Consider the following 55,941-nt stretch of genomic DNA (forward strand, 5'->3'; position numbering starts at 1 on the left):
TGTAAGTTTCAATGATTCTCCCACCAAAAACGAGTTATGTTGGTTATGTATGTCTCTTTTCTTTCTCGTTATCAGTGATAATGATTATCATTGTCGTTTTCATCAAGTAGCATATCAAACAAAAAAAGGATACGCAATGCCAAATTGTCAAGATTCGGATAGGTAAAATTTTCTTTCTATAAAGAGCACAAAAAAAAGAAAGTGGAAATTTCCGCTTTCTTAAATCAAATAATAAAGTAGGCCATCTGTAGAATAGTCGAGAACGTCGAGTAACGTGAAGAAGAGCGCAGCAATCAAATAGATGATTCGTTCATCTCGTTCCAAGCGTCTCCACATGAACAGCAGAATCACCAATCCAATTGGTCCAAAAATCAGACAACCAATCAAAAATGGGACTGCTTGAGCCACAAAAGGTAATTTTTTCTCGGTTTCAGTCATGCAACTCATGCCTCCGAAATCCCGTTCGCCAACAGCAACAAGAAAGTCCAAATCGACAATGGAATCATCAACCCGATTGTCGCAAGCAACGTGTAGATTTTAATGATTCGATCTTTCGTGAACAGACCCCAAATCAACGTGGCGAACAAGGCAATGTCAATCGTGAGATATACCCAGATGACCGTCATCAACTCAAGGTTCGGAAACACTCGACCGTTCAAGGTGAAGAAGGTGATCACCGTCACGATAAAGAGTCCGAGCGTTGCGTATAGTGGTGCGTAGCGCCTCTTCATACGAGCATCGCCCGCTTCCGTTTGATCATCTCCAGGCAGCGCCGAACACACGTATCGACATAGCCATCCAATTGATGCGGGAGGAACATCGTGTATGTGCCCTCCTCCGTCATCGCCGCGTCCCGCTCGACTTTCTCGACCAGTTCAACGAGCTCTGGATTTCCTTTCAAGCGTTCAAAATCGAACGTCCCGAGGCGTTCCGACAGCCGAGCATTGTACGCATCAAAGTCCGCATAATAGGCCGCCTGTTTTGAGGGGTCCTGAGTGATGAGCTCTTTCAACCACCCTTTATAGAACCCCTGCAACCAGATCTCATCCGCGACGAGGTGCGCGTAATAGCCGAGTCGATACGAGAAGTCTTCCTCCTTGCTATCAAGCCAGTACTGTTCGAAATCGAGACGACGTGATAAATCGTCGTGTCTTCCCGCATAGTAATGCGAATCTCCTTTTTCGGTCGTCGCGTCCGGCGCAAGACTTCCGAGTGTGAATGCAACTTCATCGAGTTCTCGTAACTCGTTTATCATCTCGTTTGCGATAACGAGATGCATCAAATGTGAGCCCATACCGACACCCCCTTTCCCACATTATTCCATCAGTCATTTCGCTAGACAACCTGAATCATTATTTGGTAGGATGACTTTACTAAACGGTCAGTAAAGTTAAAGTGGGGTGTAAATCGATGAGTAAAAAACAATTGTTGTTGCAGACGGCCGCCCAGATGATTCGAGAGGACGGCATCAGTCAATTGTCACTCGAACGATTGGCGACGAAAGCAGGAATCACGAAAGCAGGTGTCCTTTATCATTTTGATAGCAAGGCCAACTTATTGCGTCAGATGAACGAACTCGCGATTGAGACGTTCGAAACACGAATCACCGACCATTTGTCGGATGGTCCGTATCCGTTCACTCGCGCCTATGCACTGGCGACATTAGATGATGTCGATCATGGTGATACGGATCTCATCGCCGTCTTCATCTCCTCACAGGAAGATGCTGCGAGCGAGTCGATTTGGAGTAACGTCTCGACCGGGTGGAACGAACGGTTCGCAGCCGACGGTCCCGACCAAGATGCGATTTTAAAACTCCGTCTCCTCTGTGACGGTTTTTGGTTCGCCGTTTTGTATGGATATAGCGAATCGTTCAAGGATCGTGCGGCGACACTCATCCGAGAGGCGTGTGATGAGTTACTTAAAGGAGGTGGCTGACATGGGGTTCATCTATTTGATTGGGGCAATCGTTTCTGAACTATTCGGATCGAGCATGTTGAAAGTGAACGCCACCTCGACGAATCGACTTCCGATTCTCGGGGTCGCCGTCGGCTACGGGACGGCATTTTATTTGTTATCACTGGCGCTCTTCACCATCCCGCTTAGCTTCGCCTATGCGTTTTGGAGCGGTGTCGGGACGGCGCTCACGGCTGTGATCGGCTTTGTCGTCTTCCACGAAAAAGTGAGTCGTCAAAAAGTTACCGGAATTGCGCTCGTGATCATCGGGCTCGTCTTTATGAAATTGTGAGGTGATTCAAGATGAAAGCTTATTTTTTTCTGTTATTTTCCATCGCATTCGAGGTACTTGGGACGTCGATGTTGAAGCTATCGGACGGATTCACGAACTTTGTGCCGAGCGTCATTCTTTTAGTTAGTTTCGCCGCCTCATTCACCCTCATGGGCATCGTCTTGAAGACAATCCCGCTCAGTATCGCCTATAGCATCTGGGCCGGACTCGGTACGGTGGCGACGGGTCTAATCGGCGTGTTCGTATATGGAGAAGTCCTCTCCGCATTGAACGGGATTGGTCTGTTATTGATTGTCCTCGGGGTCATCGTGATGAATCAACAACGAAAAGAGGTTGTCACATGAACAAGTTGGCGTATCATCTTCAAACGCTTGAAGAAGCGTTACTGACGACGGAAGTCAGACAGTCGACGGACCGCTTACGTGAACTGTTGACCGACTATTTTTTTTGAAATCGGCAGCTCGGGACGAATCCTGTATCAAGACTGGGATCAAACGACACTCCAAATCGATCCGATTGAGGCGGTGTTATCCGAATTCACTATGCATCCGTTAACGGAAGGACACGTTTTGGTGACGTATCGTCTCGTTCAACCGAAACTAAATCGTGTGACACGTCGCAGCTCGATTTGGGTACTCGTGGACGGTCGTTGGAAGATGCGTTTCCATCAAGGAACGGTTGTCCCATCAGAAGCAACTTGATTGCCGAACGTCCTCGCCTTCCGCTACTCTGAAAAGGAATCTAAGCGTGACGAAAGGGGCAGTTTTCACATGAATATTTTACTCGTAGGGGCAAGCGGTACGGTCGGTCAGGCCGTCGCAAACGAATTGGAGAAAACACATACAATCATCCGAGCTGGGCGTAACGGAGCGGACGTGCAAGTCGACCTCACCTCAGAAGACAGCATCCGCCAGATGTATGAGACGGTCGGGCGCGTCGACGCGGTCATCAGCACGGCGGGCAGCACGCATTTCGGTCCACTTTCCGAGATGACACCAGCGGATAATCAGAAGAGTATCGACAGCAAGAGTGAACTACTCGCCACTTATTTGCTTCGCAAATTGAAGTGGAAGCTTCTTGGGAAGACCGTGCTCTCACCAGCCACGGTTATGGACCAAGCTCGTCGGGCAGTCCCTGCCCTGAAGGATTGTCAGTCGGCCAACATCAACAGGTTGATGCTCGCGTTGATGTCACGGTCATGATGAACACCGCAATGAGTGCACGTCCATTCACGGACATCCATCGCCTTCTTCTCGCCTTTTACGCCGCAAGTGGAACAGATTTGAGTCGATGCGAACCATTGATCCGCCTTGATGAGCGTCCGTCCGTAGAAGTTTGATTTGTACTCGAGTTGACGGACGAACTCGTACCAACTGACATCTGCAATCGATTTGGCGACCTTGTGGTTTTGCATCATGTCCTTCGACTTCAATGTCTCCACGACGATGACTTGGTTCTCGTCAACGATCCGTCTCGACAGTTTGTGAAGGAAGTCCTTGCGTTGGTTGGCGATCTTTTCGTGTTTCTTGGCCAAAAGTAACTTGGCTTTTTCACGATTCTTGCTTCCGATCTTCTTGCGTGACAAAGCGCGCTGCGCCTTCTTGACCTTCGCTTCGGACTTCCGGAGGAGTCGGGGGTTGTCGACCTTCTCCGAGACCATCGCATCGTTCGTCATGACGGCGAAATGTTCCAAACCGAGATCAATCCCGACCTTGTTCTCGGCTGGAATCCATGGTTCATCGTCCTGTTTGACAAGGAGGGAGATGAAGAACTTGCCCGTCTTGGTCATCGAGACCGTCGCCGACCGGATGACGCCCTCGAACGGACGATGTTGTGTGAACCGCACGAACCCGATTTTAGGAAGTCTCACCTTGCCGTTCTCGATGCGAATCGTGCCGTGCTGGTTGTTCGTCGTGTAGGAGGCGCGCGACCGCCGTCTCGATTTGAAGGTCGGGAAACCGCCCGTCCCGGCGAAGAACTTCGCGAACGCGGTGTCGAGGTTCAGTTTCGCGTTCGCGAGCGCGAGGCTGTCCGCCTCGGCGAGGAACGGGAAGAGGGGCTTGTAGGAGGCGGGTGTCGCCGGTTTCCGTCTCGTTCCGCTTCCTGCTTTCGCCTCCTCGCGGATGGCGATGCGGTCCTCGAGCAGCTTGTTGTAGATGAACCGGGCGCAGCCGATCGTCCGGACCAGGAACTCGGCCTGTGCCGGCGTCGGGTGGAGCCTGTATTTATAGCCTTTCAGCATGTCCGTCCCTTCTCCCTCCAGAAGATCGTGATGTGTCCTCCTCGTCCGATACCCGTGGAGGGGGAGGACGAATCTGACGGAATCACGAACTTTTGTTCGTTATATCTGTCACAGGGAGAGAAGAGTTTTGGACCGGGCGATTCATCCCCCACCTACGCCGGGCTTCGCTCCGAGACGCTTAGAGGAGGGAGAATTCTCGCCTGATTTAGTTAAAGGACAGGTCAACCTCGTCCTTCTCGGGCTCGATTATGTGAACGATGGTGGTAGCTTTACACTGACGAGCGGAATCTTGATGGACGACCCGATCAAAGAAGGCGCATCGGCTGCACTCGCGAACGGGGCCATCAAAGGATTCGTGTCCGGTGCGGCGATTGAGATGCCACGGGGCATTCGCATCAACAACGTCAGCCCGAACGTCCTCATCGAAGCACTCGATTCGTATGGTCCTTATTTCCGTGGTTACGCGGCAGTACCAGGTGAACGGGTCGCCCTCGCCTATGTGAAGAGCGTTGAAGGCGCGCAGACGGGACAAACGTACGAAGTATACTAACTGCAAAGCATCTCGTTGAGAGGTGCTTTTTTTCGTACCTTGAACGTTATTTTACCTACTCATCCATATGAACTCCGCTATACTCAGGACAACTTATATGCGAGAAAGGTTGAATGTTCATGAATCACAAAACACTGCGCGATCTTTTTGACATTCCTCCACCATTCGTCCGCCACCCGTTTCCAAGTCGACTACTTCGCTTCACCGGTCGATTGAAGCGTCCGAAACAATCGTCCATTGAGGTCGTTTTTCGTGTCGGTGGCTTTGGTGTGTTTGATGTGAGTACCTTGACCTTTTTTGAAAATGGTACCGTCCTTCGTCACGTCGATCAATCCGCCCTTTCAATATCCGAGGAATTCGAAGGCGAAGAAGCAGAACAAATTCGTATGAAGTTTGAATCACTCGGAACGCATCGCTGGCCAGCCGTGTTCGAAGAAGCCGAGGGCATCATCACTGTAGATGGTACACAATGGAACCTCAGCGTATACGCTAACGGTAAACTTATTCATGAACATGTCGGTAGTAACGCCTATCCCGACCAATGGAGACAATTGACGCAGCTATTCTGTATTTCTTGAAGAACGACAAAGGGAGTATCCGCGCAGGATACTCCCTTTCGTCAAAGTGCTTGAATCATTTCGACCCGATTGCCGAACGGATCCCGAAACTCGAATCGGTCGAACCCTGGGATCGGGATGCCTTCGGAGTATACAATCTCGTTTTCTGTGAGGACCGCCTTCCAATGACCTAAATCCGTCACAGCATACGCGATATGCGCTTTCGTCTTCTGTCGTTCGACGCCGTCCTCAGTACCAACATGGACGGAACGGTCGCCGACTTGAAGCCAAAACCCGCCACGTCCTTTCAACGACTCTGGCTTCTCGATTTCACGTAGACCGAGAAAGTCACAATAAAACGCTTTCGCCTCTCGTTCCGCTCCAGTTGGAATCGTGAGCTGTACATGATGAATCCCTGTGATCATGCTTCATTTCCCCTTCCGATAGGTCAATCCGATATACTGCATCTTCTCGTTAAACAGACGCGGATACGCCAAGTAACCGACGAGTGTCGCCGAGATGGAAGCAGTCGTCAAAATCAAGAACAGAATCAAGAGTTGGTACAGCACCGCTTCCATCGGATCAGCCCCACCGATGATGAGACCGCTCATCATTCCCGGTAGCTGGACGAGCCCCATCGTCTTTTGCGCTTCGACGGTCGGGATCATGCTCGTGCGAATCGCGTTCTTCAAGCTACGGTCGATGGCCACTTTCGGTGTCCCTCCAAGTGAGAGGATGAGTTCGATGACATCGTCACTCCGTTCGACCTCGTCTTTGAACTTATTCAGGAAGAGGAGCGACAACACCATGCTGTTCCCGATGACCATCCCGCTGATTGGAATGACCTTTTCCGGTTCAAACGGGATGATGCCGAGTCCGAGCATGAGACCCATCGTCAGCGCTTCGATCGTCACGAGCGTCAAGACGATAATCCACATGATGCCCGGAATCCCGTCCCCTTTCCGTCGAATGTTCTGCGTTGCCGCGACAATCATGAGTAAAATCATCAACAGCATGAAGATCGGACTGTCGCTCTCAAAGACGAACGTCAAGATATAGCCGATAATCAACAGTTGAATGATGGAACGGACGGTCGCGATGATAATATCTCGCTCGAGCCCGAGTCGTAGGACGAGCGTCAAGGCGAGCGGGATAACGACGAAGATGAGCGCCGTTGCAAGTTCAATGTATGACATCAATCTTCCCCCCTGACGAATTGTTGGATGACAGGATCGTCCGATTCATCGATGAACGATGCGTCCCCATACGCAAGCAGTTCCCCGTCTTTCAAGAACCACATGTCGTCACTCACCCGCCGCGCCTGATCTAAGTCATGGGTGATCCAGATGACGGTCACGCCATACGATTGTTGCAGTTTTCGGATGAGTCGCTCGATTTCTTTCACTGTCCGGTAATCAAGGCTTGCCGTGATCTCATCAAGCAAGAGCACGTCCGGTTTATTGACGAGCGTCCGAGCGATGGCGACCCGACTTCGTTCCCCGCCCGATAATGATTTGACGGGTTGGTCGAGGTGCGCCTCACTCAAATCGACGCGATGGAGCAACTCGGTAGCCCTGTCGCGGTCGAGTGTCTCGTCGAAGATGGCTTTCGGGAGATTCAAGTTGTCGTACACCGTTCCTTGAATCATTGGGGCGCTTTGAAATGCCATCCCGATTTTCTTTCGAAGCTCGAGGATATCCATCTCCGCGATATCTTCCCCTTTGAATAAAATCGTTCCCGTGTCTGGTGAAAGCAATCCGTTGATATGCTTCAGACACGTCGTCTTGCCGGCGCCGCTCGGTCCGACGAACGTCGTGATTCGCCCTTCCCGAAACGTCCCGGACACATGGTGCAGGATGTCTTGATGACTCACATCTTTGAATTCAATGATTGACATGCTTCTCTCGCCTCCTGCTTCTAGTGTACAAAAAAGAGAGGATGAGGTGTTCAAGAATGCAGTGTACAATCGGTTTCAACGTGCGATGAATCTCAAAAAGGAATCTAAAGTGATTTCATGATGAGAAAATGCATGATTCAAGAAACTAGTTCATCTTTCGCTAAACATGTTCATTTTAGCTTTAAATGAACATGTTTAGCATTTATTATGTAGTTTAAATGCTATATAATTTGAATAAACATAGTCAAAAGTTCAAAAAATGACTATGTTTATTATTTTTGACTATGTTTAAGGAATGATTAGATGAGAAGTTATAATTATCATTACTTGTCCAACCTCCCTTTACCGATGGACACGGTCCGTTTAATCGGTCGTATAAATGAATATAAAGGAAAGCAAGATTTATATAAGCAACAAGCTCCACAAATCCTCAATACATTACGTGACGTTGCAGTCATTCAATCAACCAAAGCGTCAAATGCAATCGAGGGAATCGTTGTCACAGAAAGTCGCTTACACACCATCATGTCGAAAACGGCAGATCCTGCCGATCGTTCTGAGGCCGAAATTGCAGGTTATCGTGACGTATTGGATTTGATTCATGCCTCAGCGCCAGATATCCCAATCAATCCAAACATCCTGTTACAACTTCATAAAGAATTGTACAAATTTGTACCGGTAGAAGGAGGTAAGTGGAAAAACGTTGATAACGAAATTAGCGAAACGTTTCCAGATGGGACTCGTCGAACACGCTTCATTCCCGTATCCGCATTTGAAACCCCTGCTGCTGTACAAGCTTTGTGTGACAGCCTCAAAGAAAGACGTCAACAAGAAGATGTAGATCCTCTGATTTTAACAAGTTATTTTGTCCTTGATTTTCTTTCAATTCATCCATTCAATGACGGGAACGGACGAATGGCTCGCTTATTAACATTGTTGATGCTCTATCAATCTGGATTTGAAGTTGGGCGATATATCAGTCTTGAAAAAATTATTGAGGAGAGGAAAGAAGACTATTATGAATCGCTTCGATTATCATCCATCCATTGGCACGATAATCGGCAAAATCCATTTCATTGGATCAACTATTTATTGAGTGTCATTTTGGCAGCATACAAAGAGCTTGAAAGCCGTGTCGGTTTGGTGACGACGGGAAGCCAAAATAAAACTGTTCGTATCAGACGATTTGTAGAAGGTAGAATTAGCCCTTTCACAAAGACCGATGTTCGAAATGCATGCCCCGACATCAGCGAAGCAACCATCAACCGCGTCCTTCGTGAATTAAGAGACGAAGGTGTCATCGCCGCTTCCGGACTTGGGAGATCTGCGAAATGGATCAAACAATGATAACTCAAAAAAGCGCCCGACCGTTTCCATACGAAACGATTGAGCGCTTTTGTTAATTATAATTCCGTTCGATGACGAAGCTCGTCTTGTCCCCACGGAAGTACGAGCGTGAATATTCAATCGCTCGTCCCGACTCATCTTCTGTCACCGTCTCGATATGGAAACATGGTGACCCGAGTGGGCAGTTGAGGAGCGTACTCACCTTCTCGTCAGCAAGGGCAATCTCCAATGCCTCCGTCGTCTTCGCGACATGGACATCATGGACTTCAGCCAGTGTTCGGAAAAGTGAATGCTCCGCCTGTTCTTTCGTGATCCCCGGTGCAATCTTCCACGGAATGAACGAGACCTCGTACTGTGTCGGCTCCCCGTCCGCATGACGAATCCGCTCAATCTTTTGAATCGGCGCATTGTCCTCTGCTTCGAACACCGAGGCGATTTGGCCGGATGCCGAGATGACAGAGATGTCGATGAGCGCCACTTGGCCTCGCTTCCCTTGTACAGCAAGCTGGGCCGCATAGTTGTTCGGTGTATACGACAACGTCTGCTGGACTTTCTTTCCGGCAACGAACGTGCCACGGCCTTGCTGACGGACTAAATATCCTTCCGTCGTCAACTGATTGAGGGCGCCACGCACCGTCGTTCGGCTCACATCGAACTCCTCGCAAAGCGCGTACTCGGTCGGAAATTTCTCCCCTTCTTTATAATGCCCACTTTTGATGCGGGACAACAATTCATCCTTGATTGCGGTTTGGAGCGTCGATTGCGACATACCTCCATCTCCTTTACGTTAGGTTGGTTCCTTTATTGTGATACAGCAATCATACAATTGCAAATACAAAAAACTAATTGTATTATTTGTATTTTTTATATTGCTGAAAGTTGTACTATTTGTTATATTTGTTACGACAAAAAGAAATCGCTTTCAAAAGGAGGAGTTGACACCATGGCAGTCAAGGTCGTCATCATCGGCGGTGGGTCTAGTTACACCCCGGAAATCATCGAAGGATTGATTGATCGGCAAGCATCGTTCCCCGTTCGGGAGATCGTGCTCGTCGATATCGAAGAAGGGAGGGAGAAACTAGAGATTGTCGGTCGTCTCGCTCAGCGGATGATCGAGAAGGCCAACGCCGAGATCACACTCAGTTGGACGCTCGACCGAAGAGCCGCACTCGTCGGCGCAGATTTTGTTTCGACACAGATTCGGGTCGGTGGACTCAAGGCACGGGCTCTCGATGAACGCATCCCGCTCAAGCATGGCTTCATCGGACAAGAGACGAACGGCGCAGGTGGATTATTCAAAGCGTTCCGCACGATCCCCGTTTTAATCGACTTGGCCAATGAAGTCGCCGAGATTTGTCCGGACGCCTGGCTTGTCAACTTCACCAATCCGGCGGGCATCGTCACCGAGGCCGTACTCAAGCACTCATCTCATAAGAAGGTCATCGGTGTCTGCAACATCCCGTTCAACATGCGGAACTCGGTCGCAGAGATTCTCAAGACGCCGGTCGAACGAGTCGCGATTGAATTTATCGGATTGAACCATTTCGTCTTCGGTCGTCATGTTTGGGTCGACGGCGTGGATCGGACAGGTGACGTCCTTTCTTCGCTCAACGCTGGGAACGATTACTCGCCAGCGAACATCGTCGGTCTCGGATGGAGCGAATCGTTCCTATCGTCACTCGGCATGTTACCAAACCCGTATCACCAGTACTATTTCCAGACGAAAGACGTGTTGAAAAAAGACCTCGAGGCGTACGAACAAAACGGCACCCGTGCCGAAGTCGTCCAACAAGTCGAGGCGCAATTGTTCGAGAAATATAAAGACGTCGATCTCGCCGTCAAACCGGAAGAGCTTGAAAAACGTGGAGGCGCCTACTATTCAGACGCCGCCTGCAATTTGATGGACTCGATTCACAACGACCGTGGCGACATCCAGACGGTCAACACGCTCAACAACGGAACGATTCGAGACTTACCAGACGACGCGGTCATCGAAGTGAACGCCGTCATCACGAAGTCTGGCCCTCGTCCGATCTCAATCGGGGCATTACCGCTCCCGATTCGTGGACTCATCACGAACTTAAAAACGTTTGAACAGCTCGCCATCCAGGCGGCTGTATCCGGTTCTTACGAGGACGCCTACCTTGCCTGCCTCATGAACCCGCTCATCCAAGACGAGAAACGGATCGACCCGCTTCTCAAAGAGCTGTTCACAGCGCACGAGGCGTACCTACCCCAATTTAAGAAGGAGGTCTATTCATGAACAAGTTTATTGAAATCGCGGGACGTATCGGGTCCCAAAGGCACTTAGTCGCCATCCGTGACGGGTTCGTTTCCGTCATGCCACTTATCATCGTCGGGTCGCTCGCCGTCCTCATCAACAACTTCCCGGCTGTCAACATCGGTAGTCTCTCGCTCGATTTCGTTGGCTCGATGAACAGTCTATTCGGCGAAGGAAATTGGCAAGGACTCGGCGGAAGCATCTGGAACGCTTCGTTCGCCATACTCGGTCTGCTGATCGCTTTCTCAATCGGCTATAACTTGGCCCGTTCGTACGGGATTGACGGACTTGCGGCGGGGATCTTGTCGCTCGCCTCATACATCATGCTCGTACCGGTCACTGCTGACTGGGGTCTTAGTTTCGCATGGCTCGGTGCCCAAGGGCTCTTCGTCGCCATCATCGTGTCGATTGCGGTCACAGAGATGTTCCGCTATCTCATCAATACGAAATTGACAATCAAGATGCCAGAAGGTGTACCGGGCGGGGTTACACGATCGTTCCAAGCGCTCATCCCATCGATGATCATCTTGACAGTCGTCGCAGGTTTCCAGCTTTTCATGACGCTCGTCGTCGAACTCAGTGTCTTTGAAGTCATCTTCAAGGCGATTCAACAACCGCTCCAAGGTTTCGGGGACTCACTCCCAGCTGCCCTTGTCATCGCGTTCTTGAACCACATCCTTTGGTTCTTCGGACTTCACGGGACGAACATCATCGGCTCGGTCATCGAACCGGTCTATCTCCCGCTCATCGAACAAAACTTGGCTGCTTTCCAAGCCGGAACGTCAGCGTTTGATGTGCCGTATACGGTCACAAAACCGTTCTTGGATGCATTCGTCTTCATGGGTGGATCGGGTACGACATTCGCGCTCTTGCTCGCCATCTTCATCGTCGTCCGGAAACAACGGAATCACCCGTATCATCAAGTGGCAAAACTCTCGACACCAGCCAGTCTCTTTAACATCAACGAACCGGTCATCTTCGGTCTTCCAATCGTCTTGAACCCGATCATGCTCGTACCGTTCATCTTAGTACCGGTGACACTCACAATCATCTCATACGTCGCCCTCTCGACAGGTATGGTTCCGAAGACGGTCGCCATCGTTCCTTGGACGACGCCACCGATCATCAGCGGATACCTCGTTACTGGTGGTAGCGTCCGTGGTGTCTTGCTTCAAATCGTCAACTTGTCGATTGCAACAGCCATGTACATCCCATTCGTCATGGCAGGAGCGAAAGCGATGACAGCCGAAATCAACAAAAACAAAGCTACAACCGAGGAAGGAGAAAAGATTTCGTGAAAACCGAAACGATTCAAGAACTCTCATTTATGATTATCCTACATGCCGGGAATGCCCGTTCTGCTGCATTTGAAGCCATCGCGGCTTCGAAACGCGGTGAAACAGACACGGCGACAGACAAATTAAAAGAAGCCGATGCGGCTTTTCTAGACGCACACAAACTACAGACTGAACTGTTACAAGAAGAGGCACGGGGGACGACGAGCGATATGAGCGTCCTCCTCGTCCACGCACAAGACCACCTCATGACAGCGATGACCGTGAAAGAACTCGCCGTCGAAATGATTGACATGATTACTCGTTTGAATCGATTGGAGGAAACAACATGAACATCTTACTCGTCTGCTCGGCAGGCATGTCGACATCAATTTTAGTGGAAAAAATGCGAAAAGAAGCTGCGACACGTGGAATCGACGCATCGATTGACGCAATCCCTGAGTCTCGTTTGAAAGAACAGACGAACGTCGATGTCATCTTGATCGGACCACAAGTCCGTTACCTCGAAGGGAAAATCAAATCGTCCGTCGACGTACCGGTCGCGGTCATCGACAACATGGCGTACGGGATGATGAAAGGCGACCTCGTCCTCGACCAGGCACTCGGGCTCGTCAATGCCTAAGACGTTTGTCCTGATCAACGCCGATGATTTCGGATTGACGACAGGTGTGAACGCCGGCACCTTGGAAAGTCATCTGAATGGAATCGTGAATTCGGCGACGATGATCATGAACGGTCATGCCGTCGAGGAAGCCGTTCGACTCGCAAAACAATATCCATCGCTCCGCGTCGGCGTCCATCTCGTCTTGTCATGGGGTAAACCGCTCGCCGACACGAGTGCGCCCCTTACAAAAGAAGACGGCACGTTCCGCTACACGAGCCGCTTCTTAACTGAGACACCACCTGATCCGGAGCTCGTCTATCTCGAGTGGAAAGCCCAGATTGAGGCGTTCCTCGCGACAGGTCTCCCGCTCGACCATCTCGACAGTCATCACCACGTTCATGGTTGGCCGGTCTTACATGACGTCATCATTCGTCTCGCTGAAGAATATGACACGACGTTTCGGGCCTTAACAACGCTCGGGTCGCGCCGAGACTTGTGGGTGACCGAACGATTTAGTGATCAATTTTACGCGGACGGTGTCTCCCATGTGACGCTTGATGCCATCGAACCTGGAGACTCCATCGAAGTGATGGTACACCCGGCCGAGCTCGACGATCATCTTCCAAGTGTCACTTCTTACCTCGAACCACGCCTCCTCGAAAAACAGGTATTGGTCGACTATAAGCGCCCAGATTGGTGGGCATGACAAAAGCGGGTTCCCTTAGTGGGGACCCGCTTTTTATAGGTCAAATGCTTGTTGAATCTGTGCTGCCGTCTCTTCCGGACTTAAATGGGTGTTGTCGATACGGAGATAATGCTCGACATCCAATTCCCCCGGACGTGAATTCAATCGATACATCGTCGCCGTCTGTTTCAGTTCTGCCTCGGACCAAGCGATGTCTCGCTTCGACGGTTTATGCGTAAGACGATTCTCGGTCGTATTGCGCGCGAGCCGCTCCTCCATCTCCGCCTCGAGCTCGACATAGTAAATGTCCGCCCCGTGTGATTCGAACAAGTCCGTCACGTTCTTCACATAGTCCCAGTCTTCCTGCATATCGAACGCCCAGACGAACGTGAAAATCATTCCAGGCAGATCACTTTTCGCGACCGATTCGAACAGTTCTTGACGGAACAGCTGGACGAGCCGTTTTCCTTCCGCCGTGCCGTAATTGAAGAACGGTCCGACGAGATCGATCGTCATATGGTTGTGGAATAACTTCAGTCCGGCTTTATCGGCGAGCGCCTGACCGACCGTCATCTTGCCGACGGCTTGCGGACCAAATAAGATGATGAACTTCATTGAATTTCCCCCTGCGTTTTTGACGATTTTACCATGAACGTTCAATCGTAGAACCCTCCTAAAATATTTGTTTACCTCTATCCAATTGAAGGAATAAGCATAACATCGAACTTTTTGAACTACCTCCACCTACGCTTCGCTTAGAGGTGGAGGATTCCTGAGTTATCCGACCTATCGGTCGAAACCTGATCAGGCTAACCCCGTCGTCCCGACGGTTGAAGCAGCCAAGATACGTTCTGCTTCTTGTTTGAGATTCAGTCCTGCGTTCACATCGCGGTCGTGATGGACCCCGCAATTCGGGCATGTCCATTCACGCAGGCTTAGATGCTTCACGTCGTTGTGTCGATGGCCGCAACCCGAACAGAGCTGGCTCGAGGCGAAGGTCTTCCCGACCTTCACGACGGTCTTCCCGTACCAGTCGGCCTTGTATTCAAGCATGCGGAAGAACTCCGACCAACTCACCTCGGAGATGGACTTGCTCAATTTGCGGTTCTTCTGCATGTTCTTCACCTGCAAGGTCTCGATACCGATGACGTCGTGTTTTTTGACGATCTCGGTCGATACCTTGTGCAGGAAGTCTGTCCGCTTGTTGGCGATCTTCTCGTGGATACGGGCGACCTTCCGCTTCTGCTTCTGGTAGTTTTTCGCCTCGGACAGTTTCACCTTCCTGTTCAAGGCGATGAGCTGACGACGGGATAACTTCCGCTGCTCGCGCGCCAGCTTCTTCTCGAGCGTACGGAAATAACGGTCGTTTTGGTATACGGTTCCGTTTGACAGGATAGCGAAATTCTTCAGCCCGACGTCGACGCCGACGGATGAGCCGGTCTTCGGCAGTTCGTCGATCTCCTGCTCTGTGAGCAGGGACACGAAGTATTTGCCTGAAGCTGTACGTCGGATCGTGGCGTTCAAGATACGCCCCTTGACCTGCTTCGAGTTGGCGAAAGTAACCCACTTCAGCTTCGGGAGCTTGAGTTTGTTTCCGATGATCGAGATTTCGGGGATCTGATTATTCTTCTCGATATTCGTCTTGTATGATTGAACAGGGTTCCGCTTCGACTTGAAGCGAGGGCGCTCGTTCTGTTTCTTGAAGAAGCGTTCATAGGCGTCGGCCAGATGCTTGACGCTAGTCTGAAGGGAATGGCTGTCGACCTCTTTTAACCAGTCGAACTCCTGCTTCAGCAAAGGGATCTCTTTCGAACAAGATTCGTAGGAGAGTCCTTTACCAGTCGCTTGATAGGTTTCATCCCATTTCGCCAAGAAGTGGTTGAAGACGAAACGCGAACAACCGATCGTCTTCGCAATCAGGATCTCCTGCTTTTTTGTCGGGTAGATTCTGAATTTGTAAGCCTTGTGTTTCAGCATGATGTTCACCTCCTTGAAGGTAGTATACCCGAAAGGAGAGTGGGCGGTTCACCTCCCACTTACACTTCGTTTAGAAGTGGGAGTACTCTCGCTTAATTTTGATAGAAAGAAGGTGCCCCCGTGACTTGTCCCCACTGCGGAAAGAAGACACGATCGAAAACGGTCTGTCCGACGTGTGGCCGCCGCTCACGTCGCACGATTTGGTTACTCGTCACCCCGCTCGCCATTGCACTCATCGCTTTTGCCACCTTCATTGGAAACGCCTATTTCACTGATATGTTGCGTTCGACTGACTCGCTCGCCGACCAGGTCGACTTACCGATTGGAGAGGATACGGTTTCTGCTGACGAAGCGACGACCGTTGACTTCGATACGTTACAAGAAAGCCTCTTTACCGTCAGTTATGGAACCGGCTTTTTGGTCAGTTCCCGTGATGTCGTCACCGCGGCCTCGAACGTAGCCGGCTTAACGAACATCATCATGTACCATGACGGACAAGCCGTCTCTGGAACAGTCGTCGGTCGTACGAATCTCATTGCCGTCATTCGCATTGAAGAAACCGACAAAACGCCGTTCTTGTTGACACAAGCCATCGCCGCAGAAGATGAGACATTACTCACACTGACAATGAAAGAACGAATCAATGGTACGGTCACGTTCGCTGAGAACGGATACATCCGAAACTTTGAATTACCTCGTTATGCGTATGGTAGTCCACTTCTTTCCGCATCCGGTCGGGTCGTCGCCATCCACTTGCGAGGAATCGCCTTACCGACTGCTTTATTCGAACGAGATTTACGCACATTGATTGATTCAGACACACCCGCACCGCCACCAGTCGAACTCGCACCCGTCGAGCCGATTCGACCAGATTTGACAGAAGAACCAGTCGTCATCCCGGAAGCTCCAAGTGTTCCAGAGACACAGCCTGAGCTACCGCCAGCGACTGAACCGGAAGTACCGGCTGAGGAGAACGTCGAGGAAGAGGTTGTCGAAGAAGAGACCGAACCGGCTACGCCTGAGGTGACACCTGAAGAACCGACAGAACCACCTACAGAGCCAGAAGAACCGGTTGATCCTCCGGACACGGAAGAGCCGATCGAAGAAGACCCTCCGGTGACAGAACCCGAAGTTCCTACTGAACCTGAGGAGCCGGTCGAACCGGAAGAGCCAGCCGAGCCGGAAGAACCGACCACGCTCGAGCCGGATGGTGAAGAAGGCTCCATCGTCGAGGACGACCCAGCCACGGAGGAAGAAGTGTTGGAAGAAGAAAATGTTGAAGAAAACGACACAAGCACACCATCCGAGTGATGGTGTGCTTGTCATTTGTCTTGCGTGAATCGTCGTTGCAGATTACCGAGTACTGCCCCGAGTCCGAGTAAAAGGATCGATAGCGCCCAAAACGGAAGTGCGTCTTGCAGTAACCAGACGACGAGTGCGCTGAAGCCAATCACGGCCCCGAGCCATAAAAAGTTACGTTGTCCCATAAGGTTCACCTCGTCCTCATCATAACACATCGATGCGATGCGCCGTCGTCTGCGGCGGCAAGGAACGCGTCATTTGTTCATCGTGCTCGACTTTTACATATTGACCGACAAGAAGTGGTGTTTCTTCAGGAAACTGTTCCTCTAAATGAAACACGATGCCGTCGAACGGCTCTGCCTCTCGTGATGGAGCGACTCGAATTTTCCCTTCCAGCACTTCTGCGATATAACCCGTGAACGTCGCCATGTCCTCCCCTCCTTTTCAAGCCTCACTTTCTATTTCCCGTTTTTACAAAAGATGCTACTCCCTTGTTTCAAGAACAAGTATAATGAAGCCACAACGATACTCGTGAGGAGGAGTCTATATGACACACACCATCGATTTACACACCCCAGAATTCCAACGCACGTTCCTCGAAATGATGCTCCTCGGAGAATTGACAGACGAGTATAACAAAGAAGCAATCACGGAGCTTGCAACTCGTGGCGAAACCACATTTCCAGAAGATCCATTCTTCCCAGCGATGCGTGCCTACCCATATATCCGTGAAGGGAATACCGCACAAGCAAAGGAATGGCTCGATCGAGCAAGCGAGCTCGGTGACCATTTCATCCTGCATATGCTGAACGGCATCGTTAGCGAAGATACGGGCTTCACGTTCGAGGCGGAGCAACACTTCCTGCGAGGTGTCGAACGCTATCCCGACGTCCCGCTCATGCACCGTGCCATCGCCATCCACTATTTCGAGCGGAAGTTCTACGGAGAGGCCGGCCTTCACGTCATGCATTATGTCCGTCTCGCCGGACTCGGCCCGGACACCGTACCGATGCTTCTCGAGTTTTTCCAAGTATACGATGACATCCCGATCGAGATGGTCGATGAACTGATGAAGACCGCAAGTGGCTATTTAACGCACAATCCGCACAACCCACACGCCCATTCCTTATATGCTGCCGTCTGCAGTCAACGATTCGCTTCCCTTTCAGCCGGACTCGAAGATGAGGACCCGCTCACGGAAGAGATGATTTGGATGCTTCTCGAAGTTGAAAATCACGGAATGTGGAGCGCGACCTACGATCGCAGTGAAGACCGTGCGTTCCGGCACATGTTCGCAGATTACGTCAATAACGTCATCCTCCCGAATACGTCACAGTTTTATGTACTGCGTCTTCGGATGCGTTACTGGACACGTCGCCTGACGCACCGCTTCACCGGTGGCTACACCGTCCCGATGCCATAAAAAAAATCACGCCTAAGCTAGGCGTGATTTTTTAGGTTACCCCGCGTACGGTTTAATCGGGCCGCGTAGGCTGAAGGAATAGTCCTCTGGGTCGACAATCCCGACGACTTCGTCCCCTTCAAGCAAATCATATAAGAATTCAGCCATCTCGCGTGCCGTATGATACTTCGCCACGTTCTCGCTATAATCGAATCCTTCCGTATCTCGTGCCCGGTCGGCGAAGCTCGTCTCGGTCGCTGCCGGTGCGAGCACTTTCGCCCGAAGCTTCGCGCCGCTATTCATTAATTCCTGTGCGAGACCTTCCGTATAGGCACTCACGTAAAACTTCGTCGCACAATACGTGACCGAGTTCGGCACGATGCGATATCCCCCGACGGACGATACGTTCAACAGTTGTGCCCCTTCGACATCGTGGTAGTCACGGACGTATAGACTTGATAGTACGGTGAGCGCCTCAATATTCAGGCGAATCATATTCTCAATCTTGCCTAAATCGACATCTTTGATGAGGTCTGCATCACCGAACCCGGCATTGTTGATCCACGTCTCGATATCGAGGTCGGCGAGAGATTCATACAGACCGTATACGTTCTCGCTGTACGAAAGGTCCGTCGATTTGATGATGACATCACTATCTGATGAGATTGATTTGATCTCGTCACGTAACGATTCGAGCTCATCCTTTCGTCTCGCGACGAGGACGAGTGACTTTCCTTTTTCGGCGAGTAGCTTCGCCGTCTCATAACCGATTCCCGAACTAGCTCCTGTAATGACGGTATACTTCATGTGATCCACTCCTTTTTATCGTTTACCCTGTTCTCATTTCCCTACTTTCTTCTTCATGAATCGTCTCAATGTGAATGAAAAAGCCCTGACTTCAAAGAGACAGGGCTCCCCACATATCATGTTGTGAATCTTCCAATCAACGTCTGTAAATCACCGGTCATACTGCCAAGTGTTTCCGCAACGCCATTCAGTTCTTGAATCATGGCGAGTTGTACGTCAGCCGTCTCTCCGACTTCACGCATCGTATTCGCCGTCTGTTCACTTCCAGATGCCATCGATGCAGTCGTTGTGGCAACTTGTCGCGTCGTCTCAGTGATTTCATTTGACGCGACACGGATGTGTGCTGCGTTCTCCGCAGATGTTTGGAGTTGGGTGACAATTTGTCGGAAGGATGACGTCGCTTCTTCTAACAAAATCGTGTTTGTTTCTACCCGCTTCGCGCTTGACGCATGTCGGTCTAAGACAGCATTCGATTGCACTTGAATCGATTCGATTAACCCAGCGATTTTCATAGCGGACTGTTTCGATTGCTCGGCGAGTTTACGCACCTCTTCCGCGACCACCGCAAACCCCTTTCCATGCTCGCCCGCTCGTGCCGCTTCGATGGCCGCATTCAATGCCAACAAGTTCGTCTGGTCCGTGATCGATTGAATGACTTCTGTGATCAAGGCAATTTCGTCCGATTGCTGTTTTAAAACGGTGATGGATTCTCCCGTCGCTACGGTCTCTTTTTCTAATGCGAGTACTTCGTCTTTTGCTTGTCGGATTGACTGTTCTCCTCGTTCCGCCAGCTCGAGACTCTTTTCCACGTCATCGTTGATGGTACCAATCGAAGTGGCAATCCGCTCCACACCAAGGTTCGCCGCCGCCACTTCACGTCCGCTTTGCGTCGCCTGTCGCGCTTGTTGAATCGTCTGTTGAACGACTTGGTCGATTCGTCTCGTCGTTTCTTCTGTTTGAGAAGACATCTCTTCGGTACTTGCATACAATTCTTCCGATTGAGCCGTAATGTCTTGTGCATTCCGACTCACTTCATCAATCAACTCACGCAAATTCGACTTCATCTGGTTGAAACCGGTAATTAATTGGCCAATTTCATCATTCGAAAGCGCTTTCGAATTTTCGCGTGTTAAATCACCGTTTGCGACAATACCGACCTCATATGATAATTCACGTAATGGACGTGTGACGATTCTCTGCAAGATGACTCCAGCCAAGAGAGCTAAGAGGAACGTCAACAGCGAGATCCCAATCATATAATAATTCGATCGCTCACTTAGCTTGGTAAGCTCAAGTTGGCTCTGTTGCATCGTCTGTTCCGCCTTCTCCTGAATCGATTCACCTTTTGTCGTAATCGCAGCCGTCATGTCTGGCATGATCTTTATCATCAGACGCTCAATCGTCTCCGTTTCGTTTGCATCGACGGCATCGACGAGTTGGACGGTCAAGTCATCATAACCAATCGCATAAGACAACAACGTATTCATTTCGTCGATTTCTTCCTGCGTTTCCGCAAGCGAAAGAAGTTCAATGATGGCCTCCTTCTTGCCTACTTTTCCCTGTTCGATTTGGTCTAGTCGATCCGGTTGAGGTGACATGACATAGCCACGTGCCCCATACGCTTGACGCATCATTTCACGAGAAAGTTTGTCTGCCGCCAACATCTTCGTCACATCTTGTTTGATCACATGTTCATACTCACTCGTCAGACGTTCCATGTTGAAGATGGCATAGCCCATCCCACATGCGATGACGAGAAGAATGGCAATGATGCCCCCAAACAATTTTTTGGTCAATGATAATTGCTTCAATTTTTTCATAAACATAGCAAGGATTTCTCCTCATTTCACCTCGATTCTGTTAGATAAAAGGATTAATACAATGGATATATCGGTTGCACACACCAAACTTGTACCAACAAGAAGAAATTCCCTATAAAACATGTAAGGGTTTTCATATAACGTTCACAAAAAGGGTCCCGGTTTGTTTTCCGTGACCCCCATTTGCTTAAGTAGTGAATCTTCCAACCAACGTCTGTAAGTCGCTCGTCATATTCCCGAGCGACTCGGCGACGCCGTTCAGTTCTTGAATCATCGCGAGTTGTGAATCAGCCGTCTCTCCGACCGACCTCATCGTTACAGCCATCTCTTCACTGTCTCGTGACATTTGAAGAGAAGATGTGGCGACTTGCTTCGTCGTCTCTGCAATCTCGTTTGACGCGATTCGGATGTGTGACGTGTTATCGACCGACGTCTCGAGTTGACGGACAATCTGTTCAAACGCACGCGTCGCTTGTTCGAGTAACTGTGAATTCGTCTCGACTCGTTTCGCACTGACGACGTGTTGGTCGAGAACGGCATTCGACTGGGCTTGAATTGACTCGATGAGCCCGGCGATTTGTGTCGCCGACTGCTTCGATTGCTCCGCGAGTTTACGCACTTCTTCTGCGACCACGGCAAAGCCTTTTCCTTGCTCTCCGGCACGTGCGGCTTCGATCGCCGCGTTCAACGCTAACAAGTTCGTCTGGTCGGTGATGGATTGGATGACCTCTGTGATGAGAGCGATCTCGTCAGACTGTTGTTTCAAGGCCGAAATCGACTCACCAGTGAGACGTGTCTCCCGCTCAAGTGCACGTACTTCGTCTTTTGCCTGAGTCATCGTCGATCCACCTTCTTCGGCGAGCTTCAAACTTTGGGACACATCATCATCAATCGAGACGATCGAGCCTGCGATTTGACCGATTCCTTCGTCGGCAGCTGCTACGGCGCGGGCCGAGCCACTCGCTTCTTTCGCTTGTGCGACCGTCTCTTCCACAACGCGGTCGATGAGACGTGTCGTCTCTTCAGTTTGCGACGCCATCTCTTCTGTACTCGCATACAGTTCTTCGGATTGAGCTGTAATTTCTTGTGCGTTTTGTGTGACGCGGTCAATGAGTTCGCGCAAGTTCCCTTTCATCCGGTTGAAGCCTGTCATCAATTGTCCGATTTCATCTTGCGTGAGTGCTTCAAGGTCGGCGCGTGTCAAATCACCTTCCGCGACCACGTCCACTTCTTTCGCTAAAAAGCGTAACGGTGCCGTCACCATCCGACTGATGGCATATCCTGCCCCGAGCATCAATACAACGCTCACGATGGCGATGACGACTGAATACAAGAATGCACGCTCGCCCGCCTGTTTAAGTTCGGTTTGCATCCCCAACATGTCCTTCTCGGTCTCGGCTTGAAGCGCCTCCCCTGTCGACGAAATCGACTTCGTGACGTCTGGCATGAGACGGAGCGTCAAGCGGTCGATCGCCTCTTGATCATTTTGATCGATGGCCGTGATCGCCTGTGTCGCGAGCGCATCGTACCCCGTCGCATATTCAAGTAATGCTTCATACTCGTTTCGTTCGGATTCATTGTCAGCCAGTCCAATCAATGATTCGATAGCTGCCTTCTTTTCTTCTCCGCCTTGGATGATTTGTTGTTTGCGTTCATCATCCTGCACCAAAACATACCCGCGGACCCCATATGCTTGACGAACCATTCCGAGCGCCAAGTCATCTGCTGCTTTCATTTTCATGACATCGTTTGAGATCATCTGTTCATACTGACTCGTCATGCGTTCAAGCGTCCATAGATTGTATCCCATCCCGACGAACGTCAAAATAAGGAGCAATCCGATACTTCCCATAATTTTTTTGGACAACGTCCACTTCTTAAATACTGTTTTCACGACTTACGAGGAGTCTTCTCCTCTTCCACCTCTTTTTCTCTCTTTGTTTGTGTACTGCCTTTTTTATATCGGACATGACAGCCTAATTTGTACCAACAATTTGAAATTCATGAACGCATTGACCTATCTTTCGATTTTTTCAAATAAACATAAAAAAGAACCAGACGTATGCCTGGTTCCAATCACTGTTTATAGTTTGAATTGAGCGACTCGATTCGATAGTTCGGTCGCGCGTTTTTCCGTTTCACTCATCTTCGTCTGGACATCATTGAAGCGTTCGACGGAAAGTTGAACTTTCTCCGAAATCGACTGCGTTCCGTCCGCACCTTCTGTCACGGTCGTCGCCACTTCTTGGATGACACCAAGAATATTGTCCGTCATATGTCGGAGTTGAAGCGCATTCCCTTCAAACGTCTTCGCTGTCTCCCCGAACACCGTTGCGTCCTGTTCATATTGTGTCGCGGACTCTTCGAGACGATCGTAGTCGGCCATGACTTTCGTATTCAAGAACGTCAACATATCAGCCGAGCTCGTGTTGAGGCGTTCGACCGAATCGATGACCGTGTTCGATACGTCACGAATCTCGTTCACCGTCTGACGTGAGTTTTCTGCAAGTTTGCGAATCTCAGAAGCGACGACCGCGAATCCGCGACCGGCTTCGCCCGCTCGTGCCGCTTCGATTGATGCGTTCAACGCGAGCAAGTTCGTCTGATCGGCGATGGCGAGAATGGCCGTCGTCAAGACACGAATCTCTTCGACAGACTGTGCTCCCTTGATCGCTTCTGCGAGTTCAACTTGTTTCTTCTCAATAATCGTCACGGCCTCCGTCTTCGAGACGACAGCCTGTTCACGCATCTCGTGAGCTCGCGTCTCGACACGCGTCGCCGTTTCGGCGCTGTCATTAGATAGGTCGACGATTGAATCAATCGAGCTACCCATCTCGGTCGTCGAGGCGCTCATCTCTTGCGAAGATGCTGCCGTTTCTTCCATGCCGGCCGTCAATTCTTCGACCGTTCCAGATGTCTCTTCCATATAGTGACTAAGACGTGTTACCTCTGCAGAAACCTCTTTTGAAGATGACAGGACGACTTTCGCCGTCTCATCGACATCAATCATGATCTCACGGAGCGTACCGAGGAACGTATTGAACGAGCGACTCACTTGTGCGATTTCATCGTTCGACGTCACCGGAATCGTCATCGTCAAATCGCCGCCTTGTGTCGCGAGTTCATCGAAGCGAGTCTGAAGCGTACGCATCGGTCGGATAATCGAGCGTAGCAAACTGAGTCCGAGGAATAAAAGGATTGCCACGGCACCGACCGTCACAGCCACGAGCGCCATGAGCGACTGCATGAATTCACGCTCCATGTCTTGCCCGACGCGTTGCGAACCTTCTGAGTTATAGTCGACAAGATTCGCTAATTTTTGTGTGAAGTTATCATACGTTGCTTGTGACTGGGCATCATAGTACGAACGTGCCATGCCTGTATTTCCTGTCGAGCTGAACGTCAACATGTTGTCCGAGACACGTTGATACATCTCCCATTGACGCGAGAAGTTTTCGAAAAGTTCTTTATCCGTCTCACCTGTCGCCGTTTTTGCGTACTTCGGTGCAATCGTATTGATTTCATCTCGAATCTCTTTCATCTGCGCCATCAGTTCTTCTTTTTGCGCCGCATCTTCCGTTACGATGTGATCGAGTTCGAGCGTTCGATAGTTCGCTGCGAGCGTATTGAGTTCGTGGGCATAATCAAGCCCCTTATTCCAGTTGTTGACGATATCGTCCGCTTGGCGATTCGCATCACTCATTGACAATAGTGCGTATCCGCCGACACCAACGACCATGACGAGTGATATGATGATTAGTCCCCACAATTTTTGACGAATCGTCATGTTCTTGCCGACATTCGCCCCGAAAGATGTCGTGCGTTCACGCTTCTCTCTACGTTTTCGTTTGAGTGTCGGTTTCCACGTCCATGTCGGTTTTCGTTTGATCCGACTAAGTGTCTTAGACCAGATTGATTTCCATGCCATCTATGTATTCCCCTCTCAATCATGCAGTGTTTCCTATACTATCGACAATTTTCTGAAAATAGTGAAGGGGATTGACCAAACTTAAAAAAGGTGACTCCGAAATGCAAGAGTCACCTTCCGTTCAATTATTTCGCACTCAATACGGTCTGTGTACCTTCGATCATTTTGATTTCCGTCCATTCCATCACGTTTTTCGCAAGTGGGTCGTTGGCGACCATGAAGTCAGCCAATGCTTCGATTTTTTGAGCGTCGACTGGTTGTTTCACGTTGTTCAAACGGAAGCGAACGACTTTATGGAATGCATCTAAAAATGAGATTTCAAGTTTTGTGTCAGTCATGGTTTATTTCCTCCTTAGGGTATGGGTTAGACTAAATCGTATTCGCGGATGATACCGAGGTCTGCGTCTTCTTGAATCACTAAATCGATTAAGAGACGACCGAACGTGTTCACGACGTCGGCTGTGAGATCGGCACGGACTGGACCGAACCGTTGTACTTTTTTCGTTGGTTTTGCCGTTTCAAGATCGTGGTGTGTCGTCAAGACGAGTGTTGCTTTCTTTTCCGTTAAGACAGCCATAGGGGGATGGCTCCTTTCAATGGGGGATTAGGTTTCTGATAAGGTCGAATCATCCATTCGCTCGAGGAGCTGGATCATCCGATCGAGCTTCGTCTCAATTCGATGAAGCAAATAGAGCGAAACGACGATTGGGAACCCGAGATTCGAGATGAGTTCGGGCCAACTCATATGACCACCCGCTCATCCTGCCGAATGTCGGTGCCGATACGAGTGAGGTTCTGCATAAGTCCTCCGTGTTAATACACGATGAATTCTTGGGCTACAACGTAATTGACGGATTCGACATCGATGAGTGCCGCCAGTAAATCTCCGAACTGCCGCATCAACGTCTCATCCATCTGACTGCCGAGCGGTCCGTATCGGACGAGCTGTTTCTTCTCTTTCCCATCCACGAGTCGGCGTGTGTCTAAATAAAACATCGTCGCCGCTTCTTCGTAAGTTGCCATCTGTCTCACCTCCTTCGCCCTTATTAACCGTTCGTCGGATGAATGTGCTCAATCTATTTTTTAGAGCAACTTAACGACAAAAGTCCCGGATTGTCTGAATTTTTAATCATTTTTCAGATTTTTACTGCGATACTTGAGTTTTGATACCAATTAGGGTATCTTAATGTTCGACAGACATCGTTCAAAATTACGACAAAAGTCCCATGAATCATTTCCCCACTTTGAAAAAACTGTAAGTTAAAATCTTGTAAATGGGGTACGATACGTAAGAAGACATTTTGAAATGACCAGTCAGTCTTGAAGAAGGAGATCCATCATATGAACAGCTTAGACCTCGCACGTACTACTTCTATTCCTTCCGCTCAACACGACTTCGACCAGGCCGACCTGACGTTTTCAGCCACCGAATGGGATACATACCGACCGGAACAAGGAAAACCAATCTCGTATAAAGAGCAACACTTGATTGTCTATCCGCTCAAAGAATTGAGCCGCGCCTTCAGTGTGGCCGGCATTCCGCGCAGCCAACAACAGTTGATCAAATGGGAGACAGATGGCGTGTTGCCACCTACCCCATTCACGTTCGGCCGGAAGCGATTCTATACGGAAAATCAGATTCGTACCATTGTCGACATCGCATTAGAATGCGGATTGCGTCCACGGACACATGTCAAAAAGACAAACTTCTCGGAATTGGCGCATCTTGAATTGACGTACATATTACAACTCGAACTGAACACTTACGAAGCTCCTGTCGTCTGAGCAGGCAAAAAACCATCCGCCATGATGCTCATGACGAATGGTTTTTTTAGGTTATTTTTGAATGACTTGGCGCGGGATGTTCTCACGGGACACCTCGTCATACGATGTGACGGTGTCCCCGTCTTTGACGTATAAGCGCAAGTACGCGCCTTCTTGAAGTTCTTTTCCTGCGGTAAACGTGACTTGCTTCGACTCACCGTCTGACGTGAATGCGGTTTGCGTGTACACGTATCGTTTCATCACCTCACCATTTTCAAGCGTCGTCTCTTCCACATCGCTCGCCTCTTGAACTTCCACAAACAAGGTGTCTTTCCCAAATCGATTCCAATCCACTTGCAGTAAACCTGCGGCGAGCAGAATGCCAAGAACTGCTATTCCAATCCATTTCTTCATATGTTTTCGCTCCTTATCGAATCGCCGTCATAAAACGACGAACCGTTACTCCGTAATAAACCGCATAGATTGCGGTATAGACGCCCATCCACACGAGAACAGGCACCGTGAAATTCATATTCAACAAGTTTGAAAAGGCAATGAGTGCGACCGTCGCGTGCAAAATCCCAAGTGCGAACGGCGCAAGAAAGACGACGACAATCTGTTGACGGACTGTACGTCGCACGTCTCGATCAGATATCCCGATTTTCTGTAAAATCGCATACTTCGCCCGGTCATCCTCCGCTTCCGTCATCGTCTTGAAGTAGATGACGCTGCCTGTCGCGACAAGGAAGACGAGACCGAGGAATGTTCCGACGAAGAGGAGTGCCCCGTTCATCGCCATCGTCTCTTCGTATACGTCCGGTGCACTCGAGAATGAATCGAGCCCAAGTTCTGATAGACGGTCAGACTGATCGCGCTGATCTTTGAATGATTCCGTGAGTGCGACGTGATACGTCTCGCTCGGCTCGGGCATCGTCTTGAACACATCGTCTGCGACGACAAGGAACGTTCCGCCAAACGTCATGACGTTGAGTGGAGATGCTTCGACCCGGGTCGAAACATCAAACGTATCACCTGAAAGCTCGACCGATTCGATTTCTTCGGAATAACGCTCGTCATAGAACGGATCGACCGATAGCACCTCGTCCTGTGGGAACGGTTCTGGTTCTCCCTGACCGAGACCTTTGAGAAGATGACGATACGTCGATGCATCGATGACCCCGAGTTCGCGCTCCCCATATTCTGCTTCCATTCGAATCGTCTTCTGTTCAACGCTTGATTCAAATGTAGCACCCTCCACCTCGACCGCCTCACCTTTCCAGGCGTACGTATACGGTGTATACGAGGACACATTCTCTTCCGCATAATAATACACACTGAAGATGGCACCACCCGCTGTGATCGCCGTCGCACTGATGATACTAATCAACGTGAGCGTCTTGGCGTTCCCGCGGATGCGATAAAGGAGTTGCGATGTCGTCAACAGGTTGAGACGCTTCCACGACCAACGCTCATTCTTTTTCAGCCACGTCAGCGCAAAAATCAACACACTATGGAAGAGGAGCGCCGAACCGATGACGCTCAATCCGATGATGAGAAGCGGCATCGCGAGGCCGAGCGTTCTCCAAAGGGAGGACGTCATCAAATCCTGGAGTGCGAGCCAATACGCCACACCAATCGTCAGGACGCCTACGAAAGCGACCCAGCCTTTCGCCGTTGGGACACCTTCTCCGCTCTTGTCCGCATGGAACAAGTCAATCAACTTAAAGCGATAAATGACCCGGTACCCTTGAAATGAAGTAAAAAGGAAGATCACGAGAAAGACGAGGAACGTCTCGATGAATGCCGACCCCGAAAAGGCGAAGCCGATGTCTAAGTTACTGTCCATCAAACGCAGCAACAGCTGTAACAGCGCATTCGACCCGAATAGCCCCAAGATGATCCCGACGACCAAGGACACCGCTCCGATGACGATGTTCTCAAACAAGAGCAGCAGGCCGATTTGTTTCTTTCGTACCCCGAGTAGCGAGTAGAGCCCGACCTCCCGCTTACGCCCTCTCAAAAAGAAGGCGTTCGAATAGGCGATGAAGAGCGCAACGAACAGCATCAGAATGAACGTCGACGTACTCATCAGTCCGCTAATCTTTTTCGATGTCTCCGCGAGCGCGCTAATCTCATGACTATGTTTGAGCGTAGCGAACGTGAAATAAATGACAATCGAGAAAATGGTCGTCCCGACGTAGAGCGCATATCGCGATAAATTACGCGCGACGTTCTTCTTCGCAAGTTCAAATAGCGTCATCGACCGCACCGCCTTTCGCCAGTTCCTCGAGGATCGATTGATAGAATGCATCCCGCGAGGCGTTGCCCCGAATGAGTTCTTTATTCAAACGTCCGTCCTGTATATAGAGGACGCGGCGACAGAAGCTTGCCGCGAAGGCGTCATGCGTCACCATCATGATCGTCGTCTCGGCCTCGTTCAACCGTGCGAGCGTCTCCAACAAGTCCGTTGCTGACTTCGAGTCGAGCGCGCCGGTCGGTTCATCGGCGAAGATGAGTTTCGGGTCCGAAATCAAGGCACGACAAACAGCTGTCCGTTGTTTCTGCCCTCCTGAGATTTGATACGGATATTGGTTAAGAATTCCTTCAAGCCCAAACCGCTTCGCCAACCGTTCGACTTTCTCACGTGTCTCATGGACCGGTGTCTTCGAGACGGCGAGCGGGAGCAACATGTTTTCCCGTACCGTCAACGAGTCGAGCAAGTTATAGTCCTGGAAGATGAAGCCGAGATGGTCGCGACGAAAATCGGCGAGCGCCTCCTCATCCATCGACGCGATGTCGTCCCCCTCGACTAAAATCTCACCGGACGTTGGCGTATCGATCGTCGCGAGGACGTTCAGTAACGTCGACTTCCCGGCCCCGGATGGTCCCATGATTCCGACGAATTCACCGTGTTCGATTGTGAACGAGACGTCATCGAGCGCCCGAAACGTTGTATTTCCTTTTCCATATGTCTTTTGAATCGATTTCACTTGTAATAATGTTTCCATGTTCAGCACCTCTTTCTGTCCCTTACATTACGCCCCCTGTCTTAACTTCAACTCACGCGTACCTTACAAAATCCTTACATGATATCCTTATGAGAGAGGTGATGACGATGGAACAACCACGGATTCTCATCGTGGATGATGAACAAGACTTGTGTACGTTGATTCAACGTGCACTTGAGAAAGAGGGATTTAAAGAGATTCGAACTGCCCATACGTTGAAGGAAGGGTTTGACGTGTTCGAGACGTTCCACCCACATTTGGCCATTTTGGACGTCATGCTACCGGACGGAGAAGGCTATCAACTCTGCCAACAGATGCGAGCGCACTCGAATATCCCCATTCTCTTCCTATCTGCCAAATCGGAAGAGGTCGATAAATTGCTCGGGCTCGCTATTGGCGGGGATGATTACATCACGAAGCCGTTCAGTCCAAAAGAAGTCGCCTTCCGCGTCAAAGCGCAACTTCGTCGGGTATCGATGATGGAAGCACCGATGCCCGAGACGACAACTGTCGGACCATTCCAAATGAATGAAGATGAGACGGAAGTATATGTGAACGGGGAACGATTAGAATTGACGGCGAAGGAGGTCGGTCTTCTCGCCTGCTTTTTACGAAATCCGAATCGGATTCTCAGCAAAGAGACATTATTCACCCAAGTATGGGGCGAATCATTCTTCGGTTCGGATAACACGGTCATGGTGCATATCCGGCGTTTACGAGAAAAAATCGAGCCGAATCCTTCTGCCCCGACCTATATCAAGACGGTCAAAGGTCTCGGTTACCGGTTGACGGTATAAGGAGCGCTTATGATGAAATGGAAACTGACCGGTCGCTATTTATTGTCGATTGTATTGATTGTCGCCATTGTCGTCTTTCTGAACATCGCCATCCTATTTGGACTTCTCATCAATGACCGAACAGGACTCGACGATGTGGAGAGCAACTCTGGGGAAACCTTTACCCGTAACTTCAGCACGTACTTATTACTTGAAGATGGAGAACCCGTCGTCTCAACAGCAGGTCAGGAGGCGCTCGAGCAGTATGGGGCGTTCATCCGCTTTTTAGATGAAACGGGCCGGGTCGTGAGTGAAGTCGATGCACCGAGCGGACTACCGGATGCCTATTCGCCGATTGAACTGATTCAAATCTATAAATATATGGATGACGAGCTTCGGCTCTATTTCATTGGAGAATATGAATCCTACAGTTATCTAATCGGTGTGCCAGAGGCGAGTGAACGCCGGGTGCTCTTCATGTTAGATGAACAGGCGGTCCTTTCCTATATGTCGAAGGCGTTTCTATGGATTCTTGTCGTCGATTTGCTCGTTGCCGCATTGATTGGTCTCTTGTTCAGTTCTAGATTGACCCGCCCTGTCTATCGATTGACGGAGCGAATCCAACAATTGAAGAGACGAGATTTCTCTCAATCTGAACCGAAGCGTGTCGGCATCTATCGTCCTGTCTTCCATGACTTGAATGCGGTCTCCGAGACACTCACGACGTACGAACGACAACGCGAAGAACTCGATAATCGACGGAAAGAATGGATGAGTAACGTGTCCCATGATTTGAAGACACCGCTCGCCTCGATCCAAGGATACGCCGAGTTGTTGGATGACGATTCGCTGAACGAAGCGGATCGTAACCAATATGTACATGTGATCGAGCGCCAAGCAAAGTATATGAAAGAATTGCTCGACGATTTCAACTTGACGATGCGACTGCAGCACGGCGACTTCCCGCTTACTTTAGAAGAGACACGCCTCGAGCCATTCGTTCGAGAAGTCATCATTGACGTGTTGAACGACCCACGGTTCAGCGATCGCCACATCGAATTCGAAGCAACAGAGGCGGCGACCGTATCACTCGATCGTCACTTTATGAAACGCGCCCTGCTCAACTTCCTATATAACGCCCTCCTTCATAATGATGAATCGGTCATCGTGACGGTTCGGGTCGATAAAGACGTCGTGACCATCCAGGATGATGGGAACGGGATCGCCGAATCCGAATTGCCGTATATATTCGAACGCTATTATCGTGGAACGAACACGGATGATGCTCGTGGGAGTGGTCTTGGAATGGCGATTTCACGGGATATCATCGAAGCACATGGTGGGAAGGTCGAGGTAGAAAGTAGTCAAGGACAAGGGACGACCATCCGAATCATCTTCACACCATAGCAAAAAGGGACGCACTCAGGCGTCCCTTTGCTGTGTCGTATAATGATCAATCCACGATTCGAGTTCCTCGAGCGGCAACGGTTTAGAGAAGTAATATCCTTGCATCTCGTCACAGCCGAGTTCACGTAACGCATGCCATTGTTCAATCGTCTCGATTCCCTCACAGACGGTCTTTAAATTCAACCCTCGTGCGAGGTCGACAATCGACTCGACGATGACGTTTCCGGTCGGGTCGTTCTCGGTCACTTGGATGAACTGGCGATCAATTTTAATCTCATGAATCGGATAATGTTTCAAGTAGACGAACGCCGAGAATCCAGTCCCGAAGTCATCGATTGAAATCGAAAATCCTTCTTCACGGAACGCGACGAAACGGTCGATAACATGTTGCTGATTTTCCATTCCGACACTCTCCGTGATCTCGAGCGTCAAATAGCTCGTACAGACGCCCTCTTCCCGGGCGATTTGAGCGAACTTCTCGACGACTCCTTCAGACAAGAAGTGACGGGCTGATAAGTTAAGGGCAAGTGAATACCTGTCTCCTTGGTCATGCCACCGTTTGAGCTGACGACATGCCGTCACGAACACCCACTCTTCTAAGTCAATGATGACACCGGTCGATTCGGCGAGCGGGATGAAGTCGAGCGGTGGCACGAGACCACGTTCGGGATGGTTCCAGCGCATCAAGCCTTCAAACCCTCTCAACGCTCCGGTCATCGCATCGATTTTCGGTTGATAATACAACATGAACTCATTTCCAGCGAGACCACTCCGTAAATTCATCTCCAAAATCAACCGGTTCGCCGCTTTCTCCCCCATTTCTTCTTCATAAAAAACGATGGTGGCCCGTTGAAACGCTCGTTCACTTGCGGCAATCCGTGCCCGATGAACCATTTCGAGCGTCGTGATGTCCTTTTGCTCGACAGCGATAAACGCGCTCATCGTCAAGATGACTTCTAACTCATCGACAAGAAACGGATCACGTACGAGCACTTCACATAACTCATCCGCGACGGCATTCAGTTTGATCCGATCCCCATACGGTAACCAAATCGCAAATCCTGACTGCGACATGCGACTCAATTTCGACTCGTCGACATAACGACGCAGGCGATTGGCGACTTCTCGGACGATTTCATCTGATTTCTCAATGCCAATCGCATCTTCGATCGACCGAAAGTCATCGACCTTCAAATAGACTAAAGCGCCCAGTTGATGTGGCTGACGCTGGCGTTCTTCATCCATCTTCTCGATAAAGCCGGTATCTTTTAAGAGACCCGTCAATTCATCGATGTAAGCTAGACGACGAATGTGTGTATCGACCGCCTGTCGGTCGAGTCGGAAGTAGAGAATCGAGATAAAGTCTGTCAGTGTACTGACAATCAACTCTTCTAGATAGGTCCATTCCCTTGTGGAAAACGACTCACAACAAATCACACCTTTGGCGCGATTGTTCGCATAGATCGGGGCATCAAGCATCGATTGGATGCGCTGCCCTCCCACGAAATAATCGGTGTATAATTCCTTCACCGTCGGATGATTCCGAACATCTTCAATCGCGAGCACCCGGTCTTTTTGAAGTGCATCAAAATAGGCTGGGGCGATGTTACGGTAAATTGTTAATTGAGGATAATGCGTCCCGGATTCTTGAGAATAGGCGACTTGGCATGAAATGGATTGATGCGATGACTCAAAATGCCAAATCGACACCGTATCGACCGCCAACATATCGGCGACAATCTCACACATATATCGGGTTGCCTCTTGTACCGTGTCTTCCGTCACGATTGGCATGCGTACGAGCTCGAACAGTTTCTCTTGATGTTTACGATATGTTTGGTTTGAAAAGTTCTTCTCGACCATCAGTCTGCTACCTCACCATTCTTGATTTGACATTATAATAGCATGAAATCTTTCGTACCACGTTTTCCAAAATTCAACAGAAAGTCAATGCTTCCTACTTTTTTGAATCAACAAAATAGGTAGTTATTCCCACTTCTAAATTATTGACCTCCTTTTTAAGAAAGTGACCCGAATTGACCATTTGTCCCATTGCTTGCTTATTTCATCTCACCGTACAATGAACTTGTATTGTTTCACTTGTTGAATGTTTCGCTCTCATTTTTGAAAGGAAGTGACGCTATGAATCCAAAGTCAGGTCTCACCTATTCATTCGCGGCTCTCGCAGCGGTCAGCGTATTGGCTCATGCGGATGAAGCAGCCGCCGCAAGCACACATACGGTGCGTTCCGGTGATACGTTGTGGTCCATTAGCCGATCCTACGACCTTTCCGTTTCGGCTTTAAAATCGTTGAACGGATTGACGTCTGATTCCATCCGAGTCGGTCAAACGCTTCAAGTATCCGGTTCTGGATCGACAGGTGGTTCGTCGCTCTCGACGTCGAGTACGACGCGCATGGCAACAACCGATGCATTGAATTTGCGCTCAGGTGCGGGGACGTCCCATCGGATTTTATTAACGATTCCAAAAGGAAAAGTAGTCACGCCAATCCAAACGAATGGCACGTGGACGAAAGTGAGCTACGGTGGACAAACGGGTTGGGTGCACAACGGGTATTTGAAAAAGACTTCAACCTCGACTCCCACAACACCCGCACCGACGACACCGCCTAGCGTAAAACCGAGTGCGACTACTGCGAAGACGACCGTCAATTTGAACCTTCGTGCCTCTAAGTCGACGAAAGCCAATATCTTATTGACGATTCCAAAAGGGAAAGCTGTCACCGTACTAAAACGGGAAGGCTCTTGGTCACAAGTCAAATATGGATCACGAACAGGGTATGTCGCTCATACATATTTAAAGACATCAGGATCAGCGACACCGTCTACACCTGTCACGACTACCCCAAGCCCAAGTACCCCTGCGGAAAATACGGTGAATCAGCAGTTTGTGACAACGGCGAACTTGAACGTACGCCAAGGGGCCGGGATCGGCTATGCACTCGTCACGAATATCCCAAACGGTACGGTCGTACAGGCGACGAAACAGTCAGGCGACTGGTACTACGTCACGTATAACGGGAAATCCGGGTATGTCAGTTCCGGGTATTTGAAACAGACGACGACCACGCCAAGCAATCCGGCTCCGAACGAAGGTGACGGTGGCGCAGGGAATGCGGAAGTCGATTACGTCGTCAACACGCCGTCCTTGAACGTACGCTCGAACGCTTCGACGAATGCGACAATCATCGGGAGTGTGAAGGCCGGACAGACATTACGTGTCGTTCAAGCGTCAAATGGCTGGCTTCAAATCTACTATGGCAACACAGTCGGTTTTGTCGCTTCAGCTTATGTCAAAACCGTCTCAAAAGGCTCGACTGGAACAGAAGGACCGACATGGGTGGAAGGTTCGTATGATGCGAATTCATACTACACGTATTACCCGACGGCGATTCGGGCACAGGCGAACGAATCGAGCAGCACGGTCGGTTCTACACTCCGTGGGGAATTGTTGAACGTGATCGGAGAGACAACTACCCACTACAAGCTTGCGTCAGGGTTCGTCGCCAAATCTGCCGTCACCGAAATCAAAGGTCAGAACGCGCAGGCGACACGACTTTCAACGATTCAGGTGGCCAAGCAATATGTCGGCACTCCATATGTATGGGCTTCTTCTAGTCCGGCAAATGGTGGCTTCGATTGTTCAGGTCTCATCTATTATGTATTCAACCAATCGGGTGTCAGCATCCCACGTACAAACGTAGCCAATTATTGGGGTGGTGCTTACTTCGGACCACAGTTGCCAACATCGTTCGTCCCACAAGCTGGTGACCTCGTCTTCTTTGAGAACACGTATACCGCTGGACCTTCACATATGGGCATCATGATCGATTCCGATACATTCATTCATGCCGGCTCGTTCGGCTTAGGCTACAACCAAATCAGTAAAGAACCGTATTGGCAATCACGCTTGATCGGTTATAAACGACCGTGACTTTTGTCACGCTATAAAACCCGACGAAAGTCGGGTTTTCCTTTCGTTTTGCAGGAATTTCATCTCGTGACCCGAATTCGGAAGTATGATGAAGGAAAAAAGGAGGTGCCGGATGGGTCAACCCCGCTTTGCTAAAATTCCATACCGTACCTACACGATGGTACTGGCAATCGCTTGTCTCATCGGTGTCCTGTTGTTCGGACTCGGGACGAGTTATTACTGGCATGAAAAACAAGAAGCGATCGACGAGACGATCACGAACTTGAATCAGGCTGCAAACCTGGCTGGCGTCGAAGCGTATGTCACCTTGTTCGAAGCGGCGACTCGATACGAGGATCAATCGAATCAGACGACATCTTTCCTTTCCGTCCCTTATAAAGAGCGCGCACTTCAATACAATGAACGACTACAGAAAGACTTTGAATCTGGAGTGAACGAACAAGAACGAGAGACACTTCAGACATTTTCGAATGAATTGGAACGTATTCTCGATGCAGAAGAGTTCGAAGCAGTCCCGTCTGATGTCATCAGTTCAATCAATCGGCGCTGGCTCTATCAGGCGCTCGAACAAACCAACCAGCCGAACGCGACGTATGAGCTGACGGATGCAATCATGCGAATGCAGTCGATGCTCATGCGCAGTGGTGACACGTTGTTCCAAGAACCGATTGAAGAAGGACAATTGATGAACACGGTTAATTTGATTGTCAATGAAGCGGCAATCATTCAAAAAGTCATCAATCAAAACGAAGCACTGCAATCCAAAGCGGTCATCGATGTGGCGGAGAGCGGTCAGTCGTTTGCCAACATGGCGAGCAGTGAAGCGTCTCTTGAAGCGCGTTACGTCAATTCAACGAACGTCTACGAAGATGCATACGCTGCTCTTCGCTCGATTCGTTCCACGTCTGAGACGATGCTACGAGATGAGAGTAAACAGTATCAGGTCCTCGCCACGACATCCTTCGTCGTGACGCTCCTCTTATCGCTCGGACTCCTTTTCCTGCTTTACTATACGCGAAAACGATACAATCACGACTTGGCACATCTGAAGGCACGTGCGCTCGCCATCGATCCAAGTTTAGATCCGGTCGAAGCGACGTTCCCGAAAACACATGATTTCCGTGGCATCGAGGACGAACTCCGTGAGATTGCGGTGAGTGTTCATTCAACCGTCCACGAGCTCGAAAATCGTTCACAGGAACTCGTACGCTATCACGAGCGTTGGTCATCGCTCTTCTCGGAGACGGGACTCGCCATCGCTTTAATGGACGACTCGTATAATCTGATGGAACGAAACGAAATGTTCCGTCAATTTTTTGGAGATCGAAATTTATATGAAATCAATCAACTGTTCACCGAGACCGGACGCCGTTTGTTCGAGCAAGCGCTCGAGGGTGTGACTGATCAAGGAACGAGCGCTCAGTTCATCATTCATTTAAAAGGTGAACACACACGATATTTGAACATCAAGCTGACCCCGCTCAAACGGGAAGAAAAACTGACGTATTATTTGATTGTCGAAGACGAGACCGACCGGGTCGAACGAGAACGAAAGGTCGACCGACTCGTCCGCTTCGATTTAGCGACCAATCTGTACAACGAGTATGGGTTCATCCGAAAATGGGAGCAACAAGAGATTGACGGGACGTTCGTGCTGATTCGACTGCACGACTACCATCATCTCGTCGACTGGTACGACCCGGCGTATGCAGATCTCCTCATGACGGAGTTCGCACGCGCTGTCGAAACCCGTTTATCTAAATATGCGCACCATCTCTTCGGTCGATATCGGGATGACATGTTCATGCTGTATGTCAGAGGGTTCACTGCCGAGGATGAACATGAATTGATGGAACTGTTCCCAAGCGAATTGATCGTCAACCACAAGCGACAAAACGTGCACATCCAAATCGGTGCGACCGAGACGAAACCTGCATATAACGATTGCTTGTTCGAGGCGATGAAAGCCTTACAACACGCAAAAGAGACGCGTACGCCTTCGGTTTGGTATGACTCGGATATCTTGGCTCAGATGCAACTCGCTGCCTTAATTGAACAGGCGCTTCCCGATGCGATTCGAAAAGGTGAATTGACGGTCGCTTATCAGCCACAAGTCGAGCTAAAAACAGGACGCGTTGTCGGAGCGGAAGTCCTCGCCCGATGGACACATCCGGAAATCGGGGTCATTCCTCCGAATGAATTCATTCGCATCGCTGAACGGTCTGATCAAATCCTTTGGTTATCACACAACATCCTCGACCAGACGATTGAACAGCTCGTCGCATGGCAAGGAACGATGTTTGAAGACATCTCCTTATCGTTCAACTTGTCGGCCCACTCCGTCGATCCGTCGATCGTGACGAAGCTTCGTGATTCGATTGAATCGTATCCATGGTTACCGGACCGCTTGAAAATCGAATTGACCGAGTCATCGGATATTATGTCGTATGCGAGCGAGCTCGAGCGCTTAGAGGATATCGCTGACCTCGGATATTGTCTCTCGATTGATGACTTCGGTACCGGGTACGCCTCATTCGAAGCGATTTGGCATTTACCGATTCAGGAAGTGAAAATCGACCGTATGTACGTAAGTGGAAAAGCGAAAGAAAGCACGTCCTTCTTACGTGCCGTCTCGCGCTTTGCGAACGAGCAAGAGCTCACCGCTCTCGCTGAAGGGATCGAGACCGAGAGTGACTTATCGCGGATGATCCGTGAAGGGGTAGAACTCGGACAAGGCTATTACTTCTCACCCGCTCTTGATGCGGCTTCATTTGAATCATGGGTCAACACGAAGGGACACTCGAATTGAGTGTCCCTTTCTTCAGCGAGAACGAATGTCCTCATATAACTCCCTCGTCGCTTCCGCCGAGGACTGATTCAGATAAATCGGTTCTTCCGACCAATCGAGGCGAATGACCGGTTCGACATCACGGTCGATAAAGAGAAGGACATCCTCCCCTGTCTCCGTCCGAAAATGCCCCGTCAGACGTGAGCCTGAATCCGCCCCGTTCGTCCGCCGAGCGATTTCGGGTAACGTCGTCCACGTCACATCCTCGAGTTCATCGAACGGGATCTCACGTCCGTAGCTCCCTTCAATGACAATCGTCGAGTTTGTCACAGTCACGTCGGTCGGTTGACTGAACCAAAACAGGAGCGCTGGCACGCCGACGAGCAAGACGACGGAGACGATGACGATCGGGATAAGACGTTTTTTCCCACCCGGTCTTAAAGCTCCGGATTCGTCATAGATATTTCCGTCATAGCGTTGCATACGCCAAAGCATCACAACGGTGAAGACGATGATGACCAAGAAAAACGGGGCAAGCGGGATATCCAATTCAAATCCTTCGATGAGCGCAATGATGAGAAAAATCGCACCAATCCCGTAACACATCCAGGCAACAAGACGCGCCACTTTTTTAATATTCACCCGGTCCCTCTTCTCTCTCGACATCGTATTGTATCCTGAAATCAAATCGTGCCATCCGAGCCGATCTACCGCGAAGCCGAGCGCGATGACGATAACGGCAGCCAATACAAGAATCCACATGTGCCTCACCTCCTCACTTTCATTTACGTCACAAGTCTCGCAAAAGATTCACCCCACACAAAAAGAGGACCGCTCATCGAAACGGTCCTCTGAAAAATCAATTGGATGTAGGCGTGTTGGACGGACGTTGCATCCGGCCAATGCCTTCGTATGAAACGTCACCTGGGTCACGCGCGAACTTCCAAGCATTCCGCGCATCGAGTAATCGACGTTGGCGCATACCTGAGAAAGCTTCGGGTGCCAAGTTGACGAGCTCCTCCCATTCCGTGACGAGAATCGCATAATCCGCACCCTTCAGAGCTTCTTCTACAGACGCTACTTGTGGGTATTCCCACGTGGCGATCGGGTCATAGCCGATGACCTCGACATCTCGGGCGACCATGTGATGTGCGAGTAGAATCGACGGTGCATCTCGCATATCATCCGTTCCTGGTTTGAATGCTAAGCCCAGAATGGCGACACGCATCTTAGGCTCTAGATGAAGTTTCGACAATACGTACTCTGCTTGTGTTTCATTCACTTTCGCTGCCGCCTTGATGACGCGAAGATTGACGTCGTTTTCTTTTGCGACATGAAGAAGCGCATCCATATCTTTCGGGAAACAAGAGCCCCCATATCCGATTCCAGCATTGAGGAACGAACGTCCGATGCGTGGGTCAAGACCCATCCCGTCGGCAATCGTCATGATGTCCGCACCTGCCTCATCGGCTAGACGAGATAAGTCGTTCATGAAGCTGATCTTTGTCGCCAAAAAGGCGTTCGAGGCGTATTTGATGAGCTCGGCATTGATCGGCGTCGTACAGATGAGCGGAACACCGAGGCGGCCATAAATCCCTGCCAACTCTTCACAAACCTCAAGGTCCTCACATCCAATGACGACACGATGTGGTTTCATTACATCCGCGAGGGCGCGCCCTTCTTGTAAAAACTCAGGTACGATCGCAAACGTATGAGACGGATACATGATTTTCAACAAATCCGTCGTGCCAGGTGGGACCGAGCTACGAATGATGACCTTGTGCTTCGTCTTCAATTCGGAAAGAGCTGTCTCGATATAAAAGAGGTCACAACTTCCATCAGGCTTGCTCGGCGTGCCGACTGCGAGAATTAAATAGTCGACGTGCTCCGTATTTGCGATTTCGTCGGTTAACGTGATTTGATCGGCGTGCTCTTGTAGCACGTCCGCCATGCCCGGTTCGTGGAATGGAGGGTGACCACTCTTCAGGAGACCTAACTTCCCTTGGTGCGTCTCGACCCCGATGACCTCATGACCCGCTTTGGCCAATCCGCACAGTGTCGCCAATCCGACATATCCTAAGCCTATAATTCCAAATTTCACATCAGTTCCTCCTTCAATCATCTTTCCTAAGCGTACCCAAACACGCTCAAGAAGTGAAGCTTCTAACACTCTCTCGATGTTCTTTGCTATAATGAGTCAAAATGATGGGTGAAAGGACAAACCACATGGGCTTAATCGCTTTCTTTTTGGTAACGTTATTGATTTATTTTTGGTTACCGGTCCGGGGGGGACTGAAAACCTTTTTACTTGTGTTGATGATGGTGAGTGGTTGGCTCTCCATCTTTGAGCTTGTTTCCATCTTAGAAGCTCGGCCATGGATATTCGCTCCAATCCTGATTGTCGTTGCGTCAGTGATTTGGAAGGTACAACGCGACCGAAAACAGCAGATGAAGAAAAGTGTTTGACCTCGGTCGGGCGCTTTTTCTTTTTGTACTATTCTACACAAACTCAATGTTCCCTTCTTTAAGAAAAGGGATTCGAAAATTCTTAAGCAGACAATAAGGAGATATCAATTTGCTGAAGCGCTTAATACTTTGTTCTATAACGTTTATGGAAGAGATAAAATGACACCGATCACTACTCGATTCGTCTACTTTCGAACTATACATATCCTACAAAAAAAGCACCTGCTATAAAAAGGTGCTTTCAACGCTGCAAGGTTTCACTCCCCATAAACGCTTCCATCGTCGCCGACGTGTCGGAGGAAATCCCTTCTCTTTTTAACACTTTATAGGCAGTTCGGATGATGATCCACCAGTCGCCCCAAAACGTCACATGCTCGACGTAACGGACGTCTAGTTCAAATCGTTCTTCCCATGACAAGCGATTGCGACCATTCACTTGAGCGAGCCCCGTCAACCCTGGTCGCACATCGTGACGACGTTTCTGTTCCACACTATATCTAGGTAAATACTCGACAAGAAGCGGTCGAGGACCAACAATCGATAGGTCACCTTTTATAATATTGATTAGACTCGGCAACTCATCGATACTGAGGGAACGTAACTTTTGTCCGAAGGGTGTCAAACGTTTGTCATCGGGGAGCAGTTCCCCGTTTTCATCTCGCTCCTCTGTCATCGTTCGAAATTTGGTTAAATGGAACACCACGCCATCCTTGCCTGGGCGTTCCTGAAGAAAGAAGATGGGACCTCCGAGCTTGATTCGAATCATCACACCGACAACGAATAAGATTGGGCTCAATACGAGTAGTGCAAGCAATGCTAACGTGATATCTTGAGTTCGTTTAAAATACCGTTCATACATATTGAACCTTCCCCTTTCTATAGAGAAGCGTACATTTTTTCGTAGTAGTCGCGATAGGCTCCCGATACGACGTCCTCCACCCATTCTGGATGCGTGCGATACCATTCAATCGTCGCTTCGATTCCTTGCTCAAATTGATAACGAGGTGCCCAGCCGAGTTCTTCGCGCATTTTAGAAGCATCGATCGCATAGCGACGGTCATGTCCTGGTCGGTCGGTCACGAACTGAATCTGATCGTCTGATAGTTGAAACACTTGCAAAATCGTGCGAACGAGTTCGAGATTCGTCAACTCATTATTCCCACCGATGTTATACACTTCGCCGAAGCGTCCTTTTTCCCGAACGAGGTCGATGGCTTCACAATGATCTTGAACGTGTAGCCAATCTCGAATGTGTCCCCCATCTCCATATACGGGAAGCAGTTTTCCGGTCATGCAATGATGCACCATGAGCGGAATCAGTTTTTCTGGGAATTGATACGGCCCATAGTTGTTGCTGCAACGCGTCGTTTTGACGGGAAGCCCGTACGTTTCATGATACGAACGGACCAGTAAATCCGAGCTGGCTTTTGACGCTGAATACGGACTATTCGGTGCAATCGGTGAATCTTCCGTAAAATAACCGGTCTCGCCGAGTGATCCATATACCTCGTCTGTCGAGACGTGAACAAAACAGACACCCGCTCGGTACTCTCGGCTATATTTGTCATCCGGGTGCAGTTTCCAATGACGCATCGCCACATCTAACAGCACTTGCGTCCCGAGTACGTTTGTCGATAAGAACAGCTCAGGCTCGAGGATACTGCGGTCAACATGCGATTCTGCCGCAAAGTGGACGACCTCATCCACTTGGAACAATGTGAACAGTTCGTCGATGGCGGGACGATCCCGAATATCTACTTTTCGAAACACGTAGAGCGGGTCGGTCTCAAACTCCTGAATGTTTTTGAGGTTGCCTGCATACGTCAGCGCGTCGACGTTAAGAATGCGGGACGTCGGATGTTTTGCCCGATAGTGTTTTATGAAATTTGAACCGATGAACCCGGCTCCGCCAGTCACTAGGATCGTATGCATTTGTCTGTTCCCCTTCCTCTACGAGTGAGATTAAATATTGACCGTAGTCGGTCATCTTGAGCGTCAAGCCGATGTCTCGGAGCTGTTCACGTGTGATAAAACCACGTCGCCACGCAATTTCTTCAAGACACGCAATATAGTAGCCTTGTCGTTCTTGCACCGTCTGGACAAAGATGGACGCTTTGATCATCCCTTCTGGAGTCCCTGTGTCGAGCCATGCCATTCCCCGACCGAATAAGACGACGTTCAGCTCGCCGCGCTCGAGATACATGTTGTTAATGGATGTGATTTCAAGTTCCCCTCGTGGTGACGGTTTGACTTGTTTCGCGAATTCGACGACTTGATTGTCATAGAAGTATAAGCCCGGCACCGCATAGTTCGATTTTGGAACGGCCGGTTTTTCTTCGATGGAGACGACTCGATGATTTTCGTCGAACTCGACAACACCGAACGCCCGCGGATCTTTCACCGGATAGCCGAACACCGTCGCGCCTTTCGTCTTCGCCTGCGCGTCTCTTAAAAATCGTGTCAAATCTGGTCCATAGAAGACGTTGTCGCCTAAAATGAGACAGACCGAATCATCACCAATGAAATCCTCCCCTAATATGAAGGCGTCAGCTAAGCCGACCGGTTTCGTTTGAACCTTGTACGTCACTTCAATCCCGAGTTGATGACCGTCACCGAAGAGACGTTCATATCCTCCGATGTCTTGAGGCGTAGAGATGACGAGCACTTCTCGGATGCCAGCAAGCATCAAGACCGACATCGGATAGTAGATGAGCGGCTTGTCGTAAATCGGCAACAGTTGTTTGGATACGGCTTTCGTCATCGGATAGAGGCGGGTACCGTTTCCGCCTGCTAATATGATTCCTTTCATCGTGTCATCATCCTTTCTCTCAAGATGTCACAAATACGTGCGACGTCGGTCGGTGTCAAATCCGGATAGAGTGGCAACGTCAGGACGCGGTCCGCAATGTGTTGAGCGACCGGTGTCCGGCGGCTCGCGAATCGATTTTCCATCCAGTCATAGTCCGTGACGAGCGGATAAAAATACTTTCTCGTCAACACCCCTTTTGCAGCGAGCACCGTCTCCATCTCGTCTCGACGATTGACTGCATCCGTGAAAACGATTGGATAGTAGGAATGGTTCGGACCGACACCTGGCTGATACTCGAGTACACGAACACCTGGTATTCCTTTCAGCGAGGCATCATATTGTTCTCTGACCCGCTTCCGTTTTGCCATCACTTCATCGATGTGGCGCAGATTACATAGACCCATCGCCGCCTGAAACTCATTCATCTTCGCGTTTCCACCTGGTTCTTTGACGGTTTCAGGACCGGTGATCCCAAAGTTTTTTAGCCGTTCGAAACGTGGTTTTAGCGCTGGGTCATTGAATGTAAGTGCCCCGCCCTCAATCGTATGGTAGACTTTCGTCGCATGGAAACTGAACATCGACACATCTCCGAACGTTCCGATTCCGCGTCCATTCACCGTCACACCGAACGTGTGGGCTGCATCATAAATCACCTTCAAGTGATGTTTTTTGACGATTGCCTCAATCGCTTCGACATCACATACATTTCCGTATACGTGGACGGGTAGAATGGCGGATGTTTTCGATGTGATCAATCGTTCGATTTTTGAAGCATCGAGCGTATAGTTGTCTGCCCGAATATCCCCAAAGACCGGTGTCAGTCCTTTTCGAATCAATGCGTGTGTCGTCGAGGCGAACGTAAACGGTGTCGTGATGACTTCTCCCGTCAATCCGAGCGCCTCAATCGCGGCCTCTAATGCGAGGTGACCGTTTGTGAAGAGGGCCATCTGTTCGACTTTTAGATATTCTTTCAGCGCTTGTTCAAGTTGTTGGTGCTTGGTCCCATTGTTCGTCAGCCATTTTGACTCCCATAACGATCGGATTTCCTCCACATACTCTTCGAATGGAGGGAGGGCTGATTGAATGACGGGGATGACGGGCTCGTGTGATGGTAGCGGTGGTGTGCTCGACTGAAGATCAACGATGTGCAACATATGCTCCCTCCTAAGTCGGTTGGTGATTGGCGACAAGCTCGTAACGATGAAGCATGTCGTGAATCTGTTCGGCTGAACAGTTCATCATGCAGTCGATGATGGACATGTATGGAAGAAATGTATCCGTCTCCTGCCGATACGTCGGCAGTTCCGATTGTAAAAAGGATAACGCCATGCCCGATTGCTGGAACGACTCCTCGTCATAAAGTGCTCTCCCGTTGATCGCATTGATGTAATGGGTCGCGTCGAGTTGCCTGCAATAGTCAAGGATCCGTTCCTGTCCTCTCAACGTCGGGTCTCCATTAAGATCTGACGTATAGAGAAACGTCGTGTCGATGTGGAGATAACGAGCGACTTCTTGTAGACCTTGAGCGAGATAAGTCGCGACGTTTTGTTCGGGATTCGAAAGCGCGCGTTCGAGAATCGGCATGGCCTCTTCAAAATAAGGTGCCCGATGATACGCATGGTGCAACTGTTTGATTTGCCTCAAAACGGTTTCTTCCACGAGCGCCCGTTCATGCTCACAAATCAACTTGTTTTGACTCATCTTCTGAATCGATAAAGTGAACGGATGAGGTTCACCGTCCATTACAATCTGATTCCGATGAATCCACCCTTTTTTGATAAATTGAACATCGTCGAAGATGACAAATGTATCGACGGCGTGCATCAGTTGGAAGTAGCCGAGGTAAGGGAAAAAGTACGGCTGCATGATGGCGACTTTCATACGAACACTCCTTCACGAAATGATTTGCTTCTCTCGCAACGTGTCATAATACCCTTTTGCTGTCACATCATTTCGATGGAATTTCACGAGCTCCCGAGAGAGCTTCCCGTGCTCGATCAAGCGCTCTGGATGTGCCAAATATTGCTCGATTCCCGCTTCGATGGACTCCACCGTGACATCACACATGTAACAGTTCTCTCCCTCAACCGAATGATGCGATACGTTGTTAATCTGATTGCTGATGACGACACCCATCCCGGAAGCACGTGCCTCGATGATTGTTCCATTCCCGTTCGAGTACGTCGCCGGGAGGATCAAGATATCCGCTTGTTCATATACGATTGGCATCTCGTCCCACGCCCGAATCTCATCTAAGAAATGGACGTTCTCGAGATGGTGTTCTGCGATGAAGGCTTTACACGCTTCGAGTTGTTGACCCGAGTGGTTCAAATAAAGCTCCAAGTGATAACGTTTCGATAAACGACGATACGCCTCGAGGACGAGGAGCGGTTGATAGCGCTCGACCAGTCGATTCGCGAACAACAACTTGAACGTGTCCCCTTGTTTTTTATGACGGAGTCCATGATCGAAATACGCATCGATATCTTGTGCGTACGTGGCATGTACGACCTTATTGGGGTCGAACTGTAACTCCCGTTTGAATTGATCGACGGCGACCGTCCCCATGCCGAAGTATAGATCCGCATCTTTGAACATCCAATGTAACAGTTGCGTTTTTCGAGGGTTATCGATTCGGTTCATCAATCGATCTGACGGGTCATCATCGTTTTGAAGTGGACGAAGCGGCTCGCTCATGACGACCGTTTTGATGCCTAACCGTTTCGCCACTTTCGTGATCAGTGCGTGCATCGGCATGAATCCTCCGAGCAAGATGATGTCAGGTTTGAAACGAATGAGTTCAGGAATCAACCCGAGTGAGAGATAGCTCAGTTTCGGGAACCGTTTCGAATACTTTAAAATCTTACACTTGTCTCCGAGCGGGATTTTCCACCAGTCCGGTCGGTTCGCATCCAAGTGTTCATAAAACCAAAACTCTGCATCGAAATATTCTTCTAGGGCATAACAGAGTTTCACTTGATACGGAGACGCGATATTACTAATAAAGACGAGCTTCTGTTTCATCGTTTATCCCTCCTTGACGACCTGTCTCGGGTCGACGCTACCTTTCCATACTTCACGTCGAACGTAGTCCGTGTAGGACAAGAGGATTCGCACGACCTTGTCCGAGACGTTCGGCATACTATAGTCACTGACGAGTCGCGGGCGTGGTTGTGACAAGACGACAGAGATTCCTTGAAGAATCCGTTCTTTCTCGAGACCGACCATGAGGACAGCCCCTTCCTCCATCGCTTCTGGACGTTCATGACTCTCGCGAATATTCAGACCTCGCAACCCAAGAATCGAAGACTCTTCGCTGATCGTCCCGCTGTCACTGAGAACCGCCTTCGCGTGAAGTTGCAGGTGATTGTAATCGATAAAACCGAGTGGCTTGAGCAAACGGACATGTGGATGAAACGTGATGTTCAACTCTTGGATCCGCTTCATCGTGCGTGGGTGCGTGCTTACGATAACAGGAAGGTCGTACACGTCAGCTACCGTATTCAAACTGTCCACGAGCGTGATGAAATGTTTGTCTGAATTGATATTCTCTTCCCGATGAGCAGAGACGAGGAAGTATCCCTCCCGTATTAAGCCCAGTCGGTCGAGTACGTCCGACTGTTCGATGGCCTCACGTTTTGAAGCGAGCACTTCATACATCGGACTCCCCGTCTTGATCACCCGTTCTGGTGGTAACCCTTCACGAAGCAGATATTCCCGGGCAATATCGCTATACGTCAAGTTGATATCTGACGTATGGTCCACGATTTTGCGGTTCGTCTCTTCCGGCACGCGCTGGTCGAAGCAACGATTGCCCGCTTCCATATGGAAAATCGGAATCTTCCGTCGCTTGGCCGCGATGGCCGTCAAGCAAGAGTTCGTATCCCCTAAGATGAGGACCGCGTCGGGGCGCTCTTGTTCTAAAATCGGGTCGATATGGATCAAGATGTTGCCGATCGTCTCCATCGGGCTACCGGTCGCAGCATTTAAAAAGTGGTCTGGTTTTCGTAGCCCAAAGTCTTCAAAGAAGACTTCATTTAATTCGTAGTCATAGTTTTGTCCGGTGTGCACAAGGATGTGCTCGATGGCTTCAGATTGTTCAAGTTTATGAAGGACGGCCGACAGACGAATGATCTCGGGTCTCGTCCCGACGATGGTCATCACTTTGAGCTGTTTCATCTTGCACCTCCATGAAATAAGTATCCGGACGATTTGGATCGAACGCTTCATTGACCCACATGACCGTCACCAAATCTACCGTCCCAACGTTTTCGATACTGTGTGTATAACCGACAGGGATGTCAATGACGCGCATCATTTCACCCGTCACATAATACGAGTGGACGATATCCTCTCCGACTTTTCGAAAGTGGATGTTCGCCTCCCCGCTGACCACCAAAAACTTTTCGTTCTTCGTATGGTGCCAGTGGTTCCCTTTCGTGATTCCTGGCTTGGCCACATTGACTGACACTTGCCCTCGGTCGGGTGTCCGAAGGAATTCGGTGAACGATCCTCGCGCATCCTCATGTTTCAATAGGTCATATCCGAATGCATCGACGGGCAAGTAGCTAAGATACGTGCTGTATAGTTGCTTCGTGAAGCGGTCATCGAGCGCAGGGACGGCTAGACTCTTCCGACTATCGCGAAACGAAAGAAGGAGATTAGCCAGACGTTCCAACGTAACCGGTTCATGTGTCGCAACCATCTGATAGCCAACGACCGGATGTTCTAGCACATGCACGAAAGCCTCTATGACGTCATCGATATAAGCGAGGGTGACGGTTCGATTCGGATCATGGATTTCAATCGGCTCCTCTTTGGCGACTCGGTCACAAAATGTGGCGACGACGCTATTGTAATCTGGGCGACTCCATTTCCCGAATAAGTTCGGAAGTCGATAGATCATCACCTGACGCCCAGTCCGGGTCACTTCTTCAAGTAACAATTGCTCGGCTTGACGCTTGCTTTGTCCGTACGGGTTGTCGAGTTCGGCTTGAACGGAAGAGGCATACACGATTGCGGCTGGATTTCCGACTTGTGTCAGCACATCAAGAAGGTGTCTCGTCAATCCGACATTTCCCTCGAAAAACTCCCGCTCCTCTTTCGGTCGATTCACGCCAGCCAGATGATAGATGAACGATGCGTCGCGACAGTAGGTCTCGAACGTCTCCTCGTCTGTCTCACGCGTTTGGGCAAACACTTCATGCCCTGCCGCTTCGAGCGTCACCCTCAAATTCTTTCCGACAAACCCGTTCGCCCCTGTGAGTAAGATCTTCATGAGACTTTCACCCAGCTCTTCAACTCTTGTTGGATATAAGGAAGTTTCATGAGGAGCTGTTTCACTTGTTCGACGTTGAGTTGCTCAGTGTTCGCCGAATTGTACTCGCCTTCGACGGTCAATTTTTGACTGCCTTCGCTGAAGTATTTTTCATAGTTCAAGTCTCGTGTATCGGCAGGCACCCGGTAAAAGCCACCCATATCTTCTGCGACTACATTCTCTTCTCGCGTCAAGAGTGTCTCGTACTGTTTCTCCCCGTGACGTGTCCCGATGACTTTGATCGGATTGTCGACACCGAATAGTTCGATGAGCGCTTGTGCCAACGTCCCGATTGTGGAAGCTGGTGCTTTCTGGACCATGATGTCTCCGGCATGTGCGTTTTTGAAGGCGAAGACGACGAGTTCGACCGCGTCTTCTAAACTCATCAAGAACCGTGTCATGAATGGGTCCGTTACCGTCAACGGTTCACCTCGTTTGATCTGTTCGACGAAGAGCGGGATGACCGAACCACGCGACGCCATAACGTTTCCGTAACGTGTCCCACAAATGAGCGTTTGATCCGGACGAACCGCTTTTGCTTTCGCGACGAACACTTTTTCCATCATCGCCTTCGAGATGCCCATCGCATTGATTGGGTAAGCTGCTTTGTCTGTTGAGAGACAAATCACTTTTTTCACCTGTTGCTCGACCGCTGCCGTCAAGACGTTATCTGTACCGAGTACGTTCGTCTTAACTGCTTCGAGCGGGAAGAACTCACAAGACGGGACTTGTTTCAATGCCGCTGCGTGAAAAACATAGTCGACTCCGTACATGGCGTTACGAACACTGTTCACGTCACGGACGTCCCCGATATAAAACTTGAGTTTATCGTCCATATAGAGCTTACGCATATCGTCTTGTTTCTTCTCATCGCGCGAGAAGATACGAATCTCTTTAATGTCCGTTTTGAGGAAGCGTTGCATGACCGCGTGACCGAACGACCCAGTCCCTCCTGTGATGAGTAACGTCTTATCTTGAAACATTGCAGATCCTCTCCTTCATGATGTAAATGGCTTCTATCGGTGATTGGAAAACTATTGCAATGAGTGGATATTAACGTGATACCCTTCTCATACAAGAATCTGAAAGATATGTGTATCATTTTTTTGAAAGATGGCTTGATGGCGCGTTTCCATAATTAGAAAAAGCATCCTCGGTTAGGATGCTTAAGAAGAACGTCGTAAAAACCCGGTGATGAGTTGTTTTTCATCTTCTCGAAATGTGAAGAGCCACAATACGAGAAGATATGCGCCCCCAAGCAACGCAGCTTTGAGTAAGAAGAGAAAGAGTGAATTGACGGGGAACGTTTGCTGAATCATCCATCCCGCCACGCCTAACATGATGAGCGTAGGCATAATCTTCATATGACACTCTTTAAAGAAGCGCCACATATTCAGATGTAGAATCCGAAGATAGACCCAGTTCATGAACAAGATCGTGCCAAATACATTCCCAATCAAAATGGCGACGGCTGCCCCGATGGCCCCGTAATGCGGCGATAAAATGGAAGATAAGATGACGCTGACGAGTGCGACAATCAAAGAGGCGAATGCTCGATATTTGATTTGATTCGTCGCAATGAGCGTCGTATAGGCAATCTCTTGCGTCAACGTGATAAAGCCCGGGGCAATCAAGAAGAGCGCCACCCAGTAAGAGGTGTGGAACGACTCACCGACCCACAATCGAATGAACTCTTGTCCCATCGTCATGAAGCCGACGATGATCAACCCGACGATATACAGTTGAATCCGCCCGACCCGGATGAGCAAGTTCTCTAAGTCGCCGTGCCGATTACTCGTCGTCATCCGTGTGACTTTCGGAAGGAAGAGCGAGCCGATGGCAGATGAGATCGTCCATACGTATCCTTCGATGACCATCCCGATGGAGAAGAGCGCGATTGAGGCACTCCCCGCGACCGCACCTAGAATGGTCGGTGTGATATTGAGGATGAATCGCTGAGCGAGTGCGATCAACGTCGTCCAAGAAGAAAAGGAAAAGATATCCCGGTACATGGTGCGACTCGAATAGAGAAACTCGACGGCGGTGTCCGTTCGTCGCATCAAGTAAAGTCCCTTCCCGACGATGATGGAGAGCCCGACGAGCGCGTTGACGAACACGAGCGCATATAACCCGTATCCGAGAAGGAGCGCCCCAACCATCAAGACGACGGTGAGTACTTTTTCAGATAAGTTGAACCAGTTCAAGACAACAAATCGTTCATTCGCAATCAGGATGCCGTTGAACGGTTTTGTCGGGAAGAGGACGACGATATAAAAGCCGACCATGATATAGAGCGTCTTCAGTGTATCGATTTCACTAGCGGACAAGCTCGCATAAATCGTCTCGATCATGACGTATACGCCAATGAGCACGAGGCCAATTAAGATGGCGATGCCTGTGAACAGTTTGAAGGCGACACCTAAAAAGCGAGATGCCCCCTCTTCATCACCGAGAGCGTGATAATTGGACAAGAAGCGCGATACGGCTGCCTCGAGTCCAAAATCGAGGGCGAACATGCTGACGAGAGAGATGGACAACATGTAGAGTCCGTAACTGGCTTGTCCAATCTCGGCAATCATCCACGGTGTATAAATCAACCCCGCTAAAATATTGAAGCCGATGGCGGTATACGACATGAGGGCACCGATTTTGATTTGACGGGAGCTGCGTTGTTCATCGAATTCCACTTTCGTCGCCATCTTGACTTCCCTCCTTTATTTTTGTTGCCAGAAGAATAAATAGATCGGTTCATTACGAACAAATAAGAAGAGTAGCGCTGTGATGGCCACGTAATAGACGAGAAGTCGCTCCCTTCGGTCAAACGATCGCAAGATTTCTGGAATGAGAAGCATGATAAAGACGGAGAAATATTGGACGACGCGCATCATCGATGGATTGATGAATGTGAGCGGTAAGAAGCAGAGCGCGAGCAACAGCGCGTTGATGTAATGGACAGCGTTCGGATTGTTCGCTATCATCTCGTCCTTTCGCCAGACGGCGACGATGGTGATCAAGAGGAGAAGTAACGAAAAGTTGAGCGTCCCTGCCCCTGCATAGTAATCGTACTGGTCATACCCACTGATGAGACGGAATAGTTCGAACAGTTGTCCTCTAAAGACGAATAAGAACGGGATGAGCGCTCCCATGAAAAGGAGATAACGGCTCGTCAATTGCTTGTTTGCCAAGAAATAAAACGGTAAGAAGACGAGTGCGGATTTATGAATGGTCGCTGCGAGAAGAACGATGAGTAGGAATGGCCAAAACCGGCGCGCCTTCACGAACCCATAGCCAATCATGACAGCGATGGCCGTCGCAATCGTCTGACGGATCCCTGTAATCGCAAAGAACGCATAGAATAACGTCGAAAAGATGATGAAGCTAAGTAACGGTTCCGTCGAGTTGCGATAAATCCAAATCCCGAATGGCACAAGGAATAGAATCGCGACAATGAGCAAGTACCATTGGTAGTTTTCGGTTAAGAGTTGGGTCGCTTTTTGAAGAACGAAATAGCCCGGATCTCGCTCGTCACCGCTCTCGAATAAACCGCTCATGAAGTTGTTTCCGATTTGCTCCCACGACATGACCCTCGATTGGTCATACATCCATTTGTACTGCATCGTATCCGCCCCGACACTTAGATGTCGAAATCCGGATAGGGCAATCCATTGGACGGTCGCAATGATCACAAACAACAGTTTCCCGTTTCGGATGCCGTCATCGCGAAGGAGCAACGCTGCCCATGCGATGAGGAGAATGAGGTTGATCAAATAGATGAGCATGTCGCCCCTCCTTTTCGTTAGCGATAACGTAAGTCCATGACACCGCGATAAACGGACAGCGCACGATGATATACATAAGATCTACCTTGCAGCCACTTCTGTTCACGACTAGACAACACCTGATGCCCATCGTAACGTGTCATCAACTCGTCACGCACATCTGGTGCGGCAGATCGATAGATGGCTCGAAAGACTGTCTTTTGTTTTGAGGGTGACTCGAGTCGCTGCAGTAGCTGTTCGAAGAACCGTCGTGACTCGATCGGGGCCACATCCGAAATCCGTTTCGTCTGCTGTTTCGGATGAACACGCGATTTGACATAAGGATTCGTTGTGACGAGAAACTCGTAGCCCGCAAGCGCCATATCGACCCAAAGCACCCAATCTTGGATATAGCGATAGTTCGTCGGAAACATTCCTGCTTCCTCAAATGCCTGCTTTGGAACGAGTAGCGCACATCCACTCAGACAAGCTTCTAGCATTAAGTAGTCAAACATCTGGTCACTCGTGTAAAAGCCTTTCGTACGCTTCCGAAGTCGTTGAATCGGTCGCCCGACCTCATCAATCAAGTCCGTCCCACAAGATAGAATCGTCTTCTGCTTATTGTCTATGCGGTCGAGAAGTTTCATTTGATGCGCGATTTTTTCAGGAGTATATAGATCGTCATGACTGAGCCATGAGAACCATTCCCCACGCATCTTCTCAATCCCAAGATTCAAGGCGGTCGACACGCCACCGTTCTCTTTCTCAAAATAGCGGATGCGATCAGCGAACTGTTTGGCGATAGCTGCCGTCGCACCACCATCCGTCGACCCATCGTTCACAACAATCACTTCAATCGGTTCGTACGTTTGAGCGAGCGCACTCTCGATTGTCTCGTTCAAATAGTCCGCTCCATTGTAGACGGGGATGACGATGGAGACGAGTGGCTGTGCCATAGTGAATCCCTTCCTTTCTGATTCATCAATTCCTGATAGACGTTCAAGTAGTCCGCGACGCGTCGTTCCATCCGAAACGCCTGATGGGCGTGCGAGACACACGCTTCCGTATAAGACGCTTTTCCATCTTGTTTGATTCGCTCAATCGCATCAACGAGCAGCGCGGGGTGACTTCCAGATACGACAGATCCGCACGAATCCGGGACAAGCTCAGGATTCGCCGTTCCATCTAAGACGATTGCTGGCGTGCCACACGCCATCGCTTCTGCCGTCACTTTCCCGAACGACTCTTCTTCAGATAAGTTTAAAAAGACATCTGCGAGCGCATAGTATTCCGCGAGTTCTTCCGGACGATTCGTCGACGGGATGTGGATGATTGATTTCGGCAATGCGATGTCTGGCATCGCCCCTACTAACAGAATGGTTGCGTCGGGCAGCCGTTCAGCCAAATCAATCCATTTAGACAATCCTTTCGAATCATCCCATGAGCTGGCTACCCCGAGAAGGACGAATCGGTTCGTCAATCCGAGTCTTCGCCGTACCAACGCTGTATCTCGTGGACGAAAGATATCGGTGTCGATCCAGTTGTAGATTCGACGGATGATTGAAGCTTGTCCAAGAAATGAAAATCGGGCTTCCGTCGTGATCCAATCCGATACCCCGATGACGGCAAGGCGCGGAATCGCTTGGAACCACGTTTTCTTGTCTTGCCACATCTGTGCGGTCCGATCGAGCCCCCAACTTGGATTATCAAGGGCGAGGCGTGGACAGTTTCCGCACCCATATTGCCAGCGGTCACAACCCGAACTCGTATAATGCGTACATTTACCGGTATAGAACCAACAATCATGTAACGTCAGGACGGTCGGTGTGTCGGTTTCAGCTAACCACGTCAACAGTGTCTCCAAATGCATATAGTTGGAATGAAGATTATGAAGATGGACAACGTCTGGTGGATTTACTTCCAGTCGTCTGATTAGTTCTTCCGTCGCTCCTTTCGAGGCGTACCCTTGCTTGCCCGTAAGTCTCGACAAGAAAGCATGACGCTTTTGATCGAACGACGAGCCGATTCGAATGCCGGATTCACTGTCAGGTCCCGTTGCATAGGCAACGACACTCTCATGACCAGCTTGGTTGGCGACGGTCGAGAGCTCTTTACAAATTCGCCCTGTGCTCTTCTCCTCATTGATCGCATTAATGTGTAAGATGCGCATCGCCCTTCGCCTCCTTTCCTGGCTCAATCGTATTTGTAGTGATAGTGACGTTCTTTTCCTTTATCTCGCTTATTCATCACAAGGCCGAGGATGTTCGCACCCGACAATTCAAGCTGTTCTTTCGCCTTGAGCACGTAGTCCCGATTCGAATTATCACAGCCGATGACAAGAATCGTCCCGTCCGCCTCACTGGCAACAATCCGGCTGTCCGCGACCTGCATGATTGGTGGCGCATCTAGGATGATCATGTCATACGATTGCTTGATTTCTTCAAGTACCCGTTTCATCATCGGAGAAGCAAGCAATTCCGAAGGATTCGGTGGAATCGGTCCGGCCGGGAGCATATACAGTTTAGGCACTTGGGTAGCTTGGATGGATCGCTCGAGCGTCGTCCGTTTGGCGAGCACTGTCGAAAGTCCGAGTTGCCCTGGAAGTTGGAAGGTGAAATGGGCTGTCGGTTTTCGCATATCGCAATCGACGAGTAAGACACGCTTTCCAAGTTGCGCATAGACGATGGCCAGATTGGAAGCCGTCGTCGATTTCCCTTCTCCCGGTGATGCGGACGTGACGACAATCGTCTGTAAGTCAGCTCCAAGTGAGGTGAATTGTAAGTTCGTTCGAATCGTCCGATATTGTTCGGCGATGGGAGACTGGGGATTCACGAGGGTGATTAAACTCCGTTTCGTCTCACGAACTTTGTCTTGTGTCTTTGGTAGGTGGAACATTTGGCTCGTCTCCTTTCGCCACTGGATTGACGTCTTTTACAGGTTCCGGTTTCGACC

At 49.8% G+C, this 55,941-nt stretch carries 61 protein-coding genes and 1 pseudogene (1 of these 62 only partly in view); 21 read left to right on the forward strand and 41 right to left on the reverse strand.

Annotated elements, in window-relative coordinates; translation table 11 throughout:
* Nucleotides 1-219: 219 nt before the first annotated feature.
* From KNO75_RS07945 to KNO75_RS07955, 3 genes are read right to left on the reverse strand one after another with little or no spacing between them, the layout of a single operon-like run.
* On the reverse strand, nt 220-438 hold the full coding sequence (locus tag KNO75_RS07945; protein ID WP_214820890.1) for a hypothetical protein: 219 nt from the start codon (nt 436-438) through the stop codon (nt 220-222).
* Nucleotides 439-443: 5 nt separating this feature from the next.
* Complete coding sequence (locus KNO75_RS07950) at nt 444-731, reverse strand: hypothetical protein (protein ID WP_214820892.1); 288 nt, start codon at nt 729-731, stop codon at nt 444-446.
* Nucleotides 728-1,294 (reverse strand): zinc dependent phospholipase C family protein, encoded by a 567-nt coding sequence (locus KNO75_RS07955; RefSeq protein ID WP_214820894.1) that lies wholly within the window; start codon nt 1,292-1,294, stop codon nt 728-730. Before KNO75_RS07955 ends, KNO75_RS07950 begins: the two co-directional genes overlap by 4 nt.
* 116 nt (nt 1,295-1,410) lie before the next feature.
* Here KNO75_RS07955 and KNO75_RS07960 point away from each other — a divergent pair, with 116 nt between their 5' ends.
* The 5 genes from KNO75_RS07960 (at nt 1,411) to KNO75_RS07975 (ending at nt 3,450) form a co-directional block, all read left to right on the forward strand.
* Nucleotides 1,411-1,938 (forward strand): TetR/AcrR family transcriptional regulator, encoded by a 528-nt coding sequence (locus KNO75_RS07960; protein WP_214820896.1) that lies wholly within the window; start codon nt 1,411-1,413, stop codon nt 1,936-1,938.
* A gap of 1 nt (nt 1,939) precedes the next feature.
* Nucleotides 1,940-2,248: a DMT family transporter gene (locus KNO75_RS07965; RefSeq protein ID WP_214820898.1), complete on the forward strand. Its 309-nt coding sequence runs from the start codon at nt 1,940-1,942 to the stop codon at nt 2,246-2,248.
* Between the two features lie 11 nt (nt 2,249-2,259).
* Nucleotides 2,260-2,592, forward strand: coding sequence for a DMT family transporter (locus KNO75_RS07970; protein WP_214820900.1), 333 nt, complete (start codon nt 2,260-2,262; stop codon nt 2,590-2,592).
* A gap of 225 nt (nt 2,593-2,817) precedes the next feature.
* Nucleotides 2,818-2,949 (forward strand): hypothetical protein, encoded by a 132-nt coding sequence (locus KNO75_RS15175; RefSeq protein WP_285800807.1) that lies wholly within the window; start codon nt 2,818-2,820, stop codon nt 2,947-2,949.
* A gap of 69 nt (nt 2,950-3,018) precedes the next feature.
* On the forward strand, nt 3,019-3,450 hold the full coding sequence (locus KNO75_RS07975; protein ID WP_214820902.1) for an NAD-dependent epimerase/dehydratase family protein: 432 nt from the start codon (nt 3,019-3,021) through the stop codon (nt 3,448-3,450).
* On the opposite strand, the gene tnpB (KNO75_RS07980) is transcribed toward KNO75_RS07975, so the two are convergent.
* A complete protein-coding gene (gene tnpB / locus KNO75_RS07980) occupies nt 3,399-4,490 on the reverse strand; it encodes an IS200/IS605 family element RNA-guided endonuclease TnpB (RefSeq protein WP_214820903.1) in 1,092 nt (363 codons plus the stop codon). The genes KNO75_RS07975 and tnpB (KNO75_RS07980) overlap by 52 nt on opposite strands.
* A gap of 208 nt (nt 4,491-4,698) precedes the next feature.
* On the opposite strand from tnpB (KNO75_RS07980), the pseudogene KNO75_RS07985 reads away from it, so the two are divergent.
* Nucleotides 4,699-5,040 (forward strand): annotated as a pseudogene (locus tag KNO75_RS07985) (short chain dehydrogenase); the annotation flags it as partial.
* Nucleotides 5,041-5,159: 119 nt separating this feature from the next.
* A complete protein-coding gene (locus KNO75_RS07990; RefSeq protein ID WP_214820907.1) occupies nt 5,160-5,618 on the forward strand; it encodes a hypothetical protein in 459 nt (152 codons plus the stop codon).
* A 41-nt stretch (nt 5,619-5,659) separates the two neighbouring features.
* On the opposite strand, the gene KNO75_RS07995 is transcribed toward KNO75_RS07990, so the two are convergent.
* The 3 genes from KNO75_RS07995 to KNO75_RS08005 are packed head-to-tail and all read right to left on the reverse strand — an operon-like array spanning nt 5,660 to nt 7,494.
* Nucleotides 5,660-6,022, reverse strand: coding sequence for a VOC family protein (locus KNO75_RS07995; RefSeq protein ID WP_214820915.1), 363 nt, complete (start codon nt 6,020-6,022; stop codon nt 5,660-5,662).
* Between the two features lie 3 nt (nt 6,023-6,025).
* Nucleotides 6,026-6,793, reverse strand: a complete 768-nt coding sequence (locus tag KNO75_RS08000; protein WP_074035973.1) for an ABC transporter permease — start codon at nt 6,791-6,793, stop codon at nt 6,026-6,028.
* Nucleotides 6,793-7,494, reverse strand: a complete 702-nt coding sequence (locus KNO75_RS08005; RefSeq protein ID WP_214820917.1) for an ABC transporter ATP-binding protein — start codon at nt 7,492-7,494, stop codon at nt 6,793-6,795. The genes KNO75_RS08000 and KNO75_RS08005 overlap by 1 nt, the downstream gene beginning before the upstream one ends.
* 303 nt (nt 7,495-7,797) lie before the next feature.
* Here KNO75_RS08005 and KNO75_RS08010 point away from each other — a divergent pair, with 303 nt between their 5' ends.
* Nucleotides 7,798-8,841, forward strand: a complete 1,044-nt coding sequence (locus KNO75_RS08010; protein ID WP_251126071.1) for a Fic family protein — start codon at nt 7,798-7,800, stop codon at nt 8,839-8,841.
* Between the two features lie 52 nt (nt 8,842-8,893).
* Here the strand turns inward: KNO75_RS08010 and KNO75_RS08015 are convergent, their stop codons facing one another.
* A complete protein-coding gene (locus KNO75_RS08015; RefSeq protein WP_214694104.1) occupies nt 8,894-9,610 on the reverse strand; it encodes a GntR family transcriptional regulator in 717 nt (238 codons plus the stop codon).
* Nucleotides 9,611-9,784: 174 nt separating this feature from the next.
* Between KNO75_RS08015 and KNO75_RS08020 the strand changes: the two genes are divergently transcribed.
* From KNO75_RS08020 to KNO75_RS08040, 5 genes are read left to right on the forward strand one after another with little or no spacing between them, the layout of a single operon-like run.
* On the forward strand, nt 9,785-11,104 hold the full coding sequence (locus KNO75_RS08020; protein WP_214820919.1) for a 6-phospho-beta-glucosidase: 1,320 nt from the start codon (nt 9,785-9,787) through the stop codon (nt 11,102-11,104).
* On the forward strand, nt 11,101-12,420 hold the full coding sequence (locus tag KNO75_RS08025) for a PTS sugar transporter subunit IIC (RefSeq protein WP_214820921.1): 1,320 nt from the start codon (nt 11,101-11,103) through the stop codon (nt 12,418-12,420). The genes KNO75_RS08020 and KNO75_RS08025 overlap by 4 nt, the downstream gene beginning before the upstream one ends.
* Nucleotides 12,417-12,749 (forward strand): PTS lactose/cellobiose transporter subunit IIA, encoded by a 333-nt coding sequence (locus tag KNO75_RS08030; RefSeq protein ID WP_353047555.1) that lies wholly within the window; start codon nt 12,417-12,419, stop codon nt 12,747-12,749. The genes KNO75_RS08025 and KNO75_RS08030 overlap by 4 nt, the downstream gene beginning before the upstream one ends.
* Nucleotides 12,746-13,039, forward strand: a complete 294-nt coding sequence (locus KNO75_RS08035) for a PTS sugar transporter subunit IIB (protein WP_214786597.1) — start codon at nt 12,746-12,748, stop codon at nt 13,037-13,039. The genes KNO75_RS08030 and KNO75_RS08035 overlap by 4 nt, the downstream gene beginning before the upstream one ends.
* On the forward strand, nt 13,032-13,727 hold the full coding sequence (locus KNO75_RS08040; protein WP_214820923.1) for a carbohydrate deacetylase: 696 nt from the start codon (nt 13,032-13,034) through the stop codon (nt 13,725-13,727). Before KNO75_RS08035 ends, KNO75_RS08040 begins: the two co-directional genes overlap by 8 nt.
* 33 nt (nt 13,728-13,760) lie before the next feature.
* On the opposite strand, the gene KNO75_RS08045 is transcribed toward KNO75_RS08040, so the two are convergent.
* Together KNO75_RS08045 and tnpB (KNO75_RS08050) are read right to left on the reverse strand one after the other, a co-directional pair.
* The gene (locus KNO75_RS08045) at nt 13,761-14,321 is read right to left on the reverse strand and encodes an AAA family ATPase (protein WP_214820925.1); all 561 of its coding nucleotides are present in this window, start codon (nt 14,319-14,321) and stop codon (nt 13,761-13,763) included.
* A gap of 189 nt (nt 14,322-14,510) precedes the next feature.
* Complete coding sequence (gene tnpB / locus KNO75_RS08050) at nt 14,511-15,683, reverse strand: IS200/IS605 family element RNA-guided endonuclease TnpB (RefSeq protein WP_214820926.1); 1,173 nt, start codon at nt 15,681-15,683, stop codon at nt 14,511-14,513.
* Nucleotides 15,684-15,803: 120 nt separating this feature from the next.
* Between tnpB (KNO75_RS08050) and KNO75_RS08055 the strand changes: the two genes are divergently transcribed.
* Nucleotides 15,804-16,994 carry a S1 family serine peptidase gene (locus tag KNO75_RS08055; protein ID WP_214820927.1) on the forward strand — a complete coding sequence of 397 codons (1,191 nt, stop codon included), beginning with the start codon at nt 15,804-15,806 and terminating at the stop codon, nt 16,992-16,994.
* Nucleotides 16,995-17,005: 11 nt separating this feature from the next.
* Here the strand turns inward: KNO75_RS08055 and KNO75_RS08060 are convergent, their stop codons facing one another.
* Nucleotides 17,006-17,170 (reverse strand): hypothetical protein, encoded by a 165-nt coding sequence (locus tag KNO75_RS08060; protein ID WP_214694121.1) that lies wholly within the window; start codon nt 17,168-17,170, stop codon nt 17,006-17,008.
* 19 nt (nt 17,171-17,189) lie between these two features.
* Entirely contained in the window at nt 17,190-17,414 is a 225-nt protein-coding gene (locus KNO75_RS08065) for a YobA family protein (protein WP_214820928.1), read from the reverse strand.
* A gap of 118 nt (nt 17,415-17,532) precedes the next feature.
* Here KNO75_RS08065 and KNO75_RS08070 point away from each other — a divergent pair, with 118 nt between their 5' ends.
* Entirely contained in the window at nt 17,533-18,408 is an 876-nt protein-coding gene (locus KNO75_RS08070) for a tetratricopeptide repeat protein (RefSeq protein ID WP_214820929.1), read from the forward strand.
* A 36-nt stretch (nt 18,409-18,444) separates the two neighbouring features.
* Here the strand turns inward: KNO75_RS08070 and KNO75_RS08075 are convergent, their stop codons facing one another.
* From KNO75_RS08075 to KNO75_RS08110, 8 genes are all read right to left on the reverse strand, one after another.
* A complete protein-coding gene (locus tag KNO75_RS08075) occupies nt 18,445-19,194 on the reverse strand; it encodes an SDR family NAD(P)-dependent oxidoreductase (protein WP_214744286.1) in 750 nt (249 codons plus the stop codon).
* Between the two features lie 116 nt (nt 19,195-19,310).
* Entirely contained in the window at nt 19,311-21,020 is a 1,710-nt protein-coding gene (locus KNO75_RS08080; RefSeq protein ID WP_251126072.1) for a methyl-accepting chemotaxis protein, read from the reverse strand.
* Between the two features lie 181 nt (nt 21,021-21,201).
* Entirely contained in the window at nt 21,202-22,908 is a 1,707-nt protein-coding gene (locus KNO75_RS08085) for a methyl-accepting chemotaxis protein (protein WP_353047935.1), read from the reverse strand.
* Between the two features lie 189 nt (nt 22,909-23,097).
* Complete coding sequence (locus KNO75_RS08090) at nt 23,098-24,942, reverse strand: methyl-accepting chemotaxis protein (RefSeq protein ID WP_214820930.1); 1,845 nt, start codon at nt 24,940-24,942, stop codon at nt 23,098-23,100.
* Nucleotides 24,943-25,067: 125 nt separating this feature from the next.
* Complete coding sequence (locus KNO75_RS08095) at nt 25,068-25,280, reverse strand: DUF2922 family protein (protein WP_214786581.1); 213 nt, start codon at nt 25,278-25,280, stop codon at nt 25,068-25,070.
* A gap of 26 nt (nt 25,281-25,306) precedes the next feature.
* A complete protein-coding gene (locus KNO75_RS08100) occupies nt 25,307-25,519 on the reverse strand; it encodes a hypothetical protein (RefSeq protein WP_214793371.1) in 213 nt (70 codons plus the stop codon).
* A 27-nt stretch (nt 25,520-25,546) separates the two neighbouring features.
* On the reverse strand, nt 25,547-25,687 hold the full coding sequence (locus KNO75_RS08105; RefSeq protein WP_214694127.1) for a YvrJ family protein: 141 nt from the start codon (nt 25,685-25,687) through the stop codon (nt 25,547-25,549).
* A 68-nt stretch (nt 25,688-25,755) separates the two neighbouring features.
* On the reverse strand, nt 25,756-25,965 hold the full coding sequence (locus KNO75_RS08110) for a hypothetical protein (protein ID WP_214793368.1): 210 nt from the start codon (nt 25,963-25,965) through the stop codon (nt 25,756-25,758).
* A 318-nt stretch (nt 25,966-26,283) separates the two neighbouring features.
* Here KNO75_RS08110 and KNO75_RS08115 point away from each other — a divergent pair, with 318 nt between their 5' ends.
* Nucleotides 26,284-26,727 (forward strand): MerR family transcriptional regulator, encoded by a 444-nt coding sequence (locus tag KNO75_RS08115; RefSeq protein WP_214793365.1) that lies wholly within the window; start codon nt 26,284-26,286, stop codon nt 26,725-26,727.
* Between the two features lie 51 nt (nt 26,728-26,778).
* On the opposite strand, the gene KNO75_RS08120 is transcribed toward KNO75_RS08115, so the two are convergent.
* From KNO75_RS08120 to KNO75_RS08130, 3 genes are read right to left on the reverse strand one after another with little or no spacing between them, the layout of a single operon-like run.
* Nucleotides 26,779-27,120, reverse strand: a complete 342-nt coding sequence (locus tag KNO75_RS08120) for a YxeA family protein (RefSeq protein WP_214820931.1) — start codon at nt 27,118-27,120, stop codon at nt 26,779-26,781.
* A gap of 13 nt (nt 27,121-27,133) precedes the next feature.
* Nucleotides 27,134-28,966: an ABC transporter permease gene (locus KNO75_RS08125; RefSeq protein ID WP_214820932.1), complete on the reverse strand. Its 1,833-nt coding sequence runs from the start codon at nt 28,964-28,966 to the stop codon at nt 27,134-27,136.
* Nucleotides 28,953-29,714 carry an ABC transporter ATP-binding protein gene (locus tag KNO75_RS08130; protein WP_214820934.1) on the reverse strand — a complete coding sequence of 254 codons (762 nt, stop codon included), beginning with the start codon at nt 29,712-29,714 and terminating at the stop codon, nt 28,953-28,955. Before KNO75_RS08130 ends, KNO75_RS08125 begins: the two co-directional genes overlap by 14 nt.
* Nucleotides 29,715-29,821: 107 nt before the next feature.
* Between KNO75_RS08130 and KNO75_RS08135 the strand changes: the two genes are divergently transcribed.
* Both KNO75_RS08135 and KNO75_RS08140 read left to right on the forward strand, forming a co-directional pair.
* On the forward strand, nt 29,822-30,511 hold the full coding sequence (locus KNO75_RS08135; protein WP_214793353.1) for a response regulator transcription factor: 690 nt from the start codon (nt 29,822-29,824) through the stop codon (nt 30,509-30,511).
* A 12-nt stretch (nt 30,512-30,523) separates the two neighbouring features.
* Complete coding sequence (locus KNO75_RS08140) at nt 30,524-31,897, forward strand: sensor histidine kinase (RefSeq protein WP_353047556.1); 1,374 nt, start codon at nt 30,524-30,526, stop codon at nt 31,895-31,897.
* A 15-nt stretch (nt 31,898-31,912) separates the two neighbouring features.
* On the opposite strand, the gene KNO75_RS08145 is transcribed toward KNO75_RS08140, so the two are convergent.
* The gene (locus tag KNO75_RS08145) at nt 31,913-33,760 is read right to left on the reverse strand and encodes a sensor domain-containing phosphodiesterase (protein ID WP_214820938.1); all 1,848 of its coding nucleotides are present in this window, start codon (nt 33,758-33,760) and stop codon (nt 31,913-31,915) included.
* 279 nt (nt 33,761-34,039) lie between these two features.
* Here KNO75_RS08145 and KNO75_RS08150 point away from each other — a divergent pair, with 279 nt between their 5' ends.
* Both KNO75_RS08150 and KNO75_RS08155 read left to right on the forward strand, forming a co-directional pair.
* A complete protein-coding gene (locus KNO75_RS08150) occupies nt 34,040-35,851 on the forward strand; it encodes a C40 family peptidase (protein ID WP_214820940.1) in 1,812 nt (603 codons plus the stop codon).
* 112 nt (nt 35,852-35,963) lie between these two features.
* Nucleotides 35,964-38,660 (forward strand): EAL domain-containing protein, encoded by a 2,697-nt coding sequence (locus KNO75_RS08155; protein ID WP_214793345.1) that lies wholly within the window; start codon nt 35,964-35,966, stop codon nt 38,658-38,660.
* A 12-nt stretch (nt 38,661-38,672) separates the two neighbouring features.
* Here the strand turns inward: KNO75_RS08155 and KNO75_RS08160 are convergent, their stop codons facing one another.
* Together KNO75_RS08160 and KNO75_RS08165 are read right to left on the reverse strand one after the other, a co-directional pair.
* On the reverse strand, nt 38,673-39,401 hold the full coding sequence (locus tag KNO75_RS08160) for a DUF3784 domain-containing protein (RefSeq protein WP_214820942.1): 729 nt from the start codon (nt 39,399-39,401) through the stop codon (nt 38,673-38,675).
* Nucleotides 39,402-39,498: 97 nt separating this feature from the next.
* Nucleotides 39,499-40,740: a UDP-glucose dehydrogenase family protein gene (locus KNO75_RS08165; protein WP_214820944.1), complete on the reverse strand. Its 1,242-nt coding sequence runs from the start codon at nt 40,738-40,740 to the stop codon at nt 39,499-39,501.
* 104 nt (nt 40,741-40,844) lie between these two features.
* On the opposite strand from KNO75_RS08165, the gene KNO75_RS08170 reads away from it, so the two are divergent.
* Complete coding sequence (locus KNO75_RS08170; RefSeq protein ID WP_214793340.1) at nt 40,845-41,105, forward strand: hypothetical protein; 261 nt, start codon at nt 40,845-40,847, stop codon at nt 41,103-41,105.
* 241 nt (nt 41,106-41,346) lie between these two features.
* Here the strand turns inward: KNO75_RS08170 and KNO75_RS08175 are convergent, their stop codons facing one another.
* The 15 genes from KNO75_RS08175 to KNO75_RS08245 all read right to left on the reverse strand — a co-directional run.
* On the reverse strand, nt 41,347-41,964 hold the full coding sequence (locus KNO75_RS08175) for a sugar transferase (RefSeq protein ID WP_214820952.1): 618 nt from the start codon (nt 41,962-41,964) through the stop codon (nt 41,347-41,349).
* A gap of 17 nt (nt 41,965-41,981) precedes the next feature.
* Nucleotides 41,982-43,037 (reverse strand): dTDP-glucose 4,6-dehydratase, encoded by a 1,056-nt coding sequence (gene rfbB / locus KNO75_RS08180; protein WP_214820954.1) that lies wholly within the window; start codon nt 43,035-43,037, stop codon nt 41,982-41,984.
* On the reverse strand, nt 42,943-43,914 hold the full coding sequence (gene rfbA / locus KNO75_RS08185) for a glucose-1-phosphate thymidylyltransferase RfbA (RefSeq protein WP_214793334.1): 972 nt from the start codon (nt 43,912-43,914) through the stop codon (nt 42,943-42,945). Before rfbA ends, rfbB begins: the two co-directional genes overlap by 95 nt.
* Nucleotides 43,911-45,068 carry a DegT/DnrJ/EryC1/StrS family aminotransferase gene (locus KNO75_RS08190; protein WP_214820956.1) on the reverse strand — a complete coding sequence of 386 codons (1,158 nt, stop codon included), beginning with the start codon at nt 45,066-45,068 and terminating at the stop codon, nt 43,911-43,913. The genes rfbA and KNO75_RS08190 overlap by 4 nt, the downstream gene beginning before the upstream one ends.
* A gap of 10 nt (nt 45,069-45,078) precedes the next feature.
* On the reverse strand, nt 45,079-45,795 hold the full coding sequence (locus tag KNO75_RS08195; RefSeq protein ID WP_214820958.1) for a WbqC family protein: 717 nt from the start codon (nt 45,793-45,795) through the stop codon (nt 45,079-45,081).
* Between the two features lie 12 nt (nt 45,796-45,807).
* Entirely contained in the window at nt 45,808-46,938 is a 1,131-nt protein-coding gene (locus tag KNO75_RS08200; protein WP_214820960.1) for a glycosyltransferase family 4 protein, read from the reverse strand.
* 3 nt (nt 46,939-46,941) lie between these two features.
* Nucleotides 46,942-48,093, reverse strand: a complete 1,152-nt coding sequence (gene wecB / locus KNO75_RS08205) for a non-hydrolyzing UDP-N-acetylglucosamine 2-epimerase (RefSeq protein WP_214820962.1) — start codon at nt 48,091-48,093, stop codon at nt 46,942-46,944.
* Entirely contained in the window at nt 48,020-49,192 is a 1,173-nt protein-coding gene (locus KNO75_RS08210) for a polysaccharide biosynthesis C-terminal domain-containing protein (protein ID WP_214820964.1), read from the reverse strand. The genes wecB and KNO75_RS08210 overlap by 74 nt, the downstream gene beginning before the upstream one ends.
* Nucleotides 49,189-50,214 carry a polysaccharide biosynthesis protein gene (locus tag KNO75_RS08215; protein WP_214786527.1) on the reverse strand — a complete coding sequence of 342 codons (1,026 nt, stop codon included), beginning with the start codon at nt 50,212-50,214 and terminating at the stop codon, nt 49,189-49,191. The genes KNO75_RS08210 and KNO75_RS08215 overlap by 4 nt, the downstream gene beginning before the upstream one ends.
* A gap of 183 nt (nt 50,215-50,397) precedes the next feature.
* The gene (locus KNO75_RS08220; RefSeq protein ID WP_214786525.1) at nt 50,398-51,930 is read right to left on the reverse strand and encodes an oligosaccharide flippase family protein; all 1,533 of its coding nucleotides are present in this window, start codon (nt 51,928-51,930) and stop codon (nt 50,398-50,400) included.
* Between the two features lie 15 nt (nt 51,931-51,945).
* On the reverse strand, nt 51,946-53,010 hold the full coding sequence (locus tag KNO75_RS08225) for an EpsG family protein (RefSeq protein ID WP_214820966.1): 1,065 nt from the start codon (nt 53,008-53,010) through the stop codon (nt 51,946-51,948).
* Nucleotides 53,011-53,027: 17 nt separating this feature from the next.
* Nucleotides 53,028-53,945 (reverse strand): glycosyltransferase family 2 protein, encoded by a 918-nt coding sequence (locus tag KNO75_RS08230; protein ID WP_214820968.1) that lies wholly within the window; start codon nt 53,943-53,945, stop codon nt 53,028-53,030.
* Entirely contained in the window at nt 53,888-55,159 is a 1,272-nt protein-coding gene (locus KNO75_RS08235; RefSeq protein WP_214820970.1) for a glycosyltransferase, read from the reverse strand. Before KNO75_RS08235 ends, KNO75_RS08230 begins: the two co-directional genes overlap by 58 nt.
* A 23-nt stretch (nt 55,160-55,182) precedes the next feature.
* A complete protein-coding gene (locus KNO75_RS08240; RefSeq protein WP_214820972.1) occupies nt 55,183-55,884 on the reverse strand; it encodes a CpsD/CapB family tyrosine-protein kinase in 702 nt (233 codons plus the stop codon).
* On the reverse strand, nt 55,847-55,941 hold the 3' portion of the coding sequence (locus KNO75_RS08245) for a YveK family protein (protein ID WP_214820980.1). Its footprint extends 688 nt past the window's final position; the window shows 95 of its 783 coding nt (coding positions 689-783); its start codon lies beyond the right edge, outside the window — the gene reads right to left on this strand; its stop codon occupies nt 55,847-55,849. Before KNO75_RS08245 ends, KNO75_RS08240 begins: the two co-directional genes overlap by 38 nt.

The sequence above is a fragment of the Exiguobacterium sp. s35 genome (assembly GCF_018617535.1).
Taxonomy (GTDB): Bacteria; Bacillota; Bacilli; order Exiguobacteriales; family Exiguobacteriaceae; genus Exiguobacterium; species Exiguobacterium aestuarii.

What these genes read in the sequence shown, in the direction of transcription:
- KNO75_RS07945 (WP_214820890.1), bottom strand. Translation starts at nt 438, where the DNA reads ATGACTGAAACCGAGAAAAAATTACCTTTTGTGGCTCAAGCAGTCCCA.
- KNO75_RS07950 (WP_214820892.1), bottom strand. Translation starts at nt 731, where the DNA reads ATGAAGAGGCGCTACGCACCACTATACGCAACGCTCGGACTCTTTATC.
- KNO75_RS07955 (WP_214820894.1), bottom strand. Translation starts at nt 1,294, where the DNA reads ATGGGCTCACATTTGATGCATCTCGTTATCGCAAACGAGATGATAAAC.
- KNO75_RS07960 (WP_214820896.1), top strand. Translation starts at nt 1,411, where the DNA reads ATGAGTAAAAAACAATTGTTGTTGCAGACGGCCGCCCAGATGATTCGA.
- KNO75_RS07965 (WP_214820898.1), top strand. Translation starts at nt 1,940, where the DNA reads ATGGGGTTCATCTATTTGATTGGGGCAATCGTTTCTGAACTATTCGGA.
- KNO75_RS07970 (WP_214820900.1), top strand. Translation starts at nt 2,260, where the DNA reads ATGAAAGCTTATTTTTTTCTGTTATTTTCCATCGCATTCGAGGTACTT.
- KNO75_RS07975 (WP_214820902.1), top strand. Translation starts at nt 3,019, where the DNA reads ATGAATATTTTACTCGTAGGGGCAAGCGGTACGGTCGGTCAGGCCGTC.
- tnpB (WP_214820903.1), bottom strand. Translation starts at nt 4,490, where the DNA reads ATGCTGAAAGGCTATAAATACAGGCTCCACCCGACGCCGGCACAGGCC.
- KNO75_RS07990 (WP_214820907.1), top strand. Translation starts at nt 5,160, where the DNA reads ATGAATCACAAAACACTGCGCGATCTTTTTGACATTCCTCCACCATTC.
- KNO75_RS07995 (WP_214820915.1), bottom strand. Translation starts at nt 6,022, where the DNA reads ATGATCACAGGGATTCATCATGTACAGCTCACGATTCCAACTGGAGCG.
- KNO75_RS08000 (WP_074035973.1), bottom strand. Translation starts at nt 6,793, where the DNA reads ATGTCATACATTGAACTTGCAACGGCGCTCATCTTCGTCGTTATCCCG.
- KNO75_RS08005 (WP_214820917.1), bottom strand. Translation starts at nt 7,494, where the DNA reads ATGTCAATCATTGAATTCAAAGATGTGAGTCATCAAGACATCCTGCAC.
- KNO75_RS08010 (WP_251126071.1), top strand. Translation starts at nt 7,798, where the DNA reads ATGAGAAGTTATAATTATCATTACTTGTCCAACCTCCCTTTACCGATG.
- KNO75_RS08015 (WP_214694104.1), bottom strand. Translation starts at nt 9,610, where the DNA reads ATGTCGCAATCGACGCTCCAAACCGCAATCAAGGATGAATTGTTGTCC.
- KNO75_RS08020 (WP_214820919.1), top strand. Translation starts at nt 9,785, where the DNA reads ATGGCAGTCAAGGTCGTCATCATCGGCGGTGGGTCTAGTTACACCCCG.
- KNO75_RS08025 (WP_214820921.1), top strand. Translation starts at nt 11,101, where the DNA reads ATGAACAAGTTTATTGAAATCGCGGGACGTATCGGGTCCCAAAGGCAC.
- KNO75_RS08035 (WP_214786597.1), top strand. Translation starts at nt 12,746, where the DNA reads ATGAACATCTTACTCGTCTGCTCGGCAGGCATGTCGACATCAATTTTA.
- KNO75_RS08040 (WP_214820923.1), top strand. Translation starts at nt 13,032, where the DNA reads ATGCCTAAGACGTTTGTCCTGATCAACGCCGATGATTTCGGATTGACG.
- KNO75_RS08045 (WP_214820925.1), bottom strand. Translation starts at nt 14,321, where the DNA reads ATGAAGTTCATCATCTTATTTGGTCCGCAAGCCGTCGGCAAGATGACG.
- tnpB (WP_214820926.1), bottom strand. Translation starts at nt 15,683, where the DNA reads ATGCTGAAACACAAGGCTTACAAATTCAGAATCTACCCGACAAAAAAG.
- KNO75_RS08060 (WP_214694121.1), bottom strand. Translation starts at nt 17,170, where the DNA reads ATGGGACAACGTAACTTTTTATGGCTCGGGGCCGTGATTGGCTTCAGC.
- KNO75_RS08065 (WP_214820928.1), bottom strand. Translation starts at nt 17,414, where the DNA reads ATGGCGACGTTCACGGGTTATATCGCAGAAGTGCTGGAAGGGAAAATT.
- KNO75_RS08070 (WP_214820929.1), top strand. Translation starts at nt 17,533, where the DNA reads ATGACACACACCATCGATTTACACACCCCAGAATTCCAACGCACGTTC.
- KNO75_RS08075 (WP_214744286.1), bottom strand. Translation starts at nt 19,194, where the DNA reads ATGAAGTATACCGTCATTACAGGAGCTAGTTCGGGAATCGGTTATGAG.
- KNO75_RS08080 (WP_251126072.1), bottom strand. Translation starts at nt 21,020, where the DNA reads ATGTTTATGAAAAAATTGAAGCAATTATCATTGACCAAAAAATTGTTT.
- KNO75_RS08090 (WP_214820930.1), bottom strand. Translation starts at nt 24,942, where the DNA reads ATGGCATGGAAATCAATCTGGTCTAAGACACTTAGTCGGATCAAACGA.
- KNO75_RS08095 (WP_214786581.1), bottom strand. Translation starts at nt 25,280, where the DNA reads ATGACTGACACAAAACTTGAAATCTCATTTTTAGATGCATTCCATAAA.
- KNO75_RS08100 (WP_214793371.1), bottom strand. Translation starts at nt 25,519, where the DNA reads ATGGCTGTCTTAACGGAAAAGAAAGCAACACTCGTCTTGACGACACAC.
- KNO75_RS08105 (WP_214694127.1), bottom strand. Translation starts at nt 25,687, where the DNA reads ATGAGTTGGCCCGAACTCATCTCGAATCTCGGGTTCCCAATCGTCGTT.
- KNO75_RS08110 (WP_214793368.1), bottom strand. Translation starts at nt 25,965, where the DNA reads ATGGCAACTTACGAAGAAGCGGCGACGATGTTTTATTTAGACACACGC.
- KNO75_RS08115 (WP_214793365.1), top strand. Translation starts at nt 26,284, where the DNA reads ATGAACAGCTTAGACCTCGCACGTACTACTTCTATTCCTTCCGCTCAA.
- KNO75_RS08120 (WP_214820931.1), bottom strand. Translation starts at nt 27,120, where the DNA reads ATGAAGAAATGGATTGGAATAGCAGTTCTTGGCATTCTGCTCGCCGCA.
- KNO75_RS08125 (WP_214820932.1), bottom strand. Translation starts at nt 28,966, where the DNA reads ATGACGCTATTTGAACTTGCGAAGAAGAACGTCGCGCGTAATTTATCG.
- KNO75_RS08130 (WP_214820934.1), bottom strand. Translation starts at nt 29,714, where the DNA reads ATGGAAACATTATTACAAGTGAAATCGATTCAAAAGACATATGGAAAA.
- KNO75_RS08135 (WP_214793353.1), top strand. Translation starts at nt 29,822, where the DNA reads ATGGAACAACCACGGATTCTCATCGTGGATGATGAACAAGACTTGTGT.
- KNO75_RS08140 (WP_353047556.1), top strand. Translation starts at nt 30,524, where the DNA reads ATGAAATGGAAACTGACCGGTCGCTATTTATTGTCGATTGTATTGATT.
- KNO75_RS08145 (WP_214820938.1), bottom strand. Translation starts at nt 33,760, where the DNA reads ATGGTCGAGAAGAACTTTTCAAACCAAACATATCGTAAACATCAAGAG.
- KNO75_RS08150 (WP_214820940.1), top strand. Translation starts at nt 34,040, where the DNA reads ATGAATCCAAAGTCAGGTCTCACCTATTCATTCGCGGCTCTCGCAGCG.
- KNO75_RS08155 (WP_214793345.1), top strand. Translation starts at nt 35,964, where the DNA reads ATGGGTCAACCCCGCTTTGCTAAAATTCCATACCGTACCTACACGATG.
- KNO75_RS08160 (WP_214820942.1), bottom strand. Translation starts at nt 39,401, where the DNA reads ATGTGGATTCTTGTATTGGCTGCCGTTATCGTCATCGCGCTCGGCTTC.
- KNO75_RS08170 (WP_214793340.1), top strand. Translation starts at nt 40,845, where the DNA reads ATGGGTGAAAGGACAAACCACATGGGCTTAATCGCTTTCTTTTTGGTA.
- KNO75_RS08175 (WP_214820952.1), bottom strand. Translation starts at nt 41,964, where the DNA reads ATGTATGAACGGTATTTTAAACGAACTCAAGATATCACGTTAGCATTG.
- rfbB (WP_214820954.1), bottom strand. Translation starts at nt 43,037, where the DNA reads ATGCATACGATCCTAGTGACTGGCGGAGCCGGGTTCATCGGTTCAAAT.
- rfbA (WP_214793334.1), bottom strand. Translation starts at nt 43,914, where the DNA reads ATGAAAGGAATCATATTAGCAGGCGGAAACGGTACCCGCCTCTATCCG.
- KNO75_RS08190 (WP_214820956.1), bottom strand. Translation starts at nt 45,068, where the DNA reads ATGTTGCACATCGTTGATCTTCAGTCGAGCACACCACCGCTACCATCA.
- KNO75_RS08195 (WP_214820958.1), bottom strand. Translation starts at nt 45,795, where the DNA reads ATGAAAGTCGCCATCATGCAGCCGTACTTTTTCCCTTACCTCGGCTAC.
- KNO75_RS08200 (WP_214820960.1), bottom strand. Translation starts at nt 46,938, where the DNA reads ATGAAACAGAAGCTCGTCTTTATTAGTAATATCGCGTCTCCGTATCAA.
- wecB (WP_214820962.1), bottom strand. Translation starts at nt 48,093, where the DNA reads ATGAAACAGCTCAAAGTGATGACCATCGTCGGGACGAGACCCGAGATC.
- KNO75_RS08210 (WP_214820964.1), bottom strand. Translation starts at nt 49,192, where the DNA reads ATGAAGATCTTACTCACAGGGGCGAACGGGTTTGTCGGAAAGAATTTG.
- KNO75_RS08215 (WP_214786527.1), bottom strand. Translation starts at nt 50,214, where the DNA reads ATGTTTCAAGATAAGACGTTACTCATCACAGGAGGGACTGGGTCGTTC.
- KNO75_RS08220 (WP_214786525.1), bottom strand. Translation starts at nt 51,930, where the DNA reads ATGGCGACGAAAGTGGAATTCGATGAACAACGCAGCTCCCGTCAAATC.
- KNO75_RS08225 (WP_214820966.1), bottom strand. Translation starts at nt 53,010, where the DNA reads ATGCTCATCTATTTGATCAACCTCATTCTCCTCATCGCATGGGCAGCG.
- KNO75_RS08230 (WP_214820968.1), bottom strand. Translation starts at nt 53,945, where the DNA reads ATGGCACAGCCACTCGTCTCCATCGTCATCCCCGTCTACAATGGAGCG.
- KNO75_RS08235 (WP_214820970.1), bottom strand. Translation starts at nt 55,159, where the DNA reads ATGCGCATCTTACACATTAATGCGATCAATGAGGAGAAGAGCACAGGG.
- KNO75_RS08240 (WP_214820972.1), bottom strand. Translation starts at nt 55,884, where the DNA reads ATGTTCCACCTACCAAAGACACAAGACAAAGTTCGTGAGACGAAACGG.